General features: G+C 44.5%; 53 protein-coding genes. 31 read left to right on the top strand and 22 right to left on the bottom strand.

Translation table 11 applies throughout. From position 1 onward, the window contains the following. Positions 1 to 18: 18 nt before the first annotated feature. On the top strand, positions 19 to 645 hold the full coding sequence (locus tag NWE91_02585; GenBank protein MCW3985283.1) for a GNAT family N-acetyltransferase: 627 nt from the start codon (positions 19 to 21) through the stop codon (positions 643 to 645). 24 nt (positions 646 to 669) lie between these two features. Continuing rightward, complete coding sequence (locus tag NWE91_02580; protein MCW3985282.1) at positions 670 to 1284, top strand: MarC family protein; 615 nt, start codon at positions 670 to 672, stop codon at positions 1282 to 1284. Positions 1285 to 1296: 12 nt separating this feature from the next. On the opposite strand, the gene NWE91_02575 is transcribed toward NWE91_02580, so the two are convergent. The 3 genes from NWE91_02575 to NWE91_02565 form a co-directional block, all read right to left on the bottom strand. Beyond that, complete coding sequence (locus NWE91_02575) at positions 1297 to 2526, bottom strand: phosphoglycerate kinase (protein ID MCW3985281.1); 1230 nt, start codon at positions 2524 to 2526, stop codon at positions 1297 to 1299. Between the two features lie 68 nt (positions 2527 to 2594). After that, complete coding sequence (gene gap, locus NWE91_02570) at positions 2595 to 3608, bottom strand: type I glyceraldehyde-3-phosphate dehydrogenase (protein MCW3985280.1); 1014 nt, start codon at positions 3606 to 3608, stop codon at positions 2595 to 2597. Between the two features lie 155 nt (positions 3609 to 3763). Then, entirely contained in the window at positions 3764 to 3937 is a 174-nt protein-coding gene (locus NWE91_02565) for a hypothetical protein (GenBank protein MCW3985279.1), read from the bottom strand. A gap of 278 nt (positions 3938 to 4215) precedes the next feature. On the opposite strand from NWE91_02565, the gene NWE91_02560 reads away from it, so the two are divergent. Together NWE91_02560 and NWE91_02555 are read left to right on the top strand one after the other, a co-directional pair. Further along, on the top strand, positions 4216 to 4713 hold the full coding sequence (locus NWE91_02560) for a 4Fe-4S dicluster domain-containing protein (GenBank protein MCW3985278.1): 498 nt from the start codon (positions 4216 to 4218) through the stop codon (positions 4711 to 4713). A gap of 1 nt (position 4714) precedes the next feature. Further along, positions 4715 to 5590, top strand: a complete 876-nt coding sequence (locus NWE91_02555; GenBank protein MCW3985277.1) for a CoB--CoM heterodisulfide reductase iron-sulfur subunit B family protein — start codon at positions 4715 to 4717, stop codon at positions 5588 to 5590. A gap of 14 nt (positions 5591 to 5604) precedes the next feature. Here NWE91_02555 and NWE91_02550 read toward each other — a convergent pair whose 3' ends face one another. Further along, positions 5605 to 6075 (bottom strand): glycine cleavage system protein H, encoded by a 471-nt coding sequence (locus NWE91_02550; GenBank protein ID MCW3985276.1) that lies wholly within the window; start codon positions 6073 to 6075, stop codon positions 5605 to 5607. Between the two features lie 82 nt (positions 6076 to 6157). Then, a complete protein-coding gene (locus NWE91_02545) occupies positions 6158 to 7489 on the bottom strand; it encodes an FAD-dependent oxidoreductase (protein ID MCW3985275.1) in 1332 nt (443 codons plus the stop codon). A 156-nt stretch (positions 7490 to 7645) separates the two neighbouring features. On the opposite strand from NWE91_02545, the gene NWE91_02540 reads away from it, so the two are divergent. Genes NWE91_02540 through NWE91_02500 form a run of 9 tightly spaced genes read left to right on the top strand, consistent with a single transcriptional unit; the run spans position 7646 to position 18885 of the window. Beyond that, positions 7646 to 8788 carry a Coenzyme F420 hydrogenase/dehydrogenase, beta subunit C-terminal domain gene (locus NWE91_02540; protein MCW3985274.1) on the top strand — a complete coding sequence of 381 codons (1143 nt, stop codon included), beginning with the start codon at positions 7646 to 7648 and terminating at the stop codon, positions 8786 to 8788. Further along, the gene (locus tag NWE91_02535; protein ID MCW3985273.1) at positions 8772 to 10064 is read left to right on the top strand and encodes a CoB--CoM heterodisulfide reductase iron-sulfur subunit A family protein; all 1293 of its coding nucleotides are present in this window, start codon (positions 8772 to 8774) and stop codon (positions 10062 to 10064) included. Before NWE91_02540 ends, NWE91_02535 begins: the two co-directional genes overlap by 17 nt. Before the next feature lie 7 nt (positions 10065 to 10071). Then, entirely contained in the window at positions 10072 to 11745 is a 1674-nt protein-coding gene (locus NWE91_02530) for a CoB--CoM heterodisulfide reductase iron-sulfur subunit A family protein (GenBank protein MCW3985272.1), read from the top strand. Further along, complete coding sequence (locus NWE91_02525) at positions 11742 to 12524, top strand: hydrogenase iron-sulfur subunit (GenBank protein MCW3985271.1); 783 nt, start codon at positions 11742 to 11744, stop codon at positions 12522 to 12524. The genes NWE91_02530 and NWE91_02525 overlap by 4 nt, the downstream gene beginning before the upstream one ends. A 31-nt stretch (positions 12525 to 12555) precedes the next feature. Next, complete coding sequence (locus NWE91_02520) at positions 12556 to 15606, top strand: CoB--CoM heterodisulfide reductase iron-sulfur subunit A family protein (protein MCW3985270.1); 3051 nt, start codon at positions 12556 to 12558, stop codon at positions 15604 to 15606. Between the two features lie 6 nt (positions 15607 to 15612). Then, on the top strand, positions 15613 to 16041 hold the full coding sequence (locus NWE91_02515) for a hydrogenase iron-sulfur subunit (protein MCW3985269.1): 429 nt from the start codon (positions 15613 to 15615) through the stop codon (positions 16039 to 16041). Positions 16042 to 16047: 6 nt separating this feature from the next. Continuing rightward, the gene (locus NWE91_02510) at positions 16048 to 16998 is read left to right on the top strand and encodes a 4Fe-4S dicluster domain-containing protein (GenBank protein ID MCW3985268.1); all 951 of its coding nucleotides are present in this window, start codon (positions 16048 to 16050) and stop codon (positions 16996 to 16998) included. Positions 16999 to 17013: 15 nt separating this feature from the next. Continuing rightward, positions 17014 to 18042: a 4Fe-4S dicluster domain-containing protein gene (locus NWE91_02505; GenBank protein ID MCW3985267.1), complete on the top strand. Its 1029-nt coding sequence runs from the start codon at positions 17014 to 17016 to the stop codon at positions 18040 to 18042. Between the two features lie 3 nt (positions 18043 to 18045). After that, complete coding sequence (locus NWE91_02500; GenBank protein ID MCW3985266.1) at positions 18046 to 18885, top strand: FAD/NAD(P)-binding protein; 840 nt, start codon at positions 18046 to 18048, stop codon at positions 18883 to 18885. 196 nt (positions 18886 to 19081) lie between these two features. On the opposite strand, the gene gcvH is transcribed toward NWE91_02500, so the two are convergent. From gcvH to NWE91_02470, 6 genes are all read right to left on the bottom strand, one after another. Further along, positions 19082 to 19498: a glycine cleavage system protein GcvH gene (gcvH, locus tag NWE91_02495; GenBank protein MCW3985265.1), complete on the bottom strand. Its 417-nt coding sequence runs from the start codon at positions 19496 to 19498 to the stop codon at positions 19082 to 19084. A gap of 376 nt (positions 19499 to 19874) precedes the next feature. Then, complete coding sequence (locus NWE91_02490) at positions 19875 to 20135, bottom strand: 50S ribosomal protein L23 (protein ID MCW3985264.1); 261 nt, start codon at positions 20133 to 20135, stop codon at positions 19875 to 19877. Between the two features lie 2 nt (positions 20136 to 20137). Further along, positions 20138 to 20911, bottom strand: a complete 774-nt coding sequence (rpl4p, locus tag NWE91_02485; GenBank protein ID MCW3985263.1) for a 50S ribosomal protein L4 — start codon at positions 20909 to 20911, stop codon at positions 20138 to 20140. Positions 20912 to 20938: 27 nt separating this feature from the next. Beyond that, positions 20939 to 21946, bottom strand: a complete 1008-nt coding sequence (locus NWE91_02480; GenBank protein MCW3985262.1) for a 50S ribosomal protein L3 — start codon at positions 21944 to 21946, stop codon at positions 20939 to 20941. 44 nt (positions 21947 to 21990) lie between these two features. Then, positions 21991 to 22779, bottom strand: coding sequence for a hypothetical protein (locus tag NWE91_02475; GenBank protein MCW3985261.1), 789 nt, complete (start codon positions 22777 to 22779; stop codon positions 21991 to 21993). 26 nt (positions 22780 to 22805) lie between these two features. Continuing rightward, the gene (locus NWE91_02470; protein ID MCW3985260.1) at positions 22806 to 23657 is read right to left on the bottom strand and encodes an RNA methyltransferase; all 852 of its coding nucleotides are present in this window, start codon (positions 23655 to 23657) and stop codon (positions 22806 to 22808) included. Positions 23658 to 23762: 105 nt separating this feature from the next. Between NWE91_02470 and NWE91_02465 the strand changes: the two genes are divergently transcribed. From NWE91_02465 to gatE, 9 genes are all read left to right on the top strand, one after another. Beyond that, positions 23763 to 24848, top strand: a complete 1086-nt coding sequence (locus tag NWE91_02465; GenBank protein ID MCW3985259.1) for a bifunctional phosphoglucose/phosphomannose isomerase — start codon at positions 23763 to 23765, stop codon at positions 24846 to 24848. 114 nt (positions 24849 to 24962) lie between these two features. Continuing rightward, entirely contained in the window at positions 24963 to 26708 is a 1746-nt protein-coding gene (gene glyS, locus NWE91_02460) for a glycine--tRNA ligase (GenBank protein MCW3985258.1), read from the top strand. A gap of 84 nt (positions 26709 to 26792) precedes the next feature. Further along, positions 26793 to 27452: a DUF47 family protein gene (locus tag NWE91_02455; protein ID MCW3985257.1), complete on the top strand. Its 660-nt coding sequence runs from the start codon at positions 26793 to 26795 to the stop codon at positions 27450 to 27452. A gap of 28 nt (positions 27453 to 27480) precedes the next feature. Next, a complete protein-coding gene (gene endA / locus NWE91_02450; GenBank protein MCW3985256.1) occupies positions 27481 to 28026 on the top strand; it encodes a tRNA-intron lyase in 546 nt (181 codons plus the stop codon). A gap of 119 nt (positions 28027 to 28145) precedes the next feature. Continuing rightward, positions 28146 to 28319, top strand: coding sequence for a 30S ribosomal protein S30e (locus NWE91_02445; GenBank protein MCW3985255.1), 174 nt, complete (start codon positions 28146 to 28148; stop codon positions 28317 to 28319). A gap of 37 nt (positions 28320 to 28356) precedes the next feature. Continuing rightward, positions 28357 to 29931: an amidohydrolase gene (locus NWE91_02440; protein MCW3985254.1), complete on the top strand. Its 1575-nt coding sequence runs from the start codon at positions 28357 to 28359 to the stop codon at positions 29929 to 29931. Positions 29932 to 29986: 55 nt separating this feature from the next. Further along, positions 29987 to 31579 carry a tRNA uridine(34) 5-carboxymethylaminomethyl modification radical SAM/GNAT enzyme Elp3 gene (locus tag NWE91_02435; protein MCW3985253.1) on the top strand — a complete coding sequence of 531 codons (1593 nt, stop codon included), beginning with the start codon at positions 29987 to 29989 and terminating at the stop codon, positions 31577 to 31579. Between the two features lie 47 nt (positions 31580 to 31626). Continuing rightward, positions 31627 to 32928, top strand: a complete 1302-nt coding sequence (gene gatD, locus NWE91_02430) for a Glu-tRNA(Gln) amidotransferase subunit GatD (GenBank protein ID MCW3985252.1) — start codon at positions 31627 to 31629, stop codon at positions 32926 to 32928. Beyond that, positions 32897 to 34816, top strand: coding sequence for a Glu-tRNA(Gln) amidotransferase subunit GatE (gene gatE, locus NWE91_02425; GenBank protein ID MCW3985251.1), 1920 nt, complete (start codon positions 32897 to 32899; stop codon positions 34814 to 34816). The genes gatD and gatE overlap by 32 nt, the downstream gene beginning before the upstream one ends. 239 nt (positions 34817 to 35055) lie before the next feature. On the opposite strand, the gene NWE91_02420 is transcribed toward gatE, so the two are convergent. The 3 genes from NWE91_02420 to NWE91_02410 form a co-directional block, all read right to left on the bottom strand. Further along, on the bottom strand, positions 35056 to 36183 hold the full coding sequence (locus tag NWE91_02420; GenBank protein MCW3985250.1) for an MFS transporter: 1128 nt from the start codon (positions 36181 to 36183) through the stop codon (positions 35056 to 35058). Positions 36184 to 36513: 330 nt separating this feature from the next. After that, entirely contained in the window at positions 36514 to 37551 is a 1038-nt protein-coding gene (locus NWE91_02415) for a polyprenyl synthetase family protein (protein ID MCW3985249.1), read from the bottom strand. 53 nt (positions 37552 to 37604) lie between these two features. Continuing rightward, complete coding sequence (locus NWE91_02410; GenBank protein MCW3985248.1) at positions 37605 to 37949, bottom strand: PadR family transcriptional regulator; 345 nt, start codon at positions 37947 to 37949, stop codon at positions 37605 to 37607. A 183-nt stretch (positions 37950 to 38132) separates the two neighbouring features. Here NWE91_02410 and NWE91_02405 point away from each other — a divergent pair, with 183 nt between their 5' ends. From NWE91_02405 to NWE91_02385, 5 genes are all read left to right on the top strand, one after another. After that, positions 38133 to 38579, top strand: coding sequence for a PadR family transcriptional regulator (locus tag NWE91_02405; protein ID MCW3985247.1), 447 nt, complete (start codon positions 38133 to 38135; stop codon positions 38577 to 38579). 142 nt (positions 38580 to 38721) lie between these two features. Next, entirely contained in the window at positions 38722 to 40035 is a 1314-nt protein-coding gene (locus NWE91_02400; GenBank protein MCW3985246.1) for an amidohydrolase, read from the top strand. An 89-nt stretch (positions 40036 to 40124) separates the two neighbouring features. Further along, positions 40125 to 41096: an ATP-binding cassette domain-containing protein gene (locus NWE91_02395; GenBank protein ID MCW3985245.1), complete on the top strand. Its 972-nt coding sequence runs from the start codon at positions 40125 to 40127 to the stop codon at positions 41094 to 41096. Between the two features lie 15 nt (positions 41097 to 41111). Then, on the top strand, positions 41112 to 41891 hold the full coding sequence (locus NWE91_02390) for an ABC transporter permease (GenBank protein MCW3985244.1): 780 nt from the start codon (positions 41112 to 41114) through the stop codon (positions 41889 to 41891). Next, entirely contained in the window at positions 41892 to 42674 is a 783-nt protein-coding gene (locus NWE91_02385; GenBank protein MCW3985243.1) for an ABC transporter permease, read from the top strand. Positions 42675 to 42702: 28 nt separating this feature from the next. Here NWE91_02385 and NWE91_02380 read toward each other — a convergent pair whose 3' ends face one another. The 3 genes from NWE91_02380 to NWE91_02370 all read right to left on the bottom strand — a co-directional run bounded on the left by NWE91_02380 (position 42703) and on the right by NWE91_02370 (position 44006). Further along, on the bottom strand, positions 42703 to 43329 hold the full coding sequence (locus tag NWE91_02380; protein MCW3985242.1) for a DUF2085 domain-containing protein: 627 nt from the start codon (positions 43327 to 43329) through the stop codon (positions 42703 to 42705). Positions 43330 to 43438: 109 nt separating this feature from the next. Then, complete coding sequence (locus NWE91_02375) at positions 43439 to 43699, bottom strand: hypothetical protein (protein MCW3985241.1); 261 nt, start codon at positions 43697 to 43699, stop codon at positions 43439 to 43441. A gap of 151 nt (positions 43700 to 43850) precedes the next feature. Continuing rightward, on the bottom strand, positions 43851 to 44006 hold the full coding sequence (locus tag NWE91_02370) for a hypothetical protein (protein MCW3985240.1): 156 nt from the start codon (positions 44004 to 44006) through the stop codon (positions 43851 to 43853). 95 nt (positions 44007 to 44101) lie between these two features. Here NWE91_02370 and NWE91_02365 point away from each other — a divergent pair, with 95 nt between their 5' ends. Both NWE91_02365 and NWE91_02360 read left to right on the top strand, forming a co-directional pair. After that, the gene (locus tag NWE91_02365; GenBank protein ID MCW3985239.1) at positions 44102 to 45808 is read left to right on the top strand and encodes a hypothetical protein; all 1707 of its coding nucleotides are present in this window, start codon (positions 44102 to 44104) and stop codon (positions 45806 to 45808) included. Positions 45809 to 46515: 707 nt separating this feature from the next. Then, a complete protein-coding gene (locus tag NWE91_02360; GenBank protein MCW3985238.1) occupies positions 46516 to 47235 on the top strand; it encodes a hypothetical protein in 720 nt (239 codons plus the stop codon). Positions 47236 to 47260: 25 nt separating this feature from the next. Here NWE91_02360 and NWE91_02355 read toward each other — a convergent pair whose 3' ends face one another. Continuing rightward, positions 47261 to 48547 carry a hypothetical protein gene (locus NWE91_02355; GenBank protein MCW3985237.1) on the bottom strand — a complete coding sequence of 429 codons (1287 nt, stop codon included), beginning with the start codon at positions 48545 to 48547 and terminating at the stop codon, positions 47261 to 47263. A 172-nt stretch (positions 48548 to 48719) separates the two neighbouring features. Here NWE91_02355 and dapA point away from each other — a divergent pair, with 172 nt between their 5' ends. After that, the gene (dapA, locus tag NWE91_02350) at positions 48720 to 50198 is read left to right on the top strand and encodes a 4-hydroxy-tetrahydrodipicolinate synthase (protein ID MCW3985236.1); all 1479 of its coding nucleotides are present in this window, start codon (positions 48720 to 48722) and stop codon (positions 50196 to 50198) included. Positions 50199 to 50498: 300 nt separating this feature from the next. Next, positions 50499 to 51281: a hypothetical protein gene (locus NWE91_02345; GenBank protein ID MCW3985235.1), complete on the top strand. Its 783-nt coding sequence runs from the start codon at positions 50499 to 50501 to the stop codon at positions 51279 to 51281. 54 nt (positions 51282 to 51335) lie between these two features. On the opposite strand, the gene NWE91_02340 is transcribed toward NWE91_02345, so the two are convergent. The 4 genes from NWE91_02340 to NWE91_02325 all read right to left on the bottom strand — a co-directional run. Continuing rightward, entirely contained in the window at positions 51336 to 51797 is a 462-nt protein-coding gene (locus NWE91_02340) for a hypothetical protein (protein ID MCW3985234.1), read from the bottom strand. Positions 51798 to 52284: 487 nt separating this feature from the next. Further along, positions 52285 to 53181 (bottom strand): glycyl-radical enzyme activating protein, encoded by an 897-nt coding sequence (locus tag NWE91_02335; protein ID MCW3985233.1) that lies wholly within the window; start codon positions 53179 to 53181, stop codon positions 52285 to 52287. An 81-nt stretch (positions 53182 to 53262) separates the two neighbouring features. After that, positions 53263 to 55632 (bottom strand): glycyl radical protein, encoded by a 2370-nt coding sequence (locus NWE91_02330; GenBank protein MCW3985232.1) that lies wholly within the window; start codon positions 55630 to 55632, stop codon positions 53263 to 53265. Positions 55633 to 55980: 348 nt separating this feature from the next. Next, positions 55981 to 57671, bottom strand: a 1691-nt coding sequence (locus NWE91_02325; GenBank protein MCW3985231.1) for an aminotransferase class III-fold pyridoxal phosphate-dependent enzyme, incomplete at its 5' end; no start/stop codon positions are given.

Here is a 57671-nt window from a genome sequence, read left to right as displayed (position 1 = left end):
TTCAGGTAGTGAATCTGTATGTTTGAGTTTGGAAACCTTAGGTTTAGACCTACTGAAAGAGAAGATTTGAAGCTGCTGCACATGTGGGAAAACGATTCTGAACTAATAATGTACTCACGAAGTAACCCATTGAACTTCGTAAATATGGCTCAGCTGGAGAAGCAATACGAAGAGTGGGTCAAGGACGAGAAACAGCTTCACCTTATCGTTGAACTCATTGATTCAAAAGAGTCTATCGGGATTGCTCGTATACGACGAGAGGAATGGGGCAACGTAAAGACCGCAGACATTGGAATATACATTGGCAAGAAAGAATTATGGGGAAAAGGTTTGGGTAAAAAAATTACTGTAGCTCTGATGGAAATGTCCTTCAACCAACTGAATATGGAACGTTGCGAAGCATGGAGCGTAGAATACAATCACCGTGCTCACAAGGCTTTGAAAGCATGCGGTTTCAAAAAAGGTGGAGTGGTGAGGCAAGCAGCTTTCGTTAATGGACGAAAATGGGACGGCTTTCACTTCGACATCCTTCAAGGTGAATACCTAAAAATACGAATGAACTTGCTAAAACTAGTGTTGGGACACAAATTGGAGGAATACCTTAAAAAGCACTGCACTATCGAAGGATATGAAGAACGCCTATAGGAACCATATGAGGTTTCAAATATTATGATTGGCTCACTAGAGTTTGTCATTCTAGCGATTACCTCGATTACGGCCGTGATTGAACCCGCCAGCACCATTGTAGCCTACATTACTCTTGCAAAGGATTTAAACGAAAGTGAAAAACGCCAAATTGTCAGACAATCTATTAGCATTTCTTTCTGGGTCTTAGTGTTCTTCGCCTTAACAGGACAACTGCTATTCTCGATTTTCAACATAACAATTGCAGCGTTCCAAATCGCAGGCGGAATCCTGTTGGTTTCAGTTGCAATCCACATGCTCCATCCAAAAGGAAAAGAATACTCAGAGGCAGAACGAGAGAACATTGCCATCGTTCCATTAGCCTTTCCGCTTACAGCTGGTCCCGGCACAATCACAACTGTGATACTCCTCAGTTCTCAAGCTGAAACGCTGCTACACACATTTCTGGTGTTTGTCGGAATCGCGGTTGGAATATTAGTACTGTATCTCGGTATGAGGTACGCCTCAAAAATTTCAAAGCTTGTATCCGACGAAGGGCTACGTGCAGTTAATCAATTAATGGCCATAATCGTTCTAGCAATCGCCATACAGTTCGTGATAAACGGTATTACCGCAGCCATTCCCCAAATTCTTCAATAAAAAAGAAGGAAGTTAGGGTTGTCTTTTTGCCGCGGCTTCTAAAGCAGCCACCCCAGGCAGTTTTTCGCCCATTAGAAACTCTATTAACGCTCCACCCGCTGTGCTTATGTAACCCATTTTCTTTTCAAGCCCCAACTGTTCAACTGCCGCTACCGTGTGACCTCCTCCAACAAGAGAGAAGGCTTTCGAGTCTGCTACAGCTTCTAGGATTTCCTTAGTTCCTTTCATGAATTCTTTGTTTTCGAAAATTCCCATAGGTCCGCTGACTACGATAGACTTGGCTTTTCGTATAATTCCGCCATGGTGCTGAATGGTTTTCGTTCCAATGTCGCATATTGGATAGTTTGTCGGAAGCTCTTCTATGGCTATTTCTTCCCGTTTACCATCTACATCTATGGCCAGGTCGGAAGGCGTTTTAACTTGGTCTGGATAGCTTCTTATCAATTTTTCAATGCCAGAAACGAAGCCTAGTAACTCCTTCTTCTTGAGAAACTCTATGTTTGGGGTTCCAAGGTCTACACCTTTTGCAGCTAGGAATAGATGCCCCGCCACACCACCTGTTAAAACGTTGTCAGCGATGTTGTTATCCAATACGTACTTCGAAATTCTAAGGGCATCGTCTGCCTTGGCACCGCCCAAAATGTAGATGCAGGGCTTCTCTGGCGATTCAAGGGCTTTGCTTAAGGCGTTGAGTTCTTTCTCCATAATTCGCCCCGCAACACTAGGTAGGACAGCTGTGAAGCCCACGATGGAAACGTGGGAGCGGTGGGCAGCTGCAAAGGCGTCGTTGATGAACACGTCAGCTAGGGGTGCCAGCGATTTTACAAAATCTGTTTTTGCGTGTTTTTCGGGAGTTTCCTTATTTCGTTCTTCGGGGTATGTTCTAACGTTTTTTAGAATCAGAATTTGTCCGTTTTTCAATTCTTTTATGGCCTTTTTAGCTTTCTCTCCAAAAAGGTCATCCACGTACTTGACGGGCTTATTCAGTATCTTGCTGAGAATCTTTGCATGTTGCTCAAGAGATATGAAGTCGGGCTCTCCAGGTCTTCCTTGATGAGCTAGCACTACGACTTTTGCGCCTTTCTGAGCGAGTTCTTTAATTGTTGTTTCTCCATGTACTCTAATCCTTACGTCTTCTAGGACCTTCTTCGTCTGGGGATCAATTGGAGAGTTAAAGTCCACTCTTACCAGAGCAGTTTTGTTTCTGAAGTCGAAGTCATTTATGGTTAAGATTTTCGACATTTTTTACCAACCAAAAAAATAGAGGGCGAATGCCTCTAAGGACATTTTTCAGGAACGTTTTGCGTTGTTTACAAGCCGGCTTTTTTACCTATGAGTTCGATGAGTTCTACCATGCGGCAGGAGAAGCCCCATTCGTTATCGTACCAAACAAGCACCTTTGCCAAGTTGCCACCAACTACCATCGTGGATAGTGCATCAATTGTTGCAGAGTATGAATTGTGGTTAAAGTCAACTGACACAAGCGGTTCTTCTGTGTAGTCCATTATCCCCTTCAACGGTCCCTCTGCAGCTGCTTTGAACGCACCGTTAATTTCCTCCGCCGTTGTCTCCTTTTCCAGCAAAGCAGTAAGGTCGACTATTGAAACGTTAGGTACTGGAACTCTTAAGGCAAGGCCGTTCATTTTTCCCGAAAGTTCTGGAAGTACAGTGGTGGCGGCTACAGCGGCTCCTGTTGTTGTGGGTATAATTGACACTGCTCCTGCTCTGCCCCTGCGAAGTTTTCTATGGACTAGATCTTGGATTCTTTGGTCGTTTGTATATGCGTGGACGGTTGTCATAAGTGCCTTCTTTAGACCGAAGTTATCATTCAATATTTTGACAACTGGAGAGACGCAGTTTGTTGTGCATGAAGCATTTGAGATGATGTTGTGGTTTGCAGGGTTGTATTTTTCGTGGTTTACGCCTAGCACTATGGTTATGTCTGGGTTTTTGGCGGGTGCGGAGATTAAGACTTTCTTGGCGCCTGCTTGCAAGTGTAGTGAAGCTTTTTCTCTGGCTGTGAATAGCCCTGTTGATTCAACAGTTAGGTAGACGTTCATGTCTTTCCAAGGAAGTTGTGCAGGGTCTCTTTCTGAGAGCACTTTTATCGGTTTGCCGTCTACGATTATCGTGTTTTCTTCAACTCTTACGTTGAATGGTGGATGTCCGTGTACTGAGTCGTTTTTAAGTAAGTATGCTAAGGTTTTTGCGGGTGCGAGGTCGTTTAGCGCTACGAAGTCTATGTTGGCTTTTCTTTCTGTAGCAGCTCTGAAGAGTAAACGTCCAATTCTGCCAAATCCGTTTATAGCTACTTTTATCGCCATTCTAAATCACCATTGTTCATAGTTTTACGTTACTGTAAATATGCTTTCCATATTAATTTTCCTACGGTATATAAAGTTCTTTGGGAAAAGAAGAGGGAAATTATGTTTTATCGGAGTTTCATCAGCACAATTTCTGCGGCTAAGACCATGAGTTCTCATGTCTCGCACAGGAGTAGTGCGTACGCTGTGTCCACTTTCGCTAGTTCTTGAATAGTCATCTGTTTTTGTATGGCAAAGGATGGAGGATTTATGCGTTGGATAGCTTCCTCTACCCCAATAATCTGGGCTCCAACTATTCGTTGCGATTCTTTTTCGACAACAAGGTTCACTTTATTGGCATAGCGCTAAGATAACAGTCCGCTCCCGTCTTCAAAGTGATTGTTCTAACTACGGTTGTGATTCCTTCTCTTCTTGCAAAGAATTCTGTCAGCCTATGACGTCAATTTGCGCGTCAAAGAGTTGTGTCACTGGACATGACCGCGCGCCAAAAACAAATACTTAAATTAAGTCAAATGGTTCTATATTATTCTCAAAATGAGGAACGCTGGATGGCATATTCAACTACAAAGGTTGGTTATTCAAATTAAGTGCGGAGAGGCCTATTTTGGTGGTCACCAAACTCGACCCTAGGTTCAAAGACGAAGTTTCTAAAGCTCCTGGAGGACAGAACATAAAGAGGTGCTATCAGTGTGGAACATGCAATGTCGGATGCCCGGTTAGGGAGATAGAGGAGAAATACAATCCTAGAAAGATCATACGCATGACCGTGCTCGGCATGAGGGAAAGGGTCCTTTCAAGCGACTTCATATGGCTGTGTTCTGCATGTTACACCTGCCAGGAACGATGCCCACAGGACGTTAGGATAGCCGACGTGATGAACGTTCTCAAAAATCTGGCAGTCAAAGAAGGTTATATTCACAGCTCCTTTGCTAAACGAGTGGAGCTTGTAGGGGCTAATGGCAGACTGTTCCCCATAAGCAAGTTTGACAACACCAAACGGAAGGAACTCGGGTTGCCGCAAATTCCACCTATAAACGAAGAGGTTCAAAAGCTCTTTAAGCTAACTGGCTTGAACAAACTGTCAGGCGCTGGAGGAGGAGAATAAAGTGAAGTACGCCTTTTTCCTGGGATGCCTTGCACCTGTGATGTCTAGACAGTTTGAGCTTTCAGCGAGGAAGGTCGCCAAAGAACTTGGAGTGGAACTCATAGACGCAGAGGACTTTGCCTGTTGCGGCTTCCCTATAAAGTCCGTAGACCAAGAAACAGCCTTGCTTCTAGCTGCCAGGGACCTAAGCGTTGCTGAGGGCATGGGCATAGACATATGCACCATCTGCACAGGTTGCGCCTCCACGCTGGCGGAAGCCAGCAAAGAGCTGACACACGATGATGGGTTAAGGGAAGAGGTCAACGAGAAACTGCAGAAGATAGGTCGGGCTTACAAAGGAAAGGTCAAGGTTAAACACTTTGTGCGAGTTCTGTACGAAGACGTTGGTCCTGAAAAGATTAGAAGCCAGGTTAAGAACAGCTTGGAGGGACTCAAGTTAGCCTCCCACTACGGATGCCATTATCTTAAACCTTCAGACGTTTTTGACAAATTTGAGGACCCCGAGTTTCCAAGAACTCTAGATGAACTTATCTCTGCCCTGGGCGCGGAGACTGTAGAATATGAGGATAAGACGCAGTGTTGCGGCGGAGTGACTTTGGACATTGACGATAACATTGCGTTGGCGATGGCAAAGAGGAAACTTGACAATGTCAACGCTATGGGTGCCGACGCGATAGTTCTGATGTGCCCCTTGTGTGGCTCTATGTACGACAGAAATCAGAGGGTGATAGAGAGAAGGTTTAATGTCGCTTATAACCTGCCGGTACTCTTCTATCCACAAGTCCTTGGGCTTGCTCTCGGAATAGACCCAAAGGATCTAGAGTTGGGCATGAACCGTGTGAAAACGTCTGATTTATTGAGCAAGCTTGGTGTCTAGGTGTAGAACTTTTCTTATTCGTCCGTTTTTTTCTTTGCTCCTTTTTTCCATCTATAAATCAATAAAGTTTCGTCAATTTTGGTAAGTTCTTTAATGTGCTTGGCGTAAAGTTCTGGTTTTAATAATTTTTCTAGCTCCTTGTCAAAGTTCGTAGGGCGGATAATTGCCATCCAACCTTTGCCGTAAGGGTCATTGTTTATTATGGCTAGGTTGTCAATTAGTCCGTTATTGAATCTGACAACCACGCCCGAAAGGGGGCTCATTATCTCAGCAACACATTTTACTGACTCTATTTTGCAGATTGTCTCCATCCGTTTGACTTCAACACCTCTCTTCTCTACGTAAAAGTATGTAATCTCCCTTAGCGCTTTCTGAGCGTAATCTGTGATGCCAATTTTCGCGGTGCCAGTATCCTCCATTAAGATCCACTCGTGTTCTTTAATGTAATAAAGGTTTTCAGGGATGTTGTATGTGCCAACTTTCATTCATTCAGCCTTCTAAAGTTTCTAACTTCTTTGGGCGTGATTAGCCTTGAATGTCGCGGTCAGTGCCTACTGGAGATTCTGCCTAACGCCGTCGCCTTATTTTCTTCGCAGCGATTTCCGCGGCTAACGCTACGGGCTCTAAAGTTTCAGCTACTGGAGGAGCGTAGCTGGTATCTGCCGCTGAAAGCTCTAACACCGTCATTTCTTTTTGTATCGCCACGGAGAGCATGTTAATTCTCTGGGCCACATCTTCTCCTCCGACTAATTGGGCTCCCATAACCCTTCCCATGACAGGCTCGGCAATAATTTTTACTTTGATTTCTTTTCCTCCCGGAAAATATGACGCTCGTGTTCTGCCTGTTATGCTTGCACTGACTGTTTGGAAACCGATCTTGGCGGCCTGATACTCTGAGAGACCAACTGCACCGAGTTCAAAATCGAAGATTTTCGTGACCGCGCTGCATATAACGCGTGGATTGGCAGCGTATCCTCCTGTGGCATTTATTCCAGCGGTTGTTCCATGTCTAACTGCGTTGGTTCCAAGTTGATAAAGGCATGGTAACCCTGTGATCGAGCTTTGAGACTCAACACAGTCTCCAGCCGCGAATATGCCTGAAACGCTGGTCTCCATTCTGGGGTTTACTCTAATGGCTCTAGTTACACCAAGCTCCACTCCTAGTCCCCTTATCAAGTCTGTCCTAGGTCTAATGCCTGCCGCCATCACAACCACATCCGCTTTTATTTCTTCGCCTCCTACATTTACACCTTCAACCTTGTCTTTTCCTAGAATCGCATCCACCCGTCTACCCACCACGACGCTAACGCCGTGTTCTTCTATCTTTTTCTGTGAATAATCGGCCATATCTTCGTCGAATAATCCAGGAAGAACATATGGCATCAATTCGATGATCGTGGTTTTAATTTTATTCGCTGCCAAGGCGTGTGCTGTTTCTAAGCCAATAAATCCAGCCCCTATAACAACAGCGCTCTTAGCAGTCTTCATTGCCTGTTGGATTGCCTTTCCGTCATCCACCGTCCTCATTGCAAACACTCCTGGAAGGTCGTGACCTTCTATCGGGATAACAAATGGGTCAGCGCCAGTGGCGAGGATCAATGAATCATATTTTTTTGTTTCAAAGTTCCCATCCTTGTCTTCAATTAGAACATTTTTGTCATCGAGATTGATAGACTTAGCATTAGTTTCAAGGTGTAGATCAAATTTCATCATTCTATAGTGGGACGGAGGAAAGGCCATGAGATCCTCAAAACTGGGTATCTCACCCGCTAACACATACGGTATACCGCAACGAGAGTACGCTGGATATGGCTCCTTATCTATTAGAATTATTTCAGCCTTCGAATCGGTTTTGCGGACCGCGTTGGCTGCATGAACGCCAGCAGCGTTGGCGCCAATAATTACTATTTTTCTGGGCAGCTTGAATCTCTCCGAGACTTCATGAGAAGCTATACGTTTACACCGCTGCTTTATATCTATTGTTCTCCAATTTGCAAATAAGAAATTCCTAAATAATGGTACAAAATTATACTAACATTCTAAGGCTTGGTTAACATGGAGGAGGTTAAGTCATTTAAAGACCTGATCAAGGAAGTTGTTGAAACCGGAATATGTGGCAAGTGTGGTGGCTGCGTCTCTTTCTGCTCAGCTGGAGAACTTAACGCCCTAGAGATGGGAGAAAACGAGTTGCCACGATACATCAACGAGGATAATTGTCTAAAATGCGGAATATGCTATCTCATATGTCCCCAAACAGATACGTTAAATGTAGAGCTCCAGGAAAAATTCGGTTGGAATCCCTCTATTGGAAAATACCAGAAGGTAATCTCCACTCAGACGACAGATAAAAAGATAAAAAAAATTTGCACAGACGGAGGAGTAGTGACCTCCCTCCTTATATACTTATTAGAGCGCAATCTGATAAATGGCGCAATTGTCTCAAAGAAGACCGGACGCTTCGCTAGGAAGGCGATAATAGCTAGGACACGTGAGGGGCTCATCGAAGCGGCGGGTTCTACGTTCTCAGGGTCCCTCCACCTAGAAGAATTAGGGGGAAAATATACTACTTACACCCCGATCCTGTCCACAGTAAAGAGCTTAGAGAAAAGATATCTACAGGATATCGCTGTGGTTGGAACTCCCTGCCAGATTAACGCGATCCGAAAGATGCAGTGCCTGGGGATCATCCCAGCTCACCTCATAAAGTATACAATAGGACTTTTCTGCATAGAGAACTTCTCCTTCAATGACGTAGCGAGGGAAAGGTTAGAAAAAAAACTCGACATCAATCTGGAGAATATTGTTAAACTAAATATCAAAGACGACTTCATAATTACCCTCACTAAGGGCGTGACAATTCATGTCCCATTAGAAGAGATAGATGAAGTTGCTCGCCCAGCATGTTTTGCATGTCAAGACTTCAGCAACGAGTATGCAGATATCTCGGTTGGAGGACTTGGTTCACCCAATGAATACACTACAGTTCTTATAAGGACAGAATTAGGTTCATCAGTCTACGATGAAGCTCTTCGTAAGGGTTACATCCAGGAGAGAACATTCGAAGATGTGGAGGAAAGTAAGCTGGAGAAGACAAAGATGATGGCTAAGATCGTCTCCTACTCTAGGAGAAAGAAGATGAGAGCCAAGGAGAGGCTTTCGGAATTGGCGGGAGGAAAGGTCCTTGGGGGAAAAGCCTAAGGCAATTCTGGTTATCGGTGGTGGGATAGCTGGCATTCAGGCCGCACTCGACCTCGGAGATATGGGAATAAAGGTGCACCTAGTTGAGAGGCAGCCGAGCATAGGGGGGAGGATGGCTCAACTTGACAAGACTTTTCCGACAAACGACTGCTCCATTTGTATACTAGCCCCAAAACTGGCTGATTGCTTCAGACATACAAACATCACCCTCCACACGCTGTCGGAGGTCAAAGAGGTAACGGGACAAGTGAGAGATTTCTCTGTAAAGTTACGTAAGTATGCTAGATTTGTGAAGGAAAAGGAGTGTGTCAACTGTGGAGAGTGCGCTGCCAAGTGTCCAGTGAAGGTACCTGACGAGTTTGATATGGGACTGAGAAAGAGGGAAGCTATATACCCATACTACCTTCAAGGAGTCCCAGCGGTCATGAGTATCGATCGGGAAAACTGCCTTTACTTAACGAGAGGAGTGTGTAAAATTTGCGAGAAGATATGTTCTAAGAAGGCAATAGACTTTGAGCAGGAGGACACAAACGTAATGTTGCACGTTGGTGCCATCATCGTCGCCACTGGTTTTGACCCTTACGACCCGTCTGGAATCTCCCAGTATGGCTACAAAAGGTACAGGAACGTCGTCATTTCTTTGGAATACGAAAGGCTGATATGCGCCTCGGGACCCACTGGAGGACACCTTCTGAGACCCTCAGACGATAAGCCCGCAGCGAAAATCGCTTTCGTCCAATGTGTCGGGTCTAGAGATCTCAAAAACAACCGTTACTGCTCATCCGTCTGCTGTATGCACGCAACCAAGGAGGCCATGCTTGCCTACGAACATAACCCCAAGGTGAAGTCTTACATATTCTACATGGACCTCAGGGCCCCAGGCAAGAACTTTCAAGAGTACGTGGCGAGGGGAGAGCAAGAGTATAACATATCATACATCAGAGGAAGAGTAGCCAAGATCACCGAAGACCATGACGAGAACCTCATGGTTTGGTACGAAGAAACTAAGAGCTCAAAAACAAAGAAAATGACCGTAGATCTGGCGGTTTTGGCGACAAGCCTGATGCCAAGGAGGAGCGTAAAGGAACTGGCAAAAGCTCTGGGCGTCGAGCTTGACGAATATAACTTTTTCAAGACGGACCCTCTCATCCCGTTAGACACGACAAAGCCGGGAATATTCGTGTGTGGTTGCTGTCGGGACCCAACGGATATACCAGAGTCTGTTACCCAAGCGAGTGGAGCAGCCGAGAGAGCGGCGGAAACGGTGATGAGGTGAAAAGAGCTTGAATGAAGTAAGAGTTGGCGTTTTCGTCTGTCACTGCGGCACAAACATAGGAGGGTTCTTGGACGTTCCGGGACTCGCCAAATACGCATTGAGTTTGCCTTATGTTGTTTTCGCGAAGGGCAATCAGTATACATGCTCTGATGCCGGATTGACAGAAATAAAAAATGCCATAGTCGAAAACAAACTTAACCGGGTGGTCGTAGCTTCTTGCACTCCTAGGACCCACGAGCCCCTGTTCAGGTCCACCTGCAAGGAGGCAGGACTGAACCCCTACCTCTTTCAGTTCGTCAACATACGGGACCAGTGCTCTTGGGTTCACATGCAAGAAAGGGAGAGGGCAACCGAAAAGGCGAAAGCCCTCATAAGGATGGGAGTCGCGAGAGCGGGGCTGCTAGAGCCTTTGGAAGAGACTGAGGTTGAGGTCAATCCGTGCGCTTTGGTGATTGGTGGAGGAATTGCGGGAATGACTTGTGCGCTAAGCCTAGCCAACCGAGGCTTTGAGGTGAAGCTGGTGGAGAAGGAGGACCGGCTAGGCGGGACTCTAAACAGCCTCTACAAGCTTTACCCAACGCACGAGGAAGCCTCAAAGTGGGTTCAAGCGAAAGCGGAGAAGCTTAAGAATAACCCGAAGATAGAGATTTTGACATCTTCCGAAGTTAAAGAAGTTAAAGGATTCGTGGGCAACTATGATGTAACAGTAAAGCAAGGAGAAAAGGAGAAGTTATTCAAGGCCGGAGTGATCATAGTGGCAACAGGGGCTGATACGCTCAAGCCCGTGGGCATATATGCCTACGATGGAGAACACGTTATCACCCAGATGGAACTGGAACGAATGCTGAAGGAAGGAAGGCTCAACGCTGACATTGTTGTGATGATTCAATGCGTAGAGTCGAGAAACGAAAAAAGAGCTTACTGCTCTAAAGTTTGCTGTCCAACCGCCCTCAAAAACGCCATGCTGATCAAAGAAGCTAACCCAGACGCTCAAGTTTTCGTGCTCTACAGAGATATAGTGACCCCAGGAACAAAATACGAGGATTACTATGGGAAAGCGAGAGGAACCGGCATAACGTTCATAAAACACTCGCCAGAAAGGCAGCCAGTCCTCGAGAACGGATCGGTGAGAGTTTATGATGAGCTTTTAGGCGAAGAACTCATCCTGCCTTATGACCTCGTTGTACTGTCGACCCCCATGGTTGCTCACAACGACTCCAGAGACCTCGCACAGAAACTGAAAGTGCCTGTGGATGAGAACGGTTTCTTCCTAGAGGCCCACGTGAAACTTCGACCTGTCGACTTCGCTACGGACGGCATCTATGTATGCGGTTGCGCCCACTGGCCAGCCAATGTCGGCGAGAGCATTTCCCAAGCGTATGGCGCAGCTTCTCGAGCGTCCATACCTATGGCAGTTGGACATGTGAAAACTGAGCCCCTAATCCCTCTGGTTAATGAGGACGAATGCTCAGGCTGCAGCTTGTGCGAGCTGACCTGCCCCTTCAAAGCGATACAAGTCGAAGAGATCGAGAAAGGGAGAAAAGCCAAGGTGATAGCCGCTTCCTGCAAGGGGTGCGGGGCATGCGGAGCTGGCTGCCCTCAAAAGGCGATCACCATGCAGCACTTCACAGATGAGCAACTCCTCGCTCAAGTAATTCCCCTAACTGAGGTGAAACCTTGACCTTCAAAGAAAGCTTTGAACCAGACATCCTCGGATTTCTCTGCAACTGGTGTTCCTACGCCAGCGCAGACCTGGCTGGAGTCAGCCGTTTTCAGTACCCTTCAAACATCAGAATTATCAGAGTGATGTGCTCAGCAAGGGTTGACCCAACCATCGTCCTAGAAGTATTCATCCGAGGGCTGGACGGTGTCATGGTTCTGGGTTGCCACTTAGGAACCTGTCACTACATGACTGGAAACTACTACGCGGAGAGAAGAATGAAGACGACTAAAAAAGTTCTGAAAAATGTAGGGTTATCTCCTGACCGATTGCTGGTCGATTGGGTGTCTGCGGCTGAGGGTGAACGTTTCGCAACTCTGGTGAAAAATTTTACAGAGAGGGTAAAGAAATTGGGCCGACTTGGCAAAGAAACAGACATGGAATCCCAAGAGTTAAAGACATGCTTAGTCGCAGCCAGGGAAGTCCTTGCCCAGGAGAGAATTAGATGGCTTGTGGGCAGAGAAAGAGAACTCGTAGAGGACAAGAACGTCTTCGGAGAGAAGGTGTCACAAGAAAAGTTCGACCAACTGACGCTCCAAACAATCGAAAAGGAGTTTGCAAAAAGAAGAATTCTCCTTTCCATGGAAGAAGACGCTCTTTCTGTCAAAGAGATTGCCCAGAGAGTGGAAGCTTCACCGAGGGAAGTACTGAGAAATATGGTCTCTCTTGAGCGCGACGGATTAGTCTCTGTCGTGGGAATTGAAGGAAACAGCCCGAAGTACCGCAGGACGGGAGGGTGAGAGAAAAATTCGACAACTGGAGAATGCCAAAATGGTGAATTTGCAAAACCCGGTTTCTGAAACCAGCAAGGTGGGTTCAGTGCTAGTTGTAGGTGGGGGGATTGGAGGGATACAGGCTGCACTTGACCTAGCCGAGTCAGGTTTCAAAGTTTACGTATTGGACAACTCCTCGGCTATAGGCGGAGTCATGGCGCAGCTGGACAAAACCTTTCCAACCAACGACTGCTCCATGTGCATTCTGTCCCCAAAGCTTGTGGAATGCGGAAGACACCTGAACGTTGAGGTTTTGACCTGCTCCGAAGTCACCGAGATTTCTGGAGAGGTAGGCAACTTTAACGTCTCAGTGAGACAACGACCGAGATACGTTGACATCGAGAAGTGCACAGGGTGTGGGGTGTGCGCCAAGTTCTGTCCAGTTGACGCCATAGACACCTTCAACAAAGGCTTGAGTGAGAGAACGGCGATTCACATCAACTACCCGCAAGCCGTTCCCTTGGTGTACATGATCGATAGGGAAAAGTGTGTAGGCTGTGGGCTCTGTAAAAACGTTTGTCTGGCCGACGCTATAAACTACTCGGATCAAGAGAAAGAAGTTAGGCTGAATGTTGGCGCTGTCATTCTAGCCCCCGGCGTTGAAGAGTTTAACGCCAGGTTGAAGAGTGAGTACGGTTACGGAAGATACCCCAACGTGGTCACGAGTATCGAGTTCGAGCGCATCCTGAGTGCCTCTGGCCCCTTCCTGGGGCGTGTACAGAGGCCTTCAGACGGAGATATCCCTAGGAAAATTGCCTTCATACAGTGCGTCGGCTCTAGAGATGTCACGTGTGGAAACGGCTACTGCTCTTCGGTTTGCTGCATGTACTCCACGAAGGAGGCGGTTATAGCCAGAGAGCACATGAGCCAGATTGAACCCACTATCTTCTATATAGACCTGCGGGCCTACGGGAAGGACTTCGACAAGTATATTGAGAGAGCTAAGAACGAGTACGGATTAAGGTTTGTCAGGTGTAGGGTGTCCGAAGTAAAGGAGATACCCAAAACTCAAAACCTGAGGATACGGTATGAAACCGAAGACGGAAGGCTCCACGAAGAAGAGTTCAACCTAGTCGTCCTATCGGTCGGCTTTACACCATCCGAGAACGTTAAGAAGCTAGCTAAAAGCCTCGGTGTTGAGCTGAACGAGCACGGTTTCTGTAAAACCCAACCTTTTCATCCGTTGGAAACCTCTAGGCCTGGAGTTTTCGTCTGTGGCATGTTCTCATCACCAAAGGATATTCCTGAAACCGTTACTCAGGCCAGCGCCGCCGCTACCAGTGTGGGCGAATTGCTCTCTTCTGTTCGAGGAACCCTGGTCAAGAAGAAGGAATATCCAAAAGAGCTGGATGTTAGAGGTCAGCCTCCCAGAATAGGGGTTTTCATATGTTACTGCGGCATCAACATTGGAGGGATTGTAGACGTTCCAAGCGTTGTGGATTATGCTCAGACTCTCCCGAACGTTGTCTACGCCTGCGAAAACCTCTACACATGCTCCTCAGACACTCAAGAGATAATCAAGAAGAGAATCCAAGAATACGAACTAAACAGAGTTATAGTGGCCTCATGTTCACCCCGAACCCATGAACCTCTCTTCCAAGAAACGATAAAGGCAGCTGGCTTAAACAGGTATCTCTTCGAGATGGCGAACATCCGCGACCAATGTTCCTGGGTGCACATGCGCAATCCTGAAGCCGCTACCGAGAAGGCGAAGGATCTGGTGAGAATGGCTGTGGCGAAGGCTAGAATGCTGGAGCCCTTAGAAAGGCTTTCTCTGGGGGTCACCCGCCGAGGCCTCGTCATCGGGGGAGGATTGGCCGGAATGACCGCGGTTCTAGCCTTAGCCGAACAAGGCTTTGAAGTTGACTTGGTAGAAAAGAACAATGAGCTTGGAGGCTTCCTGCGCAAAATATACTACACGTTGGACAACGACGACACCCAAGAGTACCTAAGAACCATTATTGAAAAGGTAAACTCGAACAAGCTGATCCAAGTCTTCCTTAACGCAAAGGTCGAGAACGTCTCCGGCTACGTGGGAAACTTCAAAACCACTGTAACCATAAACTCGGGCAGCGAAGCGAAAAAGGAGCTAGATCACGGAGTCATCATCGTGGCTACCGGAGGCGAAGAACACCACCCGAATGAGTACCTCTATGGAAAGGACCGCCGTATATTGACGCAGTTGGAATTGGAGAATACAATCGCCACTGCTGGCAACGAAAAGTTCGGGAACATGGTGATGATCCAATGCGTAGGGTCTAGGAATGACGAACACCCATACTGTAGCAGAATGTGCTGTGGAGAGGCAGTCAAGAACGCCTTGAAAATAAAGGAGAAAGACCCGGACGCTAACGTGTACATTCTGTACCGAGACATAAGAACCTACGGCCTAATGGAAGAACACTACAGAAGGGCTCGAGAGGCGGGAGTCGTCTTCATCCGCTACGAAGAAGAAAACAAGCCGAAGGTTGCCAAGGCCGCGTCAGGAGGAAAAGAAGTCTTGCAGATATCAGTTTTTGAACCAACCATCCAAGAAGACATCATCATAGACGCAGATCTCCTCGTTCTGAGCGCAGCCGTGATTCCACTCGAAGAAAACGAGACTCTAGCCAAGATGCTGAAGGTTCCCGTAAACGAAGACGGCTTCTTCTTAGAGGCGCACGCCAAGCTTCGCCCTGTCGACTTCGCTACAGAAGGCATCTTCGTGTGCGGGATGGCTCACTCACCGAAATCTATAGAAGAGAGTATTTCTCAAGCGAAGGCCGCGGTGTCCAGAGCGTGTACGCTGCTGACGAAAGACACCATCGAGGCTGAGGGAATCATCGCCACTGTCAACCCGAATAGGTGCACAGCGTGCGAGCTCTGCATACTGGTATGCGCCTACAACGCCATAGAAATTGAAGAAACCAAAAGGGGGAAAATAGCAAAGGTGAACAGCGCACTTTGCAAGGGATGCGGAGCCTGCGCCGCTACTTGCAGGTGCTCAGCAATTGATATCAAGGGCTTCACCGACATGCAGATGAGCTTGATCATAAACGCGTTGAGGTGACCAAAAGTGAAACCTGCAGAAAAACAATGGCCCCCGAAAATACTAGCGTTCCTGTGCAACTGGTGCAGTTACGCTGGAGCAGACCTTGCTGGAATAAGCAGAATGCAGTATCCCCCTAACATAAGGGTCGTTCGAGTCCCCTGCTCTGGAAGAGTCAACCCATACTTTATCATAAAAGCCCTTCAGCGTGGATGGGACGGAGTCTTAGTCTCAGGATGCCACCCAGGAGACTGCCACTACATTAGCGGAAACCTCGTGGCCCGAAGAAGATTCGCTGTTCTGAAAGACCTACTGGAATACCTCGGGATTGAGCCTAGAAGGGTAAACTTCTCATGGGTCTCCGCTGCTGAAGGTGAAAAGTTTGCTAAGGTCGTGACGGACATGGTAGAAAAGGTGGATGCCCTAGGGCCTGCCAAAAGACTGGTGAAGAGGTAGTGCTGTATGGAAAACCTTGAAAATTCGATAAGAGAGGTCGCGGAAAAGCTTCTCAGCGAGAAGAAGGTCGACCTGATAATCGGATATGAGCGAGGAACCCTGCCTCTTCGCACGACTCCCTGCTTTGTGGACAAAGTAGAGAGCATTAAAAAGCTTGTTTGGAACGCAAGTTGCGACGCCAGCCTTTCAAAATACGTGGTAGATAGAAAGGAAAAAGTAGGTGTTATTGCAAAGGGTTGCGACGCACGGTTGATAGCGGTTTGTGCGATAGAGAAGCAGTTTCCCAGGGAAAATGTAGTCATAATAGGTGTCCCTTGCCTAGGTGTCATTGACAGGAAAAAGATAAAGGCGAAACTCGGCGATAGGGAGGTCCTCGAAGCCGTCGTTAAAGATGAACAGATCAAGGTTAAGGGAGAAGGTTTCGAGCTTGTTTTACCGAAAAACGTTTTCCTCTGCGACTCGTGTCTAACCTGCGGACACAAGAATCCACCTATCTACGATGTATTTGTGGGAGAGAAGGTGCCTGAAACCACGGAAGTGAACGAGTTCGCTGAAGTTTCTAGCCTCGAGTCGAAGTCAGTGGAAGAGAGGTGGGACCATTTTAAGGAGGAACTAGGCAAGTGCATCAGATGCTACGCTTGCAGAAACATTTGTCCCCTCTGCTATTGCAAGATGTGCTTCGTCGACCAGACAATGCCCGCTTGGTTCGGCAAGACAAATGATATCTCGGATACTATGATATACCACATCGTCCGTGCCTTCCACATAGCCGGGAGATGCGTCGATTGCGGAGCCTGCAGTCGAGCTTGCCCAATGGATATAAACCTGAGGGAGCTCGTGAAAAAAACTGAAAAGATTATGAAAGAACGGTACAACTACGAGGCAGGAGTCAGCCTTGAAGAGGTCCCCCCGTTGGGAGAGTTCAAAATGGAGGATTCTCAGGAGTTCATTAAGTGAAACAGGGTGCTTACAATGAAGTGGAAGGTCATAGAAAAGAGCAAATTCCCCATCCTCCTTGGGGAACTGACTGAAGAACACGATGTTTTCGTGCCAGTCAAAGAAAAAAACATAGTCTTTTTTGAAAGACTCTCCCAAGGACGCGAAGCCTACCTAGACTTCCGGAACACAAAGAAGCCTCCCAAGGAGGTTTTCTTTCCACAGACTGAGACTCTGTTCATCCATAGGATAGGTAAAAAAGGCGTAGAAATAGAGGAGGCTCTTATCGTAAAGGGAAAGAGGGTGCTGTTAGGCGTCCGCCCCTGCGATGCCAGAAGCTTCGTTTTGCTGGACAAGTTCTTTTCCTCTGGAGAACACAAAGACTTGTACTACCTAGAGAAGAGGAAGAACACAACCATGTTCGGGTTAGCGTGCAATCATCCTCTAAGCACATGCTTCTGCACGTCTCTTGGAGGGCGTCCATTCGGAAAAGAGGGTATGGACCTGCTTCTCCAAGACATAAACGACAAGTATCTGATAGAAACAGTCACTGAAAGAGGCGAGAAACTCGTTGAGAAGTTTCCGTGGTTGAAGGACGCAGAAAAAGCTGACATAGAGAAGGCGAAGAAGCTCTCCGAAGAGGCTGAAACTGCCGTGAGATCTAAGGTTTCTGTTAAGGGCGTGAGCCAGAAGCTTGATAGAATGTTTGACGACCCATTGTGGGACCAGATATATCAGAAGTGCTTGGGCTGTGGAATTTGCACTTTCCTTTGTCCCACTTGCTGCTGCTTCGACGTTCTGGATGAAGAAGGGGATGGAGGGAAAAGAGTTAGGATCTGGGACTCATGCCAGTTCTCCTGCTTCACACTACAGGGTTCTGGGTATAACCCTCGACCTTCGGGAAAGGAGAGGATGAGGCAGAGGATCATGCACAAGTTCAGCTACTTCGTCAAGAACTTCGGCGAAAGCTTTTGCGTAGGCTGTGGAAGATGCGTCCGGGAGTGTCCTGTTAACCTTGACATCAGAGAAATAACTAAAGCAATATCGACCAGACAGGTGAAGTAGAGAATGAGTAATCCGTACATCCCAAACCTTGCGGTCATCAGAAAAATCACAACAGAAAATGAAGTGAATGACATAAAGACGTTTGAGCTTGTTTTCCAAGATCCAGAAGCGATGAAGAAGTTCAAGTACAGATGTGGCCAGTTCGCAGAGATTTCTGTCTTCGGCGCCGGAGAATGTCCCTTAGGTATAGCCTCATCGCCCATGGACGAAGGTTACATCCAGTTCACCATTAAAAAGGTCGGGGTTGTGACCACAGCCCTGCACAACTGCGAAGAGGGAACAGTAATAGGGGTCAGAGGACCATACGGCAACGGGTTCCCACTGGAGAGAATGGAAGGCCGCAATGTTGTCATTGTCGGAGGAGGCTTCGCTTTCACAACGCTAAGGTCTCTAACAAAATTCATTCTTCACGAAGTCAACAGAGATAGGTTCAGAGGCTTAACAGTTATCTACGGAGCCCGCAACCCAGGTGAACTCGCCTATAAATACGACCTTGAAGCTTGGGGAAAGAGGGATGATATTAACCTTAACGTGACCATAGACAGAGCTGTTCCTGGCTGGACTGGATTAGTGGGCTTTGTCCCGGCCGTTCTCAAGGAGACCGCTCCAAGCTCAGAGAACGCTATCGCAATTGTCTGCGGTCCACCCATAATGATAAAGTTCACCATGCCAGTTCTTAACGAGCTCGGCTTCCCTCCCGAGGAAGTATTTCTATCCCTCGAGATGAGGATGAAGTGTGGCATCGGAAAGTGTGGAAGGTGTAACATAGGAGACAAGTTTGTGTGCAAAGATGGCCCGGTCTTCGCCTACAAAGAACTTGCGATGATGCCGAAAGAGTACTGAGATTGCGATTGAATAACTGCTTTACCCTTAAAGTTTCAATTTTCAATCGCGAATCTTGTTCTAAGAAATCTTCAGCTAGTGCACACGCGCGCTCTACGCCCACCTAGCCAGAATAAAAACCCACATAAACTTTTCCTTTCTCTATTCTAAAAGCTTAATTTAGAAAAGAAAAGAAGTGGAATGGCTAAACCTTGGTTTAGCCTTTTTCAATTAGGGATTTGTGCCATTCAGCCGACTGTTCCGTATTCATCAAGTTTTTAAGCTCTGCATCCAAGTTGCTTGGGGCTATTACGAGTAGCCAGCCTTTGTTGTAGGGGTCTTCGTTAAGGAGTTCTGGACGGTTTTGCACTTCTGTGTTTACCTGTTCGATTGTACCACTTAAGGGTGCTATGAGATCTGACACTGCTTTGACGGATTCTACTGTGCCGTAGGGTTCGTTTTGCGTTATTGTGTCGCCTTGTGCGGGTAGTTCTGCGTAGACGATCTCGCGCAATTGTTTTTGGGCGTAGTCTGTTACGCCTATACGTGCTTTGTTATCTTCGATTTTCACCCATTCGTAGTCTTTTGTGTATTGTAGTCCTTCTGGGACTTCTGTGTCATTTACTTTTACCACGTTTTGTTTTTCTCCTTTTTGTATTGAGGGATTATTTTAAGGATGTCATGTTTTAAAAGTTTGTCTATGTGTTTTTCGAGGGCCGTTGGCTTCTATATATGTACGCATGGAACGCGAAAAGTGCTTGTCGGCATGTTCTGAGACTTTCTTACTCCGGATGGTGTTTTATATACATGTTCGGATCGACTTGCAGCTAAATAAAATCTGAATAACAGGGGCACTATTCATATGTATCCTCTCCTTATTGAGACATGTTGGTGCAGATCTTTGACAGTCTATTAGCAGATTTTGATTGGTGGAACCATGTGTTGTCGCCTATCTTAACTTTTCGCGTGTGCATGTAGGCACTATTAGTTTTTCGGAGGAAGCACAGAGATTAGAGGATTCCCAGTTTTATTGCCACGTCCACAGCCTTATAGTCTGGATGTAGCTTGACAAACGCCTTTTTCTCTCCCCGAGGCGTAATAAGAACATTAACTTTCTCTACCCCCACGTCATATAACTCCTCAACTGCCTTCCTAATATCAGGCTTCGACGCCTTCAAATTAACCATGAAAATCAACTTATTCTCCGTCTCAAGCAGTCTGCTAGCAACTTCAGTCATCAACGGATACAAAACAACATCATACGGATCCAAAGCTACCCAGCCTCCCCCAACTTCTCGCCAAGTCTCTCCAAAGCCGAGTTACTCCACACCGTAAGCCTACCAGCATGGGTCCCAGGCGCCAGCAACTCCACATTCAACCCCTCAACTAACACAACATCAACACCTGGCAAATTCCGCCCAGCCTCAACAATCCCTTTATTCTCAACCACGACAATCAAAGGACCAACAGCCTGCTTATACCTTCGCCCACGTGTCTTCCCCCGTCCAGCCCGCACACTCCTGCTCTCCTTCACCCGAAAAACATCAGCCCAAACACCCAACTCCAAAAGAACCCCCTCAACATCCTTCGTGCGCCGCAAGTCTTCCACATCATCAACCACTACCAACGGAAAATCCCGAACATCATCAACCAAATGCCCTCTACCAGCAACAACATCCTTCGCACCTGTGGCGGCAACTGCAGAACGCAAAGCTAATCCCATCTCCTTCCGCGGAATCCTCTTTACAACCCTCTTCTCCGAACGAGGAGGAAAAGCACGATGACCCCCAACAATACTCACGCCAAAAGCAGCCCGATTTCTATCCTTCATCCTAGGAACCCTAGCAATCCCTAAACCAACCCCCCGAGATTCAGCCGTGGTCCTCTTACCTGCCATCGGATCCCTCCCCTGAGGCTGAAAACGACGAGACTGCAAAGCAACGACAGCCCGCTTAATGACATCCGGGCGCAAAGGAGTACGGAAAGCCTTAGGAAGCTTAACTTTCCCAACAGCCTTCCCCTTCAAATCAAAAACTTTCGACGTCACCTTGCCCATAAATCACACCTTCATTATCTACCCTTGCTGCGACGCCAAAGAAATCTCAACAATCTTCGGAGGCTCCACAGGCACTGTCGTAGACGGTCGCGCAGGAACACGAAGCCGAACCAAACGCTTCCGAGGACCAGGTACACTCCCCTTCAACAAAAGAAACGTACTCTTTACAACTCCATATCTCACGAAGCCACCGCTAGGCGTCACTTCTTTACCATCAACTCCTATCTTTAAAATGCGCTTATTATACTCAGTTCTCTTATGATATCCCATCTGCCCGGCCCTAGGAACAGTATATAAAACCCGAGGTGGCCTCCAAGGCCCAATACACGCCACACCCCTCTTAATTTTCCTAGACTTACGAGACAAAATCCTAATACCCCACCGCTTCACGGGCCCCTGAAACCCCTTCCCCTTAGAAATCGCAATCGCGTCCACAAACTGACCTTCCTTAAAAACCCCAGTAACACCCACCGTCTTACCCAGCAACCCCCGAGCATACTCAAACAACTCCTTTATCGACGCCCCGTCAACCTTTATCTCCATAAGCTCTGGCTTCTTCTTCGGAACACTCGTCAGTCGAGGCTGAGTAATCGTTAAAAGGCGAAACTCAACAATGCTGTCCAAGTTTTCTTCAATCTTCTTCAACCCGTTCTCAGGAGCGAAGTTATCTGGCAAAGTGAAAACTCGTTCCAAGTCCTTCGGAGGATTTTTCATCCAAGCTTCTGTGAATGTTTTCAATCCATAGTCAGTTTTGATATAAGCGCGGACTCCACAAATCAGAATTGGCGGAGTTTCAATAACTGTGCACGGCTGATTTACTTCCTTTCCAAAATTTGGGGAGCGAGGATGGTCTTCCACATAAAAGAGGTGGGTCATTCCAGCTTTGTAGCCCATAAACCCAAGAAGTTTAGGGCCTTCAGTTGTGGGAGGCCAGTAGCGTATTCTACCAGTTTCTCGAGCAGCACGTCCCCTAGGCAAATATGCTAAGGAACCGCGTTTTGGAGCACTTTTCTTTCTATGCCCCATGATTTCCACTCGTTCTGTTCAATACAAGCATCAAGTTATAAAGGTTACGAAGCGCGTTTTTGCTCAATAATGTAGTGTAGCCCTAGACCTAGAAGCCATCCACCAACCACTACAAGAGTGGCAGGGAAGAAGCTAGCAAACTCGTAATAGAAGAGTGCAATTTCGAAGAGAAAGAAAGCGAAGCCTACTGATATGGCAGATATGATTCCTGCCCTTCTGCTGTACTTCTGGGCAGTTTGAATGGCAAGTAAACCAGCCAAAAATATGTCTCCCAACCCCAAGCCAATCCAATTTTCTGTAGGGAAAGTGGGAACATAGATTAGCACAGGTAGCTCAAGTTTAATGAATTTGCCGGCAGCCTCGCCCATAAATCCTGTTCCGAAAACTTGGATGAAATCCATAACAGTAATCAACCCAGCAAAAACTAAGACAGTTGTCCATGAAAACAAACCGCCAAGATAAACTGAGATAAATACGGCGAAAATTACTGCAAATATGTTAAGTAAGACGATGCCCCAAAAGAAAAGGTATAGTGCCACAAAAACAATGGGCGGCAACACGGCAAGATATAACTTCTCAGTTCCAACGTAAGTAAAAAGGAATAGAACGAAGGAGTAAGACGTCAAAAACAAAACTTTGATGGCTTGCTGAGGAACAAACACGATGACTGTAACCATAACTCCCATAGCGATTACAAGAAAGACAACATCCCGAATCTGAAATTCTTTTTCTTCAAAAAGCGACTTTATCCTAGTTTCAAACTTTTCATACAGCCAAACTGTAGCTATCGTGATTATGCTGATTGTTAATGGAAGCACGATGTCGAATTGCATGCGCCACTATATAATGCGGTGGGTTTTTAACCTTTAGCAACCATGTAGTTCAGAATTCCCAAGGTCACGAGGAGTGCTTCTTCGGTGCGCACGGTTTCAACATTTTGATTAGGGATTGTGTTTACCACAAAATCAGCAACGTCGTCCAAGTTCTCTTGTTTAGCAATCTCGTATAGTCCTCTTGTAGGCGCGCCAAAAGCCACAAGGATTTTGCGAGAAGCCTTCCAGCGATTTGCCAACTCTTCCGAAACGTCAACGAAAGGTTTTCCGTACTTAGACGTTGCTATAACTAAATCGAAAGCATTTTTTCTCAAAAGTTTTCCAAACGTCAAGCGTGAACGAGTTACTTGGTATCCCCAATACTCTGCGATTTCGCTGCGGTTTACAACCTCTGCACCCAACAGCCTCTTTGTTTTTCTTATCCTTACTGTGACACGTGTGTTAATCTGCATTTTCTTGTTCCGTATCAAGGCGTGCCGTTCAACACCTACATCCACAAGAGTTCCATCCTGCGTATGAGCTATAACTGCACCTTCGCGATATTCACCATCAACCAAGTCTTTTACACGATTCTGCAAAGGATGATGCGGCGTACGAAGAGGCGGCAACACCCCCGCAAATCTTAACTCCGGCTTTATTTTGAACAATTGCTTCCGCAAGTACTGCGGCGTCTCCATATAAGAAAGAATTGAAGCAATGAGGCAAAACTCTCGATTTTGGTTCCTCTTTGGCGCATCTGAGAAAATAATAATTTCATCTACACCGAAAATTGCGGCGGCTCTTCCCACCATTCCAATTCTCAAAGTTTTCTCTCTAAGATGTGGAATGTCAGAAACCAGTGAAGCAGGGATGGCTATTGAAAACTCGCGGTTAAACACCGATTCTTACACGCTCCTTTCACAGAATAGAAATGACATCTTTCCTTAAAGCTACCTCTGCTTTTAAAAGCTTAGACACAGAAAATACGGTGAGTTGATGACGTAATGCCAAAACCTACAGTTCTAGACCAACCAGACAAAGTTAGGGCAATAGACAAGAGCAACATGCTTGAACTATGCGAGAAGACTCCAGACTTCTGCAGAGACGCCATCAAACGAGCTGAAAAACTGAAAATGCCATACAAGACACCCGAAAACGTTATCGTCGCCGGAATGGGCGGCTCAGCTATAGGCGGAGAACTACTCAAAGACTGGCTACGTGACAGAGCTTTAATTCCCATTGAAATTTGCAGAGACTACGTCTTACCCGCATACGCCGATGGAAACACCCTAGTGATTACCGTCAGTTACTCGGGAGAAACCGAAGAAACCCTAAGCGCCTTCCTAGAAGCCGTAAAGAGGCACTGCATGGTCATAACGATATCCTCTGGAGGACACCTTCAAGCATTTTCACAAAAACTAAAAATTCCCCACATTCCCATACCTACTGGCCTTCCTCCACGTGCTGCAATTGCTTACACATTCTTTCCACTTGTAGTGTTGATGGAAAAATTACATATTGTCAAAAAAGCGAAGGAAGAAATTGAAGAGGCTTTGCATGTTTTGCAAAAAATCAGCGAAGAAAGCGAGCTTCGAATTCCTCTGAAAGACAACAGAGCAAAAAAGCTTGCTTTGCAAATAGAAGACACTGTTCCGATAATTTACGGATTTAGACAATACAGCGCTGTAGCACGACGCCTAAAATGTCAGTTTAATGAAAACAGCAAAGTTCCAAGTAAGTTCGACACATTTTCTGAACTTAACCACAATGAAGTTGTCGGATGGGAAGCACCTGAAAACTTCACAAAAACCTTCTCTATAATATTCATCCGAGACCCAAAAGAGCCACCCGAAATCAGAAAAAGAATTGAAATAACAAAACAAATCACATCTAGAAAAGTTCGCAATATTATGGAAATTCAGGCTGTTGGCAAACAGAAGCTGGCAAAAATGCTTTCAACTATGTACATAGGTGATTTTGCAAGTATATACTCGGCGTTGTTGAGAGGTATTGATCCAACGCCGACGAAAACAATAGCGCATCTAAAACAGGAAATGAAGAGGAAACTTGATACGAACGATGAAACTTGAAAAGAAGTTAAGGAAATGACATAGAGGAATTTCCAAAAGCTGTACATTTGTTTTATTATGAAGAAATACATTATAGCTGCAAATAACAACGGATAAAGGGGGATTTGAAGCTTAATGCAGAAACCTGACAAGTACGAAATTATCAGCGAGCTCGCCAGACGCCGAGGTTTCTTTTGGCCTTCCTACCAGATTTACGGCGGCGTCAGCGGTTTCTATACTTATGGACCCCTAGGCTCCATACTTAAACAAAGAATAGAAGCAAAATTCAGAGATTTCTTCATCAAACCTCTTAACATCCTCGAAATGGAGTCTTCTATTGTAACGCCGGCAAAAGTGTTTGAAGCATCTGGCCACGTGAGAGCCTTTCAAGAGCCTATGGTAGAATGTCTGAAATGTAAAAAAAAGTTTCGAGCGGACCACCTACTTCAAGAACAAGCCAAAATGAGTGATACACAAACTGAAAAACTTAGCCTTCAAGAAATAGCCACAGAAATAAAGAAACACAACATAGAGTGCCCCGAATGTGGTAGCGAGTTAGACAAGCCAAAACACTTCATGACCATGTTTACCACAACAATTGGGCCTTATTCAGACGCGGTTGGCTACGGTAGACCCGAAGCGGCACAGGGCATTTTCGTCGAGTTTAGACGCCTCTACGAAACTGCCAGAGAGAGACTGCCCCTGGGAGTTGTTCAAATTGGACATGCTCTGAGAAATGAAATATCACCTAGACAAGGTCTCATCAGACAAAGGGAGTTTACTATCGCTGACATAGAATTCTTTTTTGATCCGAAAGATCACAAATGTCCTCTGATGAAGGAGGTTGAGGAAGAAACTTTACGCCTCATACCTGCAGAGCTGAGACAGAAAGATGCAAAAAAAGCAGTGGACGTGACGGTGAAAAAAGCACTGCAAAAAGGCTACATCAAAACAGAATGGCAAGCATACTTTATGGTTTTGGCTAAATACTTCCTAAATATGCTTGGGGTTCCAGATGATAAGCAACGTTTCATTGAAAAATTGGAATGGGAAAGAGCGCATTATTCCGAGCAGGGCTATGACCAAGAAATCTACTTGGACCGCTGGGGATGGACAGAAGTTTCGGGTCACAACTACCGCTCAGACTACGATCTGAAACAGCATATGAAACACAGTGGCGTGGACATGCAGGTTTTCAAAGAATACGACAAACCTAAAATGACGGAAAAAGTTGTTGTTGAACCGGTCTTGGCTGAGATTGGCCCAGCATTCAAAAAAGACGCCTCAAGAGTAATAGCTTTACTTCTAGAAGCCAATGTTGAAGAAGTCAAAAAATCTCTGAGAGAAAACGGGTACTACATGGCAAAATCGTTTAGAATCTTACCTGAACATGTTAAGATTGTCTGTAAGAACATAGAAGAAACGGGAAGACGGTTTATCCCTCACGTCGTTGAGCCGAGTTTTGGAATAGACAGGATTGTGTATGTGGCTTTAGAATACGCCTACGATAAACGAGAGGGTAGAACGCTTCTGAGGTTTCCAAGGGAACTGGCGCCTGTACAGGTTGGATTGTATCCTTTAGTTACCAAAGACGGTTTGGCAGAAAAAGCAAAAAGGCTACACAAAATGTTGAGAATTGAAGGTTTTATGGTGGAGTATGACGAATCTGGCTCCATTGGAAGGCGCTACGCTCGAGCCGATGAAGCCGGCACACCCCTCTGTATCACGGTTGACTATCAAACATTAAACGATGACACAGTAACCGTGCGCGACCGTGACTCATGGAAACAAGTCCGCACAAGAATGGAAAACCTGCCTAAAAGTTTACGTGCCTACTTCAGCCACAAAAAAGATTTCGAAGACATTGGAGAAAGCATATAAAAACAGCGACAAGTTTCGTTAAATTTTTTAATGAATTCGCATATTCTATGGTAGTATCTACAGAGGTATTTCCGCGGTGAGAACTTGGTACTTCCGGTTGAAACAGAAGAGCGTGTAAAGCGAAGAGCACTTAGCGTTTGTCAAGACCATCTACGCAAGGTGCTGGAGATTGCACGCAAAGTTCCTCAAATGGTTGACTGCTTTGCCGCTGACGACAAAGACACTGCAAGACAGGTTTTCGCCGAGATAAAAAAAACGGAAGAAGAAGTAGATAAAACCAGACGAATCGTTTCGCAGGAACTTGCACAGATAGGTGCTATACTCATAAATCGAGAAGACTTTCTACGCTTTACAAATTTAACTAGCGAAATCGCAGATTTCTGCGAAGGCTTAAGTTTTTGGCTGCTTTCTATTATGGAACGTGGATGGAAGGTACCTGCGGACATTAAGAATGACCTCGTAAAACTTGCAGAAGCAATGTTGAATACCGTGATAAAGCTTAGAGAAACTGCCATAACACTTTCTTATGGACCTGAGAAGACTTTGGAGAAAGCCAGAGAGGTTGAAACAGCAGAACGAACAGTAGACGAGATATACAGAAAATTGGAAGTAGAAATAATAAATAGCAACCTAGAGATTCCAGTAATGTTGCTCTTAAAAGACATAACTCAACTTCTCGAAAACGCAGCCGACAAAGCTGAGGATGCCTCAGACGCAGCACGTATATTATCTTTTGCCATGTAACAAAGCTGAGATTACAATGAGTAAGCGTATTACGGTCGAATTTATCGAAAATTTTCTAGTCGTGTGGGACTCGGCACAGAGTTCAGAACTATATAAAATGGGATATTACGGTAAGCCTTTAGGAATACCTAAGCCAAAAATAGCCGAGTTCAACGTTCCTCTAGTTCTAGACCTTATGGAAGGACTATACCTTACTGAAAACAAAATTATAGAGGTGCGGGAAGGCTCAAAAAATAGGAAGGTAGGGTTGGAGAAGCTTAAGCGAAGAGCCCGTAAGCTTTACGAGGAGTTTGACTTGAAGTATGCAGTTTACCGCGACTTAAGAGATAACGGCTTCATCGTTACTCCAGGCATCAAGTACGGATGCGATTTTGCCGTTTACAAGCATGGACCGGGAATTGAACATGCGCCTTACATGGTGTCGGTGAAAAAAAGCGAAGAGGACGTGACGGCAACTGAAATTGTGAAAGTTGGAAGACTCGCCACAACGGTGCGAAAGAGATTCATCGTTGCAATACCTGACTTTGGGACAAAAAAGATTCAATACTTGATATTCAAGTGGTTCAAGGCTTAGGACTTATCTTTTTGCGGTTCGAGAGTGGGCTAAGTTAAGAAGCGGTCTAAAGAAGGCTAGGAAACACTTAAAAGACTCTAAACGATATTTTTCAGCAGCAAAGGAGATGATAAGCGAGAATGCCAACTCACGGATCACTTTCAAAAGCGGGTAAAGTACGTAGCCAAACGCCTAAAATGACAACCACACCAAAGAAGAGCGCAATTCCTAGAAGACGGGCAAGACGAAACTATGAAAAGCGCATAATTCTACAGCGAAAAGCTGGCCAGAACTCGGGAACAAGGCGTTACTAACAAACCTTTTAACACTACAGCCTGATACATTCCGTTCATGCTTTACGCTGACTTGGTTCTTGTAAATGGTAATATAATTCCTATGAATCCTAAGCAGTTGAAAGCACAAGCAATAGCAATAAAGCATGGCAAATTTGAGGCAGTTGGCACTAACAAGCAAATTTTTTCATATGTAGGCAAAAGCACCAAAAAAATTGACCTTAAAGGCAAGACGGTTGTTCCTGGCTTTATTGACACCCATGTACACGGTGTATCGCTGGGGCGGGTAATGTCTCAAATCAACATGCGCAACGCAGAATCGATAAAAGAAATTCAGCAAGAAGTCAAGCAAAAAGCAAAGAAAACCCCAAAAGGTGGGTGGGTAATCGGCAGAGGGTGGGACCAAGACAAACTTGCAGAACGTCGATATCCTTCACGCTTCGACCTTGACCAAGCAGCACCTAATCATCCAGTTTTTTTGCTACGAGTATGCGGACATCTTGGCGTGGCTAACTCAAAAGCTATTAAACTTGCTGGAATCACAAAAAAGACCAAGCCTCCCAAGAGTGGACGTATAGACCGAGACCCGACGACTGGCGAGTTGAATGGTATTCTACGAGAAAACGCTCTTAATCTCATTTATGAGATCTTGCCAAAATCCACTGAAGAAGGCCTTGCAGACAAATGTTTATTAGCTTGTCAAAGAATGGTTGAGGAAGGCATAACCACTGCTCATTGGATAATCAACTCAGCAAACGAGATGCGTGTGCTTCAAAAATTGAGCAATCGCAATATGCTGCCACTGCGTATCTACTTGTTAATACCTGTGGGGTATCTTGACAACCTTGCCGAGTTAGGTTTATCAACAGGATTTGGCAGCGACAAGATTAAGATTGGCAGTATCAAAATATTGGCAGATGGCTCTCTGGGGGCAAGAACCGCAGCATTAAGACGACCTTATGAGGATGCGCCGAAAACTGAAGGAATGCTGCTTTACTCGCAAAAACAACTAGAGAAATTCGTAGAAAAAGCGCATAAAGCAAATCTGCAGTTAGCTATCCACACAATAGGTGACAGAACAGTTGAAATAGTGTTGAAAATCTTTGAGGAAGTGCTTAGAAAGACACCGAAAGAGAATCATCGTCACCGATTGGAACATGTTTCTGTTCTTAATCCAAAATCAATAAAGAAAATGAAAGAACTCAGCGTTATAGCATCTGTGCAACCTCATTTTGTAGTTTCTGACTTTTGGATAACAGATCGCTTAGGGGAAACCAGAGCTAGATGGACTTATGCGTTCAAAAGCCTCCTAAAAGGAGGTGTAATTACGATGGGAGGTTCTGACGCTCCAGTAGAACCTGTGAGCCCGATTTTAGGAATTTATGCTGCAGTTGCAAGAGAAAAGTTTCCACAAGAACGATTAACTGTCGACGAGGCTTTATGTCTATATACTATTAATGCTGCCTATGGCTCCTTCGAAGAAGACGTTAAGGGGTCCATAGAGAAAGGCAAACTTGCCGACTTGGTGGTACTTTCAGAAGATCCTCACAAAATTACACCTGAACAAATTAGAAACGTAAAGGCGGAGATGACAATCGTCGGCGGCAAAATCGTGTACACCGGAAAGCAGTAACTAGGTAGCTACATCTTTATTTTAAAGGACAACCGCATAATCAGATGAGATTATCATGAATAGAGAAGCTTGCCGGGAGATCATCGAATCCTTGATGCAGATTCCTCAACCCACAAAAGACGACGTTAACATAATCAAAGTGAAAATTGCTGGCAAGCAAGGCTTGGCTTGTGTTATTCCTAACTCGGAACTGATCCAATGTCTAAACCCACGTGAAAAGCGAAGACTTCTGCCTGTGCTGAGAAGGAAAGCCACCCGAACCATCTCCGGCGTGACAATAATCGCTGTGATGACGAAACCGTGGCCCTGTCCTCACGATGCTCCATGCGCCTATTGTCCAGGAGGGCCTTCTCAAGGAGTTCCGCAAAGCTATACGGGTCATGAGCCAGCCACTATGAGAGGAATGCAAAACCAATATGACCCATACATGCAAGTCAGGAGTCGCATGATTCAGCTAGAAGCGATTGGTCATGTGGTTGACAAGGTGGAGCTAATAATTATGGGAGGCACGTTTCCAAGTACGCCTACAGACTATCAGGAAGGGTTCGTTAATGGATGCCTAGATGCACTGATAGGGACTGAAACGCGGAGCCTTGAGGAGGCTAAAAAACTTGCAGAGACCAGCAGGATTCATAATGTGGGCATCACCATTGAAACCAGACCTGACTGGGCTAAGAGAAAACATGTAGATCACATGCTTTCCATGGGTGTTACTCGTGTAGAGCTTGGAGTGCAAAACGTTTATGACGACATCTATCACCATGTCAAACGAGGTCACACGATCAAAGATGTAATTGAAGCAACACGCACGCTAAAAGACTCTGGATTAAAGGTGCTCTATCATCTTATGCCAGGTTTGCCCGGGTCCAGTTTTGAAAGGGATTTGGAAGGATTTGAAACGGTTTTTACCAACGCGGATTTCAAGCCCGACATGATTAAGATTTATCCATGTCTTGTTCTGAAAGGTACTATGGCTTATGAATGGTGGAAGAATAATGAATACACCCCATACTCTACGGAAGAAGCGGTTCAGCTCATAGCTAAGATAAAGAAGTTTGTGCCTCGCTGGGTTCGTATTATGCGGATTCAGCGGGATATTCCAGCCTATTTGGTGGAAGCGGGAGTTAAGAAGAGCAATCTTAGACAGCTTGTTTTAGAAAAACTAGAGCAAGAGGGATTGCGGTGTTGTTGCATAAGGTGTCGTGAGGTTGGGCATCGATGGCTTAAAGACAAAGTTGAACCCGATCCAGAAAACGTCCAAATCTTTTCGATGAGAGAGAAGGCTTCAGGGGGAGTCGATCTGTTCATTTCTGCCGAAGACCCTGGTAATGACGTTCTAGTGGGATATCTACGACTACGTATACCTTCAGAAGACGCCCATCGTCCGGAAATAGTGGCAGAGCCATCTTCGATTGTGCGTGAACTCCATGTGTATGGCTCTCTTGTTCCAGTTGGGAAGCACATAGCTAAAGCGTGGCAACATAAAGGCTATGGAGCTATTCTGCTATCCGAGGCGGAAAGACTTTCGGAGGAAGAGTATGATAAGCAAAAAGTTGTAGTTATAAGTGCTTTAGGAACAAAGAGATACTATATGCGTTTCGGCTACAAATACGACGGTCCCTACATGTCTAAAATATTGGAGAAGTAGGAAAGTTGAGCGAAAAGTTTCCAGGTTATAAAGGCAAAGCGCTGAAAATGTTGAAAGAAGTTAGAGCAGAGATTGGGGACCTTATTCGTGTTTTGAAGGACGAAGAAACATTCGAAGGCGTACTTATTCCACGGTCAGAATTTGGTGACGATAAACACATAGTACTTAAGCTGAAAAACGGCTACAACATTGGGATCCTAGTAAATCAAGAAACAAAGATCGAAAAAATCGGAACGGGAGCGAAACCTACATTTTCAACTCCACCTCCCCCTAAACAAAAACCAGGCTTGCCTATAGTAACCATTCTCAGCACGGGAGGCACAATCGCAAGCAGAGTAGACTACAGAACAGGCGGAGTAAGACCTGCACTCACCGCAAACGACCTCTACAATGTCGTCCCAGAACTTTCCTACATAGCCACAATAAACGCAGAAATCCTCTCCAGCATATTCAGCGAAAATATCACCCCTAAACACTGGTCACAAACCGCAAGACACGTTGCCAACCACATTGAAAACGGCGTTGCAGGAGTCGTTATAGCCCACGGAACCGACACAATGGGCTACACTGCAGCTGCACTAAGCTTTGCGCTTCAAAACTTGCCTGTGCCCGTGGTTCTAGTAGGCTCTCAGCGCTCCGCAGACAGGCCAAGTTCTGACGCTGCAACAAACCTAATTGGAGCAGTAAAAGCTGCAGCAGACGCACCTTTCGCGGAAGTTGTTGTTGCCATGCACGAAACGGTTTCTGACAAGTCAATTGTTTTTCACCGCGGGACTAAGGTGAGAAAATGTCACACCAGCCGCCGTGATGCCTTCAAGTCAATAAACACATTGCCGATAGCTAGGTTTGAAGGTGGCAAAATTAGAATGCTAACTAAAAATTATCATGAACGGAATTCTAAACATAAGTTGACTTTGAAGTCGGTGTTCAAAGAAAAAGTTGCCCTCATAAAATTCTATCCTAGTATGAACGCAAGTGTTGTCGAGTGGCATGTTGACAAAGGCTTCAAGGGTATCGTTTTGGAAGGAACTGGTTTGGGGCACGTAGGTAACTATTGCTTCTCTGCAATAAAAAAGGCGATCGCAGAAAATATAATCGTGGGCATGACCTCTCAATGCGTCTGGGGACGGGTAAACATGAACGTCTACGACACAGGAAGAGATCTTTTAAGAATTGGTGTAATCCCCCTCGACGACATGTTGCCTGAAACAGCGCTTGTAAAAATAATGTGGGTGCTGGGACAAACACAGGATGTTAAAGAAGCAAAGAAACTCCTTACAGAAAACGTCGCCAATGAATTTTCCAGCCGAACAATGCTTGAAGAAGGGAAAAAATGTGACGACTATTGATTACAAGAAGATAGGCTTGAAAGTAGGCTTAGAGATACACCAACAGTTAAACTCCGAAAAGAAACTTTTTTGCAGCTGCAAAACTGAGCTTTTCAAAGAAGAACCCGAAATCACTTTTCTGCGAAGACTGCGTCCAACACAAGGCGAGCTCGGACAAGTCGACCCAGCTGCTTTTTTCGAGTTTCAGAAAGGTGTTAGAATTCTCTATGAGGCTAACAAGGACACGACATGCCTTGTGGAGATGGATGAAGAACCACCTCACGACTTGAATCGTGAAGCTCTAGAAACAGCGCTCATCATTTCACTTATGCTGAAGGCGAAGCCTATTGATGAAATTCATATCATGCGAAAAACCGTCATAGACGGCTCAAACACCACTGGTTTCCAGCGCACCTGTGTAGTAGCCTTTAACGGTAAGGTTGAAACCAAGAAGACTATTCCAATTCAGCACGTGGGCCTTGAAGAAGATGCAGCTCGAAAGATGGGCGAAGATAATAATATCCTTCGATATCGTATTGACCGTCTTTGCATTCCTCTTGTAGAGGTTGCAACCGCTCCGGTTATTTATACGCCTCAAGAAGCGGAAGAGGTTGCGCTGGCTATAGGGCAGATTCTACGAGCAACGGGCAAGGTGAAAAGGGGCTTGGGCACTATACGCCAAGACCTGAACATTTCCATTCGCGACGGTGGCCTTGTGGAGGTCAAAGGAGTGCAGGAGCTTGAGCTTGTTTCTTTGGTTGTTGAGAACGAGGTTCAGCGGCAGCTTAATCTTCTAAAAATAAGAGATGAATTGGCGAAGCGTGGAGTTGGAGAAGAAGACATCAAGGACGAGTTTGTAGATGTAACACATGTTTTCGTGACCACTAAATGCAAAGTCATTTGTGTTGCTGCAGAGAGAAACAAGAGAGTTCTAGCTGTTAAATTGCCAAAATTTGAAGGCCTCTTGAAGAAAGAATTGATACCCGGCGTTAGGTTAGGAACAGAGATGGCAGATAGGGCTCGTTTTTGGGGGCGCGTAGGCGGCATCTTCCACACAGACGAGTTGCCTGCTTATGGAATCACGGCAGAAGAACTTGACAAGTTAAAACGCGTCATGAATGTAAAGTCAGGCGATGCTGTAGTTTTTGTTGCGGATTTTTTAGAAAACGCGTCTGATGCTTTGAGGGCAGTAAACGAGCGGGCAAAGGAAACCTTGAAGGAAGTACCGCAGGAAACCCGTGCTGCAAAACCAGATGGATCAACTCGCTATATGCGACCTAGGCCTGGCGCCGCTCGCATGTACCCAGAAACTGATGTACCCCCCATCCAAATAGCCAAAATTTACATAGTTCGATTATTCTCTCATCTTCCGAAATTACCTAAAGTATATAGAATCGAGCTGAAGGAAATTCTAAAATTAAGTGACAAACTAATTGATCAATTAGAGAGATCAAGGAAACAGAGACTTTTTGACACGATTGTGAAAACCACAAACGCTTCACCTAAATTAGTTGCTGTTGTTTTGACTGAGACATTAAAAGCTTTGAAGCGTGACGGTGTGGAAGTTGGGAATGTGTCTGACGAGCAACTTCTCGAGTTGTTTTATCTGATGGGTTTAGGCGAAGTTGCAAAGGAAGCTACTTCAGATATAATTGTTTGGCTGTCGAAGCATGAAGGGGCAAAGGTGATTGAGGCTGTTGACGTTCTAGGTTTGGATATACTTTCGCAAATTGAACTTGAAAGAATTGTTGCTAGCCTAATTGAGGAGAATCGGGGTCTTCTGGTACAGCGTGGAGAAAAAGCTTTCGGGTTACTTATGGGTTTGGTGATGAAAAGGGTGCGGGGCAGAGTCAAAGCTGGGCTTGTTAGCGAGATTGTGAAGAAAAGGCTCAAAGATTTCCCAGAATAATTTTCGCAGTGTGTGTGTGTGACTCTAGATTAGACTCTTTGCTATGAGCTTCAAATTGGCGGTTAATAGACCCTAGAATATAAGTAGCTCATGGAAAACGTGTTTGCTGCACACTCACTAGTTATTTGTTGAGATTTTATCGTGATGTGTGCATTTATGCTTACAAGCAGCAATAGATGCTAGATGTAGACTTTTTAGTATAGAACAACTTGGTGTATTGATGAGGATTGGAGGTAGTGTTACTTTGATTTCTGTTCAACTTTTTGTCTCAGTTTGAGAGCTTCTTCAGTATATATCTCGAGTTGGCGTTGTTGAATTTTCTTTTCAGGTAAAGTTTCTCGTACATATAATAGAGGTATTACTGCTATGAAGAGAAAGAACGCAGCCAAAGAAAACGCGCTGGTTTCAGGAATCAACGCAACATAAGGGGCAACAAGCAGAGAAGATATCATAGTCAAAAAGAATGGAGCCTCTCCAACAGCATAATATTTTTCAGTATTGACTCTTGACAGTTCTCCCCAGATTACTATCGTAAACATCATCCACAATAATCCAATTGCAATACCATCTATAGCAAAATACAAAAACCATGAGATCCATAGCTGTGAAGCTATTCCTAGGATCGCATAGGCAATACCCAATGATACAAAACCAAAGACTATTACTCTTTTTCGTCCTATACGATCAGCTACTACTCCTCCGATTAGCGCCGAAAATCCTGCAAAGATAGGCTCGACAATATTCATAGCAAAACCAAGTTCCTCTTTGTGCAGGAATGTGATACGAGCCTCAAAGCCGTCTACCATAGAGAACATAAGCCACGCCAGAAAATACAAGATAAAGGCCTTATTATTAAATATGCTAAGAAAAGATGTTTTCCTTTCATAATGAAGCTGGGATTTACTTTTCTTTGGGAATGCGAGTAGTATGGGTATGCTCCAACTCCTCCAAATTGCGAAGAACATCGCGCTTTGTACTAGATCCAACATCGACATAGTTACTATAACAAAAGGCGCGCTAGCTGTAACCATAAAGAACGTGAGCCCCCCTATCGTTCCTCGGTTTTCAATAGGTACAGATTCTGTAAAAGAACGTAAGAGTGAGGGCATGCCAAATCCCAATGAGATGCCCAATACAACAATGACGATAATTGCGCCGGCAAATGAGTTGCCAATTGGAACTGCTGGAAATAGCGAAGCAATGGTTCCAAAAAACAACCAGATGTAAAAGAAACTGGTTTTTCGAGCTCTTAACCAAAAAATTGACCCGATCAAAGCGGACACAATTATGGAAAGAGGAAAAGCTGACCTCAAGTAAAGATTTGTAAGGCTGTTCTCAGCGGCAACGCTAGCGAGTTTGTCGACCATTAATAATCCTAGAAAATACCAAGAAAATGAGTTAAACAAAAGAAGCAGAGCTATGATATGATGTCTTGTGAAACTGTGGTTTTTTCCAAATTGGAAGGGCATCATTTGCACTACGTAAGTAATTTACGAGTCTATCTTGAACTCATCGCTTAAATTAAAGTTAAGAACTGAAAATACACATCAAGGATTCAGATTCTAATAGTGTTCACGTGTAGAACAAAAGGCTTAAATAAACAGTTCTACACAAATACAGTTCGGGATTAAAATGGCGAGAAAGAAGAAGGCTCCGAAGGTTCCAGCAAGGCCCATATCTGACTGGGGTTTACACATCTAGTTTGAAAGTAGTGGCTTCCACTCTTTCGAGCTTATAAGAGACGATGACCCAATTATTTTTAGCTCTTTACTTTTAAAGGATTTAGCATAAACGTATGATTCTTGAGCCATTTTATCAATAAGGTTTGCTATGTATTCAATTCCACCGGAACGATCTGAGAGCTTTGAAATGTTTCGCAAGTCTCTTTTAGTCAATTTTGACTTTGTGATAAGTGAGATAAGTTGGGGTCTTATTCGTTGGTCTTGCAATGTATAGATTATGGGTAATGGCAAAGATTCTCTTCGTATACGATGCCTTAGCATGTTAAACTCTAACATATCTATCAACTCATTTCTTAGAATGCTCATCATGCCAACGAGTCTTCCATAGGCACCCAAATCTTCTATTTGTTTTTTTGATCCATCGCCGAGAATCCCGCCTATGCGAGTGTACGCTTCCATTTCCGACGCTCTCATTCGAATTTTTTCGAGACATGCTTTGGACGTTACATCTGTTGATCCCCTGGATTGAATTTCAAGCGTTTCTCCTGCGCTTTGCTCAAACCATATTTTCTCGATTGTTTCTAAAATTTGGATAACTCTTTTAACAGATATTTCTGATTCCAATGTTTTTCTTAACAGGGTGAAGCCTTTAAAAAGGAGAACATCACTTAAAATCAAAGCAAGATCTTTGCCGAATTTTCCCAGAACTGTGGGACGTTTATTTTTCATCCTTGATTGGTCAATTATGTCGTCATGTATGCCAATGGCCCATGCGAACAATGTCAAGGCTGCCCCAGTGGAAATCGTAGTCTTCGGATTTCCTCCCACTGCTTTGCAACAGAAAGAAAGGAGTGCTGGTCTGAAGTAGTCTGGTTTGTACTTGAGCATCATGTATTCAATGATTTCTTGAAGTTTTGGACTGTCTGCTTTTTCCTTCAGCATTGTCTCTTGTGCTAGTTTCCACCCTTTCATCCCCTCTTTTTCACATAGCTTTTTGACCATTTCAAGACGCTCTTCTCCCGTTTTCTCGGATGTTGTTTCATTTTCTTTCATGGCAAACTCTGAACTCCAGCTGCAGTTTATCTGAGTTTACGTCTTTAAAATAGTCATGCTCTTATGCTGTTTTTCTGTTTTGCTAGTTGGTTCTGCAAGAATTCGTTGTATGCTTCTACTAGCTGTATGCCCTTTGACGTTATTTCATAAACTTTCCTTACACGCCCTCCTTTAGCCTCTTTTCTGCTTCTTAGAAATCCCTTCTTTTCTAGGTTATTAAGTAAAGGATATAGTGCACCGTGGCGCAATGTAATTTCATATTGCTCTTCCACTCGTTTGATAATCTTGTATCCCCACATCGGCTCGATCTGCACCAGTCTTAAAACCATCACATCGAGAAAGTTTCTGAATATGCGTCGAACAATTCCCTTCTTGAAGCTTTCAGGCACATATGTCATGTTTTAGGCACTCACATTTCAGCGTTTTCATGGGTTTCCCTTATAGCGATCATTCAGTTTTTAGAATAAGTATACTGGGTTAATATGCTCTTTTATGACTTGTAGTCGCATTAACCCTTATATTGTTGTTTAATGTATAATAAGTCTTGAGATATGTCTCTTCAGAGACATATTGTATATGTGATGAACAACCTAACTGTTCAACGCATCTACAAGAGGCAAGGAAAAATGGGACAACAAAAAAGAGAAGTTCAAAACAAACTGATGAAGGGGCTCTTAGACCTCGTCATACTTCAATTCCTAAACGCCAAACCGATGCACGGATACCAAATAATCTCAAGCATACGCAAAAACTTCGGAGTCTACTTCGGTCCCAGCACAATATATCCTCTCCTAAACAGCCTGGAAAAGAAAGGCTACATCAAAAGCCATTGGGACCTTAGCAACGAAAGACCAAGGAAAGTTTACAATCTTACAAATGAAGGAATAAACCTTCTAAGTTTCACTGAAAACTCGTTGAATCATATCTGCCGCAAAATCAGCAATATAGGCCTGGGCAAAGATTTAGTTAATGGCATTCTGCAAAGACCAATAAGCTCAACAATGAAGAACCCTGCTGCTAAAGGGTAATTTTCCTTCTCTCAAATCTTTCGCCCTGCTATGCGAGTCCCCTTTTCACTATTTACCTTCATGGTTAGCAGAGCAAATAATCTTTTAACACTCCACTGATTGTATTTTGATCAGCTAAAACTGTTATTAAGGTTGGAGCAAGGTGAGATCTGAGGAAGTCGGCCTAATCATAAAGAATTGTGCAATTTTGCCGATGAGCAGACTGGGAATAGTTAAGGAAGGGTTGATTGCAGTAAAGGATGGCGCTGTATCTTACGTTGGGGATGCCGTTTCTGCTCCCGAATTGAGGGCTGAAAACGTGCTTGAAGGGAAGGGAAAACTTGCTATGCCCGGTTTGATAAACTGCCACACACACTTAGCTATGACGCTTTTTCGAGGCTTAGCTGAAGACGCAACGTTGAAGACATGGCTTAGTGAAACCATTTGGCCTTTGGAGGCAAAACTCCGACCTCAAGATGTTTATGCTGGTTCTCTTCTGGGCTGTCTGGAAATGATTAGGAACGGAGTGACCTGTTTTGCCGATATGTACTTTTGTGAGCACAAAGTAGCCGAAGCTGTGGAAAAGGCTGGATTAAGAGCTGTGTTAGCTTCGGGAATTCTTGAGGTAAGTGACTGGGGAAGAAGCGAGAAGATGTTAAAGGAGGCGGTTGGATTTGCCAAGAGATACCGAGGATACGCTGATGGGCGAATAACTACGTCTTTAGGACCGCACACGGTTTCTACATGTAGTGAGGAGTTGTTAGCGAAGGTGCGGGAGAAAGCTTCGCAGGTGGACGTAGGAATTCACATTCATATAGCTGAGTCAAAAGAGATGGCTGAAAAGATTGGAAGGGAGTCCAGTTCTTCAGAGGTTGAACTTTTAGAGAAGTTGGGCTTTCTTGCTGATGATGTGCTTGCGGCTCATTGCATTCATTTGACACACGAAGATATGGCCATCTTGGCGAAGAGAGGTGTGAAGGTGGTGCATAATCCTGTTTCGAACCTGAAGTTGGCTCAGGGCGTGGCAAAAGTTAAGGAGTTGATGGATGCTGGTGTGACTGTTGGTCTTGGCACTGATGGGGCTGCAAGCAATAACAGTTTGGACATGTTTGAAAGCATGAAAGTTGCCGCGTTACTTCAAAAGGCGATCTCTGGAGATCCTTCTGCTCTACCTAGTAGGGAAGTTTTGGAAATGGCGACCATCCAAGGAGCTAAAGCTTTGGGACTTGAAGAAAAAGTTGGTTCACTAGAGGTTGGGAAGCGGGCAGACATTATTTTGATTGATTTGAAGAAGCCAAATTTAACGCCGTTACATGATTTGTGTGCGAGTCTTGTTTATTCTGCTCATGGATGCGATGTTGACAGTGTGATTGTGGATGGTGAAGTAGTGATGGAAAATCGTGAAGTGAAGACGCTTGATGAAGAAGCGGTTATGGAAAAGGCGCAAGATGCTGCGTTCAGTTTACTAAAACGCTAGTTAATTGCAAGTTTTGGTTCTACGATATGTTTATCAATTGAGGGCTTCATTTCTTCTAGTTCCAATAAAACCTGTAAATCAACGAAGGTATGTCAGTGCCTATTATTCGCACAATTGATTTGACAAAGCGTTTCGCAGACTTGGTCGCAGTGGACCATCTAAACTTGAGCATCGAGGATGGAGAAATCTTTGGATTGCTAGGTCCAAATGGCGCAGGCAAAACAACCACTGTTCTCATGCTTACAACAGTGATTAAGCCAACCGAAGGCACTGCAGTTGTAGGCGAATATGACGTTAAGAAGCGACCGGACGATGTTCGGAAGCTTATTGGGATTTGTTTTCAAGAGCCTAAACTTCTCTGGGTTAGCACGCCATGGGATGTTTTGAATTGGCATGCGAAGGTCTGTGGTCTTTCAACGCAAGAACGGAAGAGAAGAGTCAAGCAGGTATTGGAAGACGTAAATATATGGGATTATAGAAAGAAAAAGGTTCATGGTCTTTCTGGCGGAATGAGAAAGCGCGTTGAGGTTGCTAAGATTCTAATTCAAAGACCCAAAATAGCCTTCATTGACGAACCTACCGCCCAAATAGATGTTGTTGGCAAGCACAAGATTTGGAATATGATTCGAGAACTTCGAGACGAAGGCTCCACGATAATTTTGGCTACTAACGAGCTCTACGAGGCAGACATGCTTTCTGATCGTGTTGGGATTATGCATAAAGGTAAGTTGCTAGTGTGTGACACACCTAAAACGTTGAAAGACAGCATCCCAGGAGGCGATGTAGTTGAGATTCGGCTTGAAAAAGAAGTACCGCAAAATGCTTTGGAAGAGCTGAAAAGTTTTCAAGAAGTTGTAGACGTAGTATTACTGAAGCCTAACGACTTGAGAGTACATTTGAATAAAGTGGAAGAAGTTGTTCCTCAAATTATGAAGCTATTTATGAAAAACGACTTACCAATTCTATCAATAAATATGAGCGAACCATCACTTGATGACGTGTTTGTGCATTACACAGGGTTGACCATTGAAGCAGCAGAGCAAAAGGGCCCTCCGGGGTGAAAATAAACGAAGAAATTGTTATTCGTTGTTGAAAGAGATCTACGGATGTTCTTGCAGTACAAGTTCCTTATAATCCTGCGAGCCATATGGTTTGCAACTCAAATCGCTTTCTTCGGCTTAATTGCCTCTCGCATGGTTGTGCCTGAGTTAGCAGATATTTATTTTGAGTATTATGTTGCAGGAGTCGTAATAATGATGTTGTATTCAGCTTCTGTGTTTATTGGGTATGACATCTTTGAAGAGGCTGAACATGGTGTTTTCGAGTATCTGCTTAGTCTTCCAGTTTCCCGAAAAGAACTTGTGTTGGGAAGATCGATTGGTGGTGGAATACGTAGCTTCATTTTTGTGGGCCCGCTCATGGCGATAGCATTATTTGTGATTGGGTTGGCAAATCCGCTTAGCTTTCTAATCGCTCTTTCAGCCCTTTTCTTGTTCGCTTTTGGCGTTTCTGGGATGAGCATTACGATTGCGGTTGCATTGAAATCTGGTGACCGCTTTGACATTCTCATGGGAGTTATAAATGCCTTCATAATTCGTCTTAGCACAGCTATGTACCCTCAAGTTTTCGTTCAAGACGCAAGTCAAGTATATGCATCTCTGACAATTTTCAATCCAGTTACTTTTGCTTCTGATCTGTTTCGTTGGGGTGTAGGTATTGAAGGTATTGAAGAATACTTAACTTTGAATCCGATGCCGTTAGCAGCGATAATTGGCTTGGTCATATTCTTTTTCACATTCGTGTTCATCAGCGTTACAGTCTATGAGAGACGCCTTGAGGGCGGAGGTTGGCAATAGGTGAAAGCGATTCTACATGTAATTGAACATGATTTCAGAAACTTCTTTCGTTACAAATGGTGGTTAGCCGGTCTCATAAGCATGAATCTTGCCGATCTATTTGTCATGGCGGTAGTGTACAATCAGATGGTGAGCCAAGAAATAATGAAGGAAATCACGAGTTATTTCAACTTTTTTGCCCCAGGCGTCACCATAGTGGGTTTATTTGCTTCAGCCTTCATGATTGGTCGGGAAATAAATATGGAGGTTCGTCGCCAAATTCACCATTACCTGCTCAGCCTTCCCATTACACGTTTGGAACTCGCCATTGGCAGGTTGCTTGCAGGTGGATTGAGGGGAATGGTGTACATGTCGCCGCTGCTCTTGACAACTTTTCTTTTTCTTGGCTTTCCATCATTGTTGCAGCTACTTGTAATTTTGTTCGCCCTTTTCATGTTGGCAACTGGAATTTCAGGTTTGAGCATAGCCACAGCAGTTTCCACAACGAGCTTTGAGAAATTCGTTACTGCAAGAGGCTTAGTTTATTATGTACTGTTTTTCTGTAGCAGCATCTTTTATCCGTTGTCGCTTATCCAAACGCTTGGAGCGGAAGGTGTGATGCCTCAGCCCATAGTGATGTTGGCTGAACTTAACCCTCTAACCAGCGGCGCAGACCTTATCAGATCGTTTCTTCTAGGGACCCCGCCTTTCACGTTTGACATGATAAGAAATCTAGTGGTTTTCTCAATGGTTTTTGCTACGACTGGCACGTTTGCCTACATGAAGATAATTGAACGAAAATGACTCATTTGTACAAGTGTGCTGAGCTGAATTACTTTCTTACATGAGCAAAGAACGAAATCACTAGATAAATCGGTAGAAGAAAAATGTGCAAAGCGATAGAGATGATGATTAGAGGGCTCAACAACCAGTAGAAAAGATAATTGGCAGATCCGACGATTGAGTTGATAAAAAAGAATAGAGCAACAGCCATTAGCAAACCAAGTCCTAGAGCTTTACCACCAAGCCAAGAGTCTTTATCATCAAACCTAACGCTCTCAGGAAGGAAATTCCGCAGAATAGGAAGTTTTCTGCTCATTGGAATCTGTGATAGTGAATATACCAGCAACGGAGCCAGAGCCAATCCAAACAATAGTCCGGTTATTAGCCTAAGCTCGTTTGTGCTTGTTCTCAAGCCAACCCATTGAGTTATAGCATCAATTGTAATTGGCGCAAGCATGAGAAGTGTGACCCAGAGGTTGGGGGGACCACATGCTTCTTCTCTACGCATAGGCAGCAGAAGATAGCCTAAGTAGAAACCAAGGTATGCACCCGTACATCTGGCGCATACTGGAAGATAGTAGTTGCCGATAATGAGCGTTCGGTTTGGTATCTGATGACATACTAGGTGGCCAATGGAATTGAAAATATCGACAAAAATATCTTCGGTGGGTGGCATAGTGACACAAATAGTTGTTGGTATTATACTCTAATTTAAAACAATCGTAGCTCTACGCTATGAGAACGTTAACCCTTAACCGTTACTGGGACAAACTCTAGTCATATTTCTAAGCAGGGGGACTAGGAGGCACTGGAGAACTAGGAGTCTTGTCTTTTCTCACGATTAGGTATATGATTAGCCCGATGATGCCAGTTATTAGAACGATGATAAGCCAAAGCGCGCCGTTCATTCCTCGTGATTCAGCGTCCCTGTATACCCAAACGCATAGTAGGATTGCTATGAGAAAGAAGACGACCGGTATGATGCACAAGATCCCAGCTAACCCAGCGACTTCCCATTCTGCTTGTAATATCGTTATCAAACTCAATTTCCTTCACCTTGGCTATTCTTTTCGTTTGACCTTCCTTATAAGATTTATATGCGCGACATTCTTGGAAAAACGAAGCCTACTTTTTATGTTTGGAACCACTGTGCGTGGGGAGGATATCTCCGTCATTATCTCGACCTTTTTGCTGTTTTTATGATCTCATCTTTTGTAGATAGTTGTAGAGTTCTTTGGCGTAGTTTGAAAGGCTGTCAAGGCGTTTGGTGAGTTCCTCAACTTTAACTTCAAGTCGCACAACTCTTTCAAGAAGATTTGAAGCCTCTTTTCCAGTTTCACCTTCTTTGGCCACACAATCACCTCTTTAATGCTGTTAAGAAAATGGCGTATTTATACTTTGAAGATAGTTTTTAAGCACGAAAAAATCTTATATTCTATGCGGCAGCAATGACCAGACTTGTCAGCAACAAGGCAGTTGAAGAAGAACAAATTCTAAAACTGTGCAAAGAGATTGTAAGCTCTAAAGATATTTTTGCTGCTTGCTTTTATGGTCCGAGAGTATACGGATGCGCCGAGAAAAAAAAGGGCATAAACGCCTTAATAATAATACCTAACTACTCTCCCAAGATACGCAATTTGACCAAACAAGTAAACAATGTCAATCTCTCTATTCTAGCAATCGACCAAAAAGATTTCGAAAGCGACATAGAACATGGAAAACTCGGCGAATTCACTGCAGAAATAATCACCGTACCTTACAAACCATGGAAAAACCCCACCTATTTAAAAGAAATGGAGGTGAAAATGAAAAAACGGTTTGCGTTGGAGCTCCTAAAAAGCATAATCCTGCAATACCCCGAATTATCTGTGGAGCTTCTCATTAAACCAGAGTACTTCATGTATGAAGTTATACGAAGAAGGGCGAGACTTTTCCCACCTTTAAAGTACAGCGTCTTAAACATGTTCAAGAGAAAGACGAGAAAACAAAATGTCAATTCTATCATGAATGGCTACCTAAAAGCTCTAAGGGAATTAGAAACAGAAAACTACATAGCGTTTTCCAATGGCTACATAAGAATTGACAAAGATTTTATAGAAGCAACAAAACGCCAGAGAACAAAAATTTCCAACATCTCCATATCCATCCAAAAAGCTCTATTGCCCTATATTCAAAGCATTTCCTCAAAAATAACAACGGCTTTCCTACAAGATCGAAGCTTCTTTGCAAGAAGTTCTCATCGAAGAACAGGAAAAAAATTACTTAGAGAACTAGAAGAAACAGAAAAATATCTATTAATGCCCACACCTCTCGGGCCAGTTCCTTTTTCCGATAAAACAAACATCCAAGACTTCGTACGAAAGACCGTGCCTGGCGGAGAAGCGTTAAAAATGACAATTGAAGAAATGGGCGGCGTTCTAAATAGTGTCTTCTTACTTTGCCTTCAAAAAAATCATGAAACACAGAAGATAGTAGTGAAAAAGTTCGACGATTGGCTGGGTCTCAAATGGTTTCCCTTAACCCTTTGGACTCTAGGTACTCAATCATTCGCTATGCTTGGAAAAACGCGGCTCGAAAGAGAGTACTCCATCAACCGGTTTCTTAGCAAACACGGTGTCGCTGTTCCCCGCATTCTTTACGTCAGTCTTAAAGAGCGTTTGATTTTCGAAGAGTATATCGAAGGAGAAAAACTAGGTGAAATAGTGAAACGAATAATTACCTCATCATCAAAAGAAGGCAGAATAAAGAATAGTGAAATTATTAAAGCAGTTGGAAAAGAAATCGCAGAAATACATTCGTTGGGTGTAGCTCTCGGAGACTGCAAGCCTGAAAACATACTTGTTTCAGATGACGGCGAAATATGCTTTTTGGACCTTGAACAAGCAACAAGAAACGGAAACCAGCCTTGGGACATTGCAGAGTTCCTTTACTACTCAGGCCATTACATTCTTCCAATTCACTCTGGCGAACCCGCCAGAATAATTGCTTCTTCTTTTGTAGAAGGCTATTTAGAGGCGGGAGGAAGAAGAGAAAACATAAAGAAGGCTGCTTCTGCAAAATACACAAAAGTCTTCAGCGTATTCACCTTGCCTCATATTATTTTGATAATAGCAAACATCTGCAAAAAAATGGGAAAAAAGAGAAGCAATGAATAAGGCAACCCTAACTTTTTTCGGTGGAATCAACGAGATAGGCGGCAACAATTGTTCTCCAAGATAAATACACTAAAGTCTTTTTGGACTTTGGCTTATCGTTCTCCAAATAAACGAAATACTTTGCAGGGTACCTCTATCCGCGAAAGGTGAACGGAGCATCCAACTCTGTTCAGGAAACTATTCAGCAAATATTCTGTGAAGCTTACAGAAGAAGGAAAAAAAGATTTCACTTTAGAGAATGAGTCGTAGCTATTTAAAATCTAAAGAAGGAATTATTATGTTACATTTTATCCTGAGTTTCGTAAACCTTAAGATACGCGGTTTGCTATTGTATTTTTGATAGACTTGTTTAGCGTGAGAGTTGACCGACGTTTGCGGCAATTTGTCCACTGTTTGGGATTTAGCTGTATTGGAGGAGCCATATTTCTGCAGATTCTTGTTTTCTCAGACATTGTTACACAAGGCTACTTTTTCGCAGTGGAGCATAACCAGCTGATTTTGTCGTTTGAAGTCGTGCTGACTTTATTTGCTCTTATTTACTTCCTGTATGTATACCAACGTTTTATACGCGCATTGGAATAGCAGATTTTCGATAGCAAAAATTAAAAATACGCTTGAAACGGTTTTAGTTTTTCAAAATAATGTTAGAAAACCGTTAAATACTGTTTGATAGAACCCACTAAGCGCTTCTAGAAGGTGGAAAAAGATTGAACACTAAACGATTAGTATCTTTACTGATAGCAACAGTGATTCTTACAACTATATGCGTGAGCGCACCCGTATACTCAGAAACTGATGAGAAATACAAATGTTACTCGCTTGATTCGCTAGGTCTGCTTGTAGAAATAGAAACAAGCGCCCTAGCTTGGCGCGAAGAGAACATAAACATCACAATACGAGCAGAGGCTACACAGGCAAATATCCACATCCACTATATCCAAGTAAATATTTTCAGCTTGAAGGAAAGTCGAGACGAAACACTACTCGATAACACTGCGTTTCTTGAAGATGCACATCTCAATTTGGGGGAGTTCAATGAAACTTCATATGAGGTGCTAATTCCAAAGGACACGTTACCTGGCTTGCTTTACGGTGAAGTAGACTATAATTGGTCTATTGAAGGCGATCCATCAGTATTTGATAAGCTTAAAGCCTTTGCCGCCACGTATATTCAAAACAAACCTTACGAAGAGTTGAGACAAGATTATGAGGCTTTGAATAGTTTCTGTAACGACTTGCAGGCTAACCATACTGCATTGGAGGTAAACTATACCGATTTACAGCAGAAGTATCAACAGTTGGAAGGTCAGCAGATCGGTGAGAATAACTCAACAGGTTTGATGTACATCTTCATAATAACTACAGGAATCTTCGTTGTAACAACAATTCTCTTAATGGTAAGGCGTCCTAAGACGACAACGTGGTAAGCTTCGCTGTAAGCATCAGTACCATCTATTTCTTGTGCAGTTTCTGAGCGGCGATGAAGGTTAAGCCTCGCTCGGTGAGGGCTTTAGCAGTTCTATTCATCGAGTCATGCTTATCAAGATAATTAATTGTTAGTTTCGGCATCAAATTCTGCGCAAGAATGTCCTTTTTGGGGACAAAATATTCCAAGACGTCGGACGGGTGTTCCCGGCCTTTCTCAACTTCGAGCAACCCGCCTTCATGTTTGGCACTAATGTTCTTCACATGGTCTGCGATTTCCAGAAGTTCGTCAAGTCGGTTGTATGGCTGTCTGACAATGCTCTTGTAAGTTTCTACGATGTGATGTTCAATGCGCACAATGTCTTCAAATTCGAAATCTTTTCGTATATAGGCTGAAATTTCAATTGTCTCGTTATTGACGGCATTCGAAAGATTGAAGCCTATTAGTGGGCTTGTGCCATCGTTACGACTGAAGAGTTTAGCGGTCATTAGTGTCCAGAAGCAAGAGTAAGGATTGTCGTTGCCCAGAAATACTGAAATCTTGAATTCGATGTCGATTCCAAGCTTGTGGAGCCAGTATCCCAGCATTACGCTTCCTATGTTTATATTCAACACCTGTCGAATGCCGTATTCAGTGTAATAGTGCAGAAATTCATCAACCCACTTCAAAGCGTATTCGTTTGGCATCCCGACACCGCCAAAATATCCGGTGATAGTCTCGGGTCCACCTAAGTGAACGTTGATGGGCAAGCCGTCAGGTCCAGGCAGAGTTCCCTTCGTATCTAACGTTTCCACGTACGAAGCGCCTACAATCTGCATTGCTGCTGCAAACGCCAAGATTTCATTGTCTTCAACTTGCTCTTTCATGGAACGGACGCGAATAAAGCGACTGGGCATAAGGTCCTGCTGTGCAATGGCTTTTTTTGCTTCTTCTATAACCCAAGGGAAAAAGTTGCACGCGCTGATTTCAAGGGTGACAGCAAATAACTCATCGAACGACATAGAATCGGCTTTATCTCCTAGAATTTTCCTGCGATAATTGGGAATGCTGATAAAAGCATCTTTGTCCCGTTGTTCAATAAGCCACTCAAGATCTTTCACAAAGGGCGAGTTCTTTGCCTTTAGTTGACCCATGAGGTTTTCGAGTTTACGTGCTTCTCGAGCCTTTCGGTTAATCTCTTCGACACTGCCATATTTTTCAATAATTTTCAGTAAATTATCCACAAGAGGGTTGTCTTCTTTCAGAAGGAAATCGTTAATTTTCTTTAGGTTTTCTTCCTTGATTCTCAATTTTTGTTTGAGGTTGTTCAACACATGCTCCTCCAAGTTTTCTAATGACTTTTAGTGGCGCTTTGTGTTGCGTTATAATGTGAGTAGTATTTATAAGAATAGCTCTGCGAAATCAATGTCAATTTACACTGGTCAACGTAGAGTGAAGGACTTAAATGTATATAAAACACGATAAATTGTAAAGGAGTTGGAGTTGATGTTCGAACCTAAAGGGATCATGCCTGCTTTAGTGACGCCTTTTACTGATGATGGAAAGCAGGTTGATGAAGAGCAAATTCGTGTGCTTGTTAATCACTGTATTGAGCTTGGCGTTAGCGGTGTTGTTCCGTGTGGGACTACTGGTGAGTTCATAAACATGACTATCGAGGAAAGGAAGCGTGTTATTGACGTTGTTGTTGACGCGGTTAACGGCAGAGTTTCTGTTGTGGCAGGTACCGGAGCAAGCGGAACCGAGCAAGCGTTAGAGATGACAAAGTATGCAAAGGATGCGGGTGCTGACGCAGCTTTAATTGTGACACCTTACTACTTAAAGCCTACCAGCAGAGGAATTTACGAGCACTATTTCACTATTGCGTCTAAGGTGGATTTACCCTTAATCCTCTACAACATACCTCAATGCACCGGACTACCTTTGCCATGGCAGATGGTGGAAGACCTCGCGCAGATACCCAACATAGTCGGCGTCAAAGACAGCAGCGGGCAACTTAGCTTCATTTTGGCAGTTTTAGAGAAGGTTCGCGACAAAATTAACGTGATGTGTGGTCATGACGAGGTGGTTATGGCGGCTTTGGCTGCTGGAGCCAGCGGAGCAATCCTAGCAAGCGCCAACTTCATTCCTGACATTTGGATTGAAATCTACGACAACGTACAAAAGGGCGATTTACAGAGGGCTCGTGAGCTGCAGTATAAGGTTCAGAAAATCGCAAGGATTACGGCTCAGAGTGGCGCGGTGGGCACTAAGGAGGCTTTGAACATGATAGGAATTAAGGTTGGGCGTGTAAGATTGCCGCTTAGCGTTGGCGGTGAGCTTACGTATGAGGCGAGGGAGGAGTTGCGGCTGGATTTGGAGAAGATTGGCAAGATAAAGGCTAAACCAGTTACGTTTGAGGTTGAGGAGAAAGCTTTGGAAGAAAGGTTTACGGCTGTTCACGTAATGCCTGAAGTAATTCATGATTTCAAGCTGCGTGTGGGTGAGGCTTTGGCTGGGAAGGATGCGGAAGTGGCGCATATCGACCTGATGATTGGCAAGAAAGACGGTCCTGTGGGTGAGGCATATGCGAGGGCTAAGGCGAATCCGACTTCTGGACATGAGGCGCTTGTAGCTATTCTGGAGCCCAATGTTTTGGTAAAGCCTGTTACATTGATGGTTCCCACGGTGACGATTAAGAACATGCGGCAGGCGAGTATGATTTATGGTCCGGCGCAGGCCGGCGTGGCTAAAGCAGTCGCGGACAGTTTGGCGGATGGCAGCATTCCAAAAGGGGCTGCGGAGGATTTGATTATTATTGCGAACGTTTTCGTACATCCGTCAGCGGTTAATCGGCAAAGAGTGTACATTAATAATTACAAGGCTATGCGGCACGCTATTCGAAGAGCCGTTGAGGGAAGACCATCGGCAGATGAGGTTACGGAGAATAAAGACCGGTCGAAGCACCCCTTCAAATACACACCTTAATTGATGCTTCATTTACTTATGCGTAGCCTTACAACCTTGAGTTTCTCTTTTAGAATCCTTATTGTCTCCTTCGCAAGAGCTTCGTACTTTTCTTTAGCTTCAGCGCCGCGTAGGAATTCTTCATCTTCTTTTCGATGTACGAACTTCCTTCTTTTTTTGTTTATTTCCTCTAGGGCTGTAAGCTCTTTGTCATCTATTTTGCTGATGGCGAAGAGGTAGTTGGCTATTTGGTAGAGGGGTTTTCTAACATATGGAAAAAGTGAGCAAACCTAAAGTAGTTATGGTTGTCTAGATGGGCTTATGAAAGAAAGCAGAAAGACTTTGCTAGTTCTAATAGTGCTCCTATTGTGCACATTTCTTCCAACTCTTGCTGCTGTGCCTTTCACTCAAGAAGAGAGCACACTAGTGATTAGAGATGTCTTCAAGCAAACTTCCACAGCGTACTTGTGGCTCAGCCCAACAATTCATGTTATCACCGTTGTACTTCTTGTTGCCTTGTATCGATATGGATCAAGAGTTGGCAGAATCGCTGACGCATTCTTCGGAATTCTGTTTCTGTTCTTCGCTTTTGGCAACCATATCGCTGTAACTGAGAACTACGGATTTGTCGTATTAACTGGCAACTTGGTTTCCATTCTAATCGTTGGTCTGTTCTGGATGTGGGAAGCCTGTAAACCTCTCAACGAGTATGTTTTTCAAAAGTTACCTGCTTGGAGATACTGGGTGTTACCTTTTGTCTTTCTGGCTTTTTGGTCTCCGATAAACGCTGAGCTGAGCCCAGACTTCAATCCCTTGCTGCTGCTCACATCTTCTTTTGGAGTGATGTACTGTCCCACAACACCACTCATCGTAGCCGTTTTGACATTGATTTATCCAAGGGTCAACATCTTTCTACTTAGAGTCACAAGTTTCGTTGGGTTGTTAATCGGTCTATTTAACGCCATGTCGTTCTTCATGATGCCTGGATACACCCTGTGGAACCTGGTCCTTCACACACCACTGATATTCATCTCAGCATACGGCTTGCTGATCCCAATCCTAGTGAAGAAGAACTTTTCCTCACAAGAGGAGAGGACAAGATAGAAAAAGAGGGGAATCGCGGGAGATATCTCCACAGTAGGGAGGAATTAAATCTACCTATAGGGCAGACTCGTATTCTACATCTAACTCCCAACCAATTTCTTCCCATGCCTTCCTCATCACGGGATTGCGCTTGAGATACTCATCAACAACCTCCTTGGGTACTCGGTTCAAAAGACAAGAAAAATTGACACATTTAGAACATGTGTACTTTTGTAAAGTCCAAAAAAACATAATTAAACCCCATACGGTGAGACTCAGTAAAATGAATTGTTCACCGAGAACCAATAATGGAAAAGGATAACCGCAAATTACGATAAAACCAATTAAAAGCTGAATTTTCTCTGAATTGCTAATCGGTTCAGGGTGGTATTTCCAAAACTTAGGGCAGCCATAATTGGCGATGCAATGTAGGATGACGCTTTTTTCAGCATAATAAGGGCAATGACTACAAAGGATACGTATCTCCCAGAAGCCGAAAAAGACTATTGCTAACGCCAACCAACCTAAAAGATACAAGCCATATCCACCTAATATTATTCCAATAAGAGCCGGGAACACAAAAGAAAGAGATAGACCCACAAAATGAAGTAGATCTCCTAGGTTATAGCGACATTTCAAGCAGTCAGTGATGGTACAATTCTTGCACTCGGAAATCGGTCGCCAACTACATAAGTTGTAAGGGTTATTGGTCTGCCTTTGGTTTGCCATGATAACTACCTCACGAGTTTATAGGAGTTGTATACTCGTTTATTTGCGATTTGAAGTTATCACTTTATGTGCATATGCTCTGAGTATCTAAGGAACAAACTTTAGAAGGAGTGTTTACAGGGAATGTCTTCACAATAAGAATGTGTTTCTATTCTCTGCTTTGCCAGCGCTATGATTGCTAGAATGTGAAGAGCAAGCGGTGTGTGTGGGTGTGTGTGGGGTGGGTTCAAATCCCCCCCCCCCACTCTTCAATGAATCCTCACTGTTTTTTCGCATGCGTGTTGTGCATGCGTATTTATCCTCCTACGTTGACGACGAAGCCATAACTCTTGATTAGTCTCAGGCTTTGATCCAGCATTCTATCCGATGGTTTTGCAAAAATCCTTACCTCTTTACCTAGTCTCTTGGCTTTGTCAACTCCAAGTTTATGGTACGGAAGGACGCTGATCCTTCTGATATTTCTCAATCCGGAGACTAGCTCGCACATAGTGCTTATGTTGGCTTTGGTGCTATTGACGCTGGGGATTAGTGGAAAGCGAATGATTATCTGCTTGCCAAGCTTGTCTAGCATTTTCAGGTTCTCGATAATTGGCTTGTTGGAGACCCCTGTATGCAGTTTGTGTTTTTTGGGGTCCATCATTTTCAGGTCGTAGAGGAACAGATCTACCTTACTGCTAATCTTGGCCAAGGTTTTCCTCTCCATGTAGCCACTTGTGTACACTGTCGTGTGGATGCCTGTTTCCTTACATCTGTTCAAGAGGACGTGCAGAAAGACAGGTTGAGCGAGTGGTTCACCGCCAGACGCGGTCAAGCCACCAGATTCTCCGTAGAATGCGCGGTCCTTCTCAACTTCCGCCATCACCTCTTCTGCTGACACTGTTTTCCCCACGATCTCCCTTGCATTTGCAGAGCATTTCGCAGCGCAAACGCCGCAGACTTCGCATTTTCCACGTTCAATGACAATTGAGCTATTCGAAATGGAGATCGCTGAATTGGGGCAAGCTGATATGCATGTCCGACATTTTAAGCATCTGTCTGGCCAAACCATGAGTTCCGGGCTGAAGGATTGTCCCTCGGGGTTATGGCACCACCAACAGGAGAGAGGGCACCCTTTGAAGAACACTGTTGTGCGTATGCCGGGGCCATCGTGTATGGCATATCTTTTGATGTCGAAGATTAGTCCTTCAGCCATATCCATTCACCCTGCTTCATAGTTTGTGGAGCTACGTTTTACGGGAAGCTTATGCTCAAACCTTAGACCACCTTGTTTCTTCTATAGTCTGTGTTCTGTTCTTGATATGATTTCATCTTGAAGTTCCTTGTGTAGGCCTACGAAAAAGTCGCTGTAGCCGGCCACACGCACAAGAAGATTTCTGTAGCTTTCAGGGTCGCGTTGGGCGTCGCGGAGCGTTTCCTTGTCAACTATGTTGAACTGAACGTGGTGCCCACCAAGCCTGAAGAATGTTCGGATGAGGCACACGATCTTCTGAAGGTCTTCCTCGGTTTTTAGTACCTGCGGTGAGAATTTCATGTTTAGGAGAGTGCCCCCTGTTTTCGTATGGTCCCATTTAGTCACTGATTTCATGACTGCTGTTGGTCCTTCCCTGTCTGCCCCTTGAGTCGGCGAAACACCCTCTGATATGGGCTGTTCAGCCTTTCTGCCGTCGGGAGTGGCACCACACAGTTTCCCGAAATAGATGTGGACCGTTGTCGGGAGCAAGTTTATCCTGTACTTTCCTCCTCTTGTGTTGGGCCTGCCATCCACCGCTTCAAAGTAGATTTCAACGAGTTCCCTTGCGATACTATCTGCATAGTCGTCGTCGTTGCCATACTTCGGGGTCTTGTTGAGAAGAATCTGACGGATTATCTCGTATCTGCCTTTGAAGTTGTCTCTACATGCTTTCAGGAGCTTTTTGAAATCAATGTCTTTTCGGTCAAAAGCATGATATTTGATTGCCGTGAGACAGTCAGTGAGGGTGCCCAGTCCTGTTCCCTGTATGTAACTCGTGTTGTATTTTGCGCCGCCGTCATTGTAGTCCTTGCCGGTCTCGATGCAGTTGTCGATGAGCACGGATTGGAAGGGCACAGGCATGTGTTTTGCGAAGATTCTTTCGATTATGTTATTACCCGCTATCTTGAGGTCCACAATGTGCTTCAGTTGTTTCTTGTAGGCTTCAATGACTTCATCGAAGGACTGGAAACCTGCAGGGTTCCCTGTTTCAATGCCGATTCTTTCCTTTGTTCGCGGATCCACCCCATTGTTCAGTGTAATCTCAAGGATTTTCACCCAATTCAGGTAGCCCGTTAGCACCGTGGTTTCCTTTCCGAAAGCGCTTATGGTCACGCAGCCGCTTGGGCCGCCCAGTCTGGCTTCCTCTATGGTTTTGCCCTGGCGGAGTTGCTCTTGTGTTATTATGTCTGTGTTGAATATCGAAGGTTTAGGGTGCCCTGTTCTGATTATCTTGAGAGCCTTCTCCAGAAACCTATCCGGGTTTCTGCTGCTTATTTGAACGCAGGTGTTTGGTTGCATGACTCGAAGTTCGTCTTCAACCTCAAGGACTAGATAAGAGAGCTCGTTAACTGCATCGTTCCCATACTTGTCAACTCCTCCTAGGTTGGGGGTGGCGAAGTCCTGGTATGTTGCACTCTGCTCCATTGTCACATCTACTTTCGGCGGGGCTGGTTGGTTGGAGAACTTGATCCAGAAGCACTTCAGCAGCTCTTTTGCCTCATCTCTGGTCAGTCGACCTTCTTCTATGTCCCTTCTGTAGAAGGGGTACAGGTTGAGATCCAGTCTTCCTGGATTGAAGGAATCCCAAGTGTTAACCTCCAAGGTGACACCGAGATGGACAAACCAGTACATCTGTAGTGCTTCCCAAAAGGTTCGGGGAGCATACGCCGGAACCCTGCTGCACACTTCAGTGATTTTTTTGAGTTCTCTTCTCCTCTTGGGGTTTCTCTCTTTTCTCGCCATCGCCTTTGCCAGTTGAGCATGTCTGGATGCGAAGCTGACGACTGCGTCACAGCATATCTCCATGGCCTGCAGCTCTTGTTCCTTATCGTAGGAACTAGGGTCATTCACAAAATCCAGCCTTTTCCGGCGTTCCTCTATCAGCCTCTTGAAATCGGTCAATCCCAGGCGATATATCTTGTCATCCATTATTGCATGTCCGGGTGATCTCTGCTCCATGAACTCAGTGAAAACGCCCGCTCTGAAAGCCCTCTTCCACTCCTCGGGCACAGAGCGAAATACCCTGCTTCTCAGATCCCTGCCATTCCAGAAGGGAATTACATATTCCTCATAGATCTTTCTAGTCTTCCTACTAACACGATAAGGTGTCACGGAGCGTGACTCAAGTATATCCAGATCCTGAAGAGAATGGCAACACAACTCGGGGTATGTGGGGACAGCTCTTGGACTTCTGCCCTTCTCTCCCACTAGCAGCTCTCCCTCTTCTATGTACAAGGTCTTGTGTTCCAAAACACGTTTGTAGGCTAGGGCTCGGAGAACTGGCCCAGACAGGCCCTTAGCAAATTCGCTTCGGTAGAAATCTGTAATAAGTACAGCCCTCTCAGGGTCTATGAAAGGGACAGTATCTACACTCTGCTTCCAAAGCTTCTCGATTCTATTGTTCGTCACCACAGCCTTCACTTGTCAATGCGCATATACTTGCTGTATGCTCAGTTGCGGTTATAGAGATTCCGACTAGAGTTCGATTCGCAATCACAGAGTGAAAAAGACAAGATTTGCACACGCAGGCATCACAAAAGCGAGAGAGGTCCCCTCGTCAAGATGGAGTTTGAGTATAGAAGCTCAGACTATGAGAGGCATGGGCATCCAGAGGAAAAATGCGATTTTATTGTGTGCTGGGACACAGACTAGAAGCAATGTCTAATCGAAGTCATGCGCGCGCCAGATAAATCTGGACTTACGCATGTCACACGCGAATCATAATTTGTAAATCTAGGCACACAAGTCGTTTTAACGCTTTTAGTTATTGTTAGGATATGTATCGAGTACTTTTTCTAATTCATCAATCAACTGTTGCGCATTCCTTTTGTTGAAGCACATGGGTGGTTTGATCTTGATTACGTTTTCGTGAGGACCATCTGTATCCACCAAAATTTCATTTTCTCTAAATCGATTCTTCACATATCCTGCTAACTTCGTGTGTGGTTCCAATGTATCTCGATCCTTAACAAACTCAATGCCCAAGAAAAATCCGAAGCCTCTAATATCTCCTATTTCAGGATAACTCTTTATGAGAGCACTTAATTTCTGCTTCAGGTAGCTACCCGTTTCCAAGGCATTTTTCTGCAATTCTTCCTCTTCGATTACTTCAAGAACAGCTAGGCCAATAGCACAGGATACTGGATTTCCACCATACGAACTGAAGAATTCTATACCATTTTCAAAAGATCGTGCTACATCATCGGTCGAGACCACAGCAGCAAGTGGATGACCATTACCCATAGGCTTGCCAAGAACCACAATGTCTGGCACGACACCTTGCATTTGAAAACCCCAGAAGTGTTCTCCCAAGCGTCCAAATCCTGTTTGAACCTCATCGGATATACATACACCCCCCTGTGCCCTGATGGCACGGTAAACTCCCTTCAAATAGCCTTTGGGTAGTGGCACTTGACCGCCACAACCAATCACCGGTTCACAGATAAATGCGGCAACATCTTTGCCACTCTTATTAAGAAGATTGATTGCCTCATGTGCGTACAGTTTTCCTGCTTCCCCGTCATTGTTCTTGTATGGTCCTCTATAAGTGTCAGGAATAGGCGCCTTGAGGATGTAAGAGGCTGGGCCTTCACCTCCTTTACCTTCGAATTTGTAAGGACTAATGTCAATACCTATTTTTGTGTTACCATGATAGCCATGTTCAACAGCCATAATCTTTTGGTAACGAGTATGTGTGTAGGCTAAACGGATGGCAAGGTCACTTGCTGCACTGCCAGAGTTTACGAAAAACACCTTATTTAGTGGCTCAGGAAATTTTGCGAGCAACTGTTCCGCATAATCATTCAGTTGATCATATAGGTAGCGGGTATTTGTGTTCAGTAAAGCCATCTGCCTTTGACCGGCTTGAACCACTTTGGGGTGGCAGTGACCTACATGAGGTATGTTGTTTCGGGCATCAAGATAGGTTTTGCCACTGGCATCGTACATATATTGGAATGCAGCTTTCACCATCTTAATAGGCTGTGAATAGCTTACCGAAAGCGACTTGCTGATGTACCTCCATCTTCTTTTCAAGTCTGTTTCAGTATCCAGGTAGACCTTTGCCTTTAGACCTGCTGACCTTTTGAATTCGTTTGTCGCCTGAATAGGGCTGATGGAAATCCATTTCTCTAACATTTCCCATGCAGGCCTTTCACTAACGATGATGTATTTGTTATCAGGGTTTTGAATCTTGTTGTAAGCCGAGTTGCATACACTTGTGCATAAACGGGCTGCAATTAGGTAATAGAGTAGTTCAAGTTCTTTCTTTTCTAATGGCAATATTTCATTATATGCTTTTATCATATGACAAGCCCATTCTGTGGGTTTAGATTTTCCCAAAATGGCATAGGTAATGGCGATTGCTAATTCATTAATCAAAGGTGAATAAACTATATCACCAAAATCGATAATTCCAGAAACCTTCTCATCCCGGATCAGTAGGTTCCAGT

The organism is Candidatus Bathyarchaeota archaeon (assembly GCA_026014805.1).
In the GTDB taxonomy this organism is placed as follows: domain Archaea; phylum Thermoproteota; class Bathyarchaeia; order Bathyarchaeales; family SOJC01; genus JAGLZW01.
The sequence above is the reverse complement of the archived record's forward strand: the minus strand, read 5'-3'. Positions and strand labels throughout refer to the sequence as shown.

Bases quoted from the DNA above. Each gene is read 5' to 3' on its own strand.
- NWE91_02345 (MCW3985235.1), top strand. From the start codon at position 50,499: ATGAAAGAAAGCAGAAAGACTTTGCTAGTTCTAATAGTGCTCCTATTG.
- NWE91_02475 (MCW3985261.1), bottom strand. From the start codon at position 22,779: ATGCAATTCGACATCGTGCTTCCATTAACAATCAGCATAATCACGATA.
- NWE91_02510 (MCW3985268.1), top strand. From the start codon at position 16,048: ATGGAAAACCTTGAAAATTCGATAAGAGAGGTCGCGGAAAAGCTTCTC.
- NWE91_02365 (MCW3985239.1), top strand. From the start codon at position 44,102: ATGACCAGACTTGTCAGCAACAAGGCAGTTGAAGAAGAACAAATTCTA.
- NWE91_02585 (MCW3985283.1), top strand. From the start codon at position 19: ATGTTTGAGTTTGGAAACCTTAGGTTTAGACCTACTGAAAGAGAAGAT.
- NWE91_02435 (MCW3985253.1), top strand. From the start codon at position 29,987: ATGAATAGAGAAGCTTGCCGGGAGATCATCGAATCCTTGATGCAGATT.
- NWE91_02540 (MCW3985274.1), top strand. From the start codon at position 7,646: ATGGAGGAGGTTAAGTCATTTAAAGACCTGATCAAGGAAGTTGTTGAA.
- NWE91_02550 (MCW3985276.1), bottom strand. From the start codon at position 6,075: ATGAAAGTTGGCACATACAACATCCCTGAAAACCTTTATTACATTAAA.
- NWE91_02420 (MCW3985250.1), bottom strand. From the start codon at position 36,183: ATGGTCGACAAACTCGCTAGCGTTGCCGCTGAGAACAGCCTTACAAAT.
- gap (MCW3985280.1), bottom strand. From the start codon at position 3,608: ATGGCGATAAAAGTAGCTATAAACGGATTTGGCAGAATTGGACGTTTA.
- NWE91_02465 (MCW3985259.1), top strand. From the start codon at position 23,763: ATGCCAAAACCTACAGTTCTAGACCAACCAGACAAAGTTAGGGCAATA.
- NWE91_02380 (MCW3985242.1), bottom strand. From the start codon at position 43,329: ATGCCACCCACCGAAGATATTTTTGTCGATATTTTCAATTCCATTGGC.
- NWE91_02440 (MCW3985254.1), top strand. From the start codon at position 28,357: ATGCTTTACGCTGACTTGGTTCTTGTAAATGGTAATATAATTCCTATG.
- NWE91_02500 (MCW3985266.1), top strand. From the start codon at position 18,046: ATGAGTAATCCGTACATCCCAAACCTTGCGGTCATCAGAAAAATCACA.
- NWE91_02395 (MCW3985245.1), top strand. From the start codon at position 40,125: ATGTCAGTGCCTATTATTCGCACAATTGATTTGACAAAGCGTTTCGCA.
- NWE91_02445 (MCW3985255.1), top strand. From the start codon at position 28,146: ATGCCAACTCACGGATCACTTTCAAAAGCGGGTAAAGTACGTAGCCAA.
- NWE91_02505 (MCW3985267.1), top strand. From the start codon at position 17,014: ATGAAGTGGAAGGTCATAGAAAAGAGCAAATTCCCCATCCTCCTTGGG.
- NWE91_02410 (MCW3985248.1), bottom strand. From the start codon at position 37,949: ATGACATATGTGCCTGAAAGCTTCAAGAAGGGAATTGTTCGACGCATA.
- NWE91_02520 (MCW3985270.1), top strand. From the start codon at position 12,556: ATGGTGAATTTGCAAAACCCGGTTTCTGAAACCAGCAAGGTGGGTTCA.
- NWE91_02580 (MCW3985282.1), top strand. From the start codon at position 670: ATGATTGGCTCACTAGAGTTTGTCATTCTAGCGATTACCTCGATTACG.
- NWE91_02575 (MCW3985281.1), bottom strand. From the start codon at position 2,526: ATGTCGAAAATCTTAACCATAAATGACTTCGACTTCAGAAACAAAACT.
- NWE91_02405 (MCW3985247.1), top strand. From the start codon at position 38,133: ATGAACAACCTAACTGTTCAACGCATCTACAAGAGGCAAGGAAAAATG.
- dapA (MCW3985236.1), top strand. From the start codon at position 48,720: ATGTTCGAACCTAAAGGGATCATGCCTGCTTTAGTGACGCCTTTTACT.
- glyS (MCW3985258.1), top strand. From the start codon at position 24,963: ATGCAGAAACCTGACAAGTACGAAATTATCAGCGAGCTCGCCAGACGC.
- NWE91_02415 (MCW3985249.1), bottom strand. From the start codon at position 37,551: ATGAAAGAAAATGAAACAACATCCGAGAAAACGGGAGAAGAGCGTCTT.
- NWE91_02335 (MCW3985233.1), bottom strand. From the start codon at position 53,181: ATGGCTGAAGGACTAATCTTCGACATCAAAAGATATGCCATACACGAT.
- gatD (MCW3985252.1), top strand. From the start codon at position 31,627: ATGTTGAAAGAAGTTAGAGCAGAGATTGGGGACCTTATTCGTGTTTTG.
- NWE91_02480 (MCW3985262.1), bottom strand. From the start codon at position 21,946: ATGGGGCATAGAAAGAAAAGTGCTCCAAAACGCGGTTCCTTAGCATAT.